The 57671-nt window shown below is 70.1% G+C and carries 51 protein-coding genes (2 of these 51 running past the window's edge); 11 read left to right on the forward strand and 40 right to left on the reverse strand.

Going from position 1 to position 57671, the window contains the following annotated elements; all coding sequences use genetic code 11:
* The 12 genes from PGN23_RS12865 to PGN23_RS12920 all read right to left on the reverse strand — a co-directional run.
* Positions 1–1885: the 5' portion of an XrtA/PEP-CTERM system amidotransferase gene (locus PGN23_RS12865; RefSeq protein ID WP_335303314.1), read on the reverse strand. The gene continues 8 nt to the left of window position 1, outside the view; only the first 1885 of its 1893 coding nucleotides appear in the window; the start codon lies at positions 1883–1885; its stop codon lies off the left edge, out of view.
* 3 nt (positions 1886–1888) lie between these two features.
* Entirely contained in the window at positions 1889–3421 is a 1533-nt protein-coding gene (xrtA, locus tag PGN23_RS12870) for an exosortase A (RefSeq protein ID WP_335303315.1), read from the reverse strand.
* A complete protein-coding gene (locus tag PGN23_RS12875) occupies positions 3418–4593 on the reverse strand; it encodes a TIGR03087 family PEP-CTERM/XrtA system glycosyltransferase (RefSeq protein WP_335303316.1) in 1176 nt (391 codons plus the stop codon). Before PGN23_RS12875 ends, xrtA begins: the two co-directional genes overlap by 4 nt.
* A gap of 25 nt (positions 4594–4618) precedes the next feature.
* Complete coding sequence (locus PGN23_RS12880; RefSeq protein WP_335303317.1) at positions 4619–5647, reverse strand: FemAB family XrtA/PEP-CTERM system-associated protein; 1029 nt, start codon at positions 5645–5647, stop codon at positions 4619–4621.
* Positions 5644–6462 (reverse strand): XrtA system polysaccharide deacetylase, encoded by an 819-nt coding sequence (locus tag PGN23_RS12885; protein WP_335304597.1) that lies wholly within the window; start codon positions 6460–6462, stop codon positions 5644–5646. The genes PGN23_RS12880 and PGN23_RS12885 overlap by 4 nt, the downstream gene beginning before the upstream one ends.
* 101 nt (positions 6463–6563) lie before the next feature.
* Entirely contained in the window at positions 6564–7673 is a 1110-nt protein-coding gene (locus tag PGN23_RS12890) for an AAA family ATPase (protein WP_335303318.1), read from the reverse strand.
* A 13-nt stretch (positions 7674–7686) separates the two neighbouring features.
* The gene (locus PGN23_RS12895; protein ID WP_335303319.1) at positions 7687–9324 is read right to left on the reverse strand and encodes a hypothetical protein; all 1638 of its coding nucleotides are present in this window, start codon (positions 9322–9324) and stop codon (positions 7687–7689) included.
* Positions 9321–10358, reverse strand: coding sequence for an AAA family ATPase (locus PGN23_RS12900; protein WP_335303320.1), 1038 nt, complete (start codon positions 10356–10358; stop codon positions 9321–9323). Before PGN23_RS12900 ends, PGN23_RS12895 begins: the two co-directional genes overlap by 4 nt.
* Positions 10355–11878, reverse strand: coding sequence for an XrtA system polysaccharide chain length determinant (locus PGN23_RS12905; RefSeq protein ID WP_335303321.1), 1524 nt, complete (start codon positions 11876–11878; stop codon positions 10355–10357). Before PGN23_RS12905 ends, PGN23_RS12900 begins: the two co-directional genes overlap by 4 nt.
* 3 nt (positions 11879–11881) lie before the next feature.
* Positions 11882–12526 (reverse strand): XrtA/PEP-CTERM system exopolysaccharide export protein, encoded by a 645-nt coding sequence (locus PGN23_RS12910; RefSeq protein WP_335303322.1) that lies wholly within the window; start codon positions 12524–12526, stop codon positions 11882–11884.
* Between the two features lie 195 nt (positions 12527–12721).
* Positions 12722–13957, reverse strand: coding sequence for a pyridoxal-dependent decarboxylase, exosortase A system-associated (locus PGN23_RS12915; protein ID WP_335303323.1), 1236 nt, complete (start codon positions 13955–13957; stop codon positions 12722–12724).
* The gene (locus PGN23_RS12920; RefSeq protein ID WP_335303324.1) at positions 13954–15447 is read right to left on the reverse strand and encodes an acyl-CoA ligase (AMP-forming), exosortase A system-associated; all 1494 of its coding nucleotides are present in this window, start codon (positions 15445–15447) and stop codon (positions 13954–13956) included. Before PGN23_RS12920 ends, PGN23_RS12915 begins: the two co-directional genes overlap by 4 nt.
* 103 nt (positions 15448–15550) lie before the next feature.
* Here PGN23_RS12920 and PGN23_RS12925 point away from each other — a divergent pair, with 103 nt between their 5' ends.
* The 3 genes from PGN23_RS12925 to PGN23_RS12935 are packed head-to-tail and all read left to right on the forward strand — an operon-like array spanning position 15551 to position 17240.
* A complete protein-coding gene (locus PGN23_RS12925; protein ID WP_335304598.1) occupies positions 15551–15808 on the forward strand; it encodes an acyl carrier protein in 258 nt (85 codons plus the stop codon).
* 35 nt (positions 15809–15843) lie between these two features.
* Positions 15844–16440 (forward strand): hypothetical protein, encoded by a 597-nt coding sequence (locus PGN23_RS12930; protein ID WP_335303326.1) that lies wholly within the window; start codon positions 15844–15846, stop codon positions 16438–16440.
* Positions 16437–17240, forward strand: a complete 804-nt coding sequence (locus PGN23_RS12935; RefSeq protein ID WP_335303327.1) for a hydrolase 1, exosortase A system-associated — start codon at positions 16437–16439, stop codon at positions 17238–17240. The genes PGN23_RS12930 and PGN23_RS12935 overlap by 4 nt, the downstream gene beginning before the upstream one ends.
* Positions 17241–17269: 29 nt before the next feature.
* On the opposite strand, the gene trxB is transcribed toward PGN23_RS12935, so the two are convergent.
* Complete coding sequence (gene trxB / locus PGN23_RS12940; RefSeq protein ID WP_335303328.1) at positions 17270–18238, reverse strand: thioredoxin-disulfide reductase; 969 nt, start codon at positions 18236–18238, stop codon at positions 17270–17272.
* Positions 18239–18316: 78 nt separating this feature from the next.
* On the opposite strand from trxB, the gene PGN23_RS12945 reads away from it, so the two are divergent.
* A complete protein-coding gene (locus tag PGN23_RS12945) occupies positions 18317–19702 on the forward strand; it encodes a leucyl aminopeptidase family protein (protein ID WP_335303329.1) in 1386 nt (461 codons plus the stop codon).
* Positions 19703–19828: 126 nt separating this feature from the next.
* Here PGN23_RS12945 and tpiA read toward each other — a convergent pair whose 3' ends face one another.
* Positions 19829–20575, reverse strand: a complete 747-nt coding sequence (gene tpiA, locus PGN23_RS12950; protein WP_335304599.1) for a triose-phosphate isomerase — start codon at positions 20573–20575, stop codon at positions 19829–19831.
* A gap of 108 nt (positions 20576–20683) precedes the next feature.
* On the opposite strand from tpiA, the gene PGN23_RS12955 reads away from it, so the two are divergent.
* The gene (locus PGN23_RS12955; RefSeq protein WP_335303330.1) at positions 20684–22621 is read left to right on the forward strand and encodes a peptidylprolyl isomerase; all 1938 of its coding nucleotides are present in this window, start codon (positions 20684–20686) and stop codon (positions 22619–22621) included.
* Positions 22605–24116 (forward strand): anthranilate synthase component I, encoded by a 1512-nt coding sequence (trpE, locus tag PGN23_RS12960; protein ID WP_335303331.1) that lies wholly within the window; start codon positions 22605–22607, stop codon positions 24114–24116. The genes PGN23_RS12955 and trpE overlap by 17 nt, the downstream gene beginning before the upstream one ends.
* 102 nt (positions 24117–24218) lie before the next feature.
* Here trpE and PGN23_RS12965 read toward each other — a convergent pair whose 3' ends face one another.
* From PGN23_RS12965 to gltX, 3 genes are read right to left on the reverse strand one after another with little or no spacing between them, the layout of a single operon-like run.
* A complete protein-coding gene (locus PGN23_RS12965; RefSeq protein ID WP_335303332.1) occupies positions 24219–24419 on the reverse strand; it encodes a hypothetical protein in 201 nt (66 codons plus the stop codon).
* Between the two features lie 3 nt (positions 24420–24422).
* Complete coding sequence (gene gltA, locus PGN23_RS12970; protein ID WP_335303334.1) at positions 24423–25706, reverse strand: citrate synthase; 1284 nt, start codon at positions 25704–25706, stop codon at positions 24423–24425.
* An 11-nt stretch (positions 25707–25717) separates the two neighbouring features.
* A complete protein-coding gene (gltX, locus tag PGN23_RS12975) occupies positions 25718–27157 on the reverse strand; it encodes a glutamate--tRNA ligase (protein ID WP_335303335.1) in 1440 nt (479 codons plus the stop codon).
* A 30-nt stretch (positions 27158–27187) separates the two neighbouring features.
* On the opposite strand from gltX, the gene PGN23_RS12980 reads away from it, so the two are divergent.
* A complete protein-coding gene (locus PGN23_RS12980; RefSeq protein WP_335303336.1) occupies positions 27188–29422 on the forward strand; it encodes a ComEC/Rec2 family competence protein in 2235 nt (744 codons plus the stop codon).
* Here PGN23_RS12980 and lexA read toward each other — a convergent pair.
* Positions 29413–30075, reverse strand: coding sequence for a transcriptional repressor LexA (gene lexA, locus PGN23_RS12985; protein WP_335303337.1), 663 nt, complete (start codon positions 30073–30075; stop codon positions 29413–29415). The two genes, PGN23_RS12980 and lexA, sit on opposite strands and share 10 nt — an antisense overlap.
* Before the next feature lie 61 nt (positions 30076–30136).
* Positions 30137–31318, reverse strand: a complete 1182-nt coding sequence (locus PGN23_RS12990) for a molybdopterin molybdotransferase MoeA (protein WP_335303339.1) — start codon at positions 31316–31318, stop codon at positions 30137–30139.
* Between the two features lie 68 nt (positions 31319–31386).
* On the opposite strand from PGN23_RS12990, the gene PGN23_RS12995 reads away from it, so the two are divergent.
* On the forward strand, positions 31387–31821 hold the full coding sequence (locus tag PGN23_RS12995; protein WP_335303340.1) for a hypothetical protein: 435 nt from the start codon (positions 31387–31389) through the stop codon (positions 31819–31821).
* On the opposite strand, the gene moaC is transcribed toward PGN23_RS12995, so the two are convergent.
* From moaC to PGN23_RS13015, 4 genes are read right to left on the reverse strand one after another with little or no spacing between them, the layout of a single operon-like run.
* Positions 31818–32291 carry a cyclic pyranopterin monophosphate synthase MoaC gene (gene moaC, locus PGN23_RS13000; protein WP_335303341.1) on the reverse strand — a complete coding sequence of 158 codons (474 nt, stop codon included), beginning with the start codon at positions 32289–32291 and terminating at the stop codon, positions 31818–31820. The two genes, PGN23_RS12995 and moaC, sit on opposite strands and share 4 nt — an antisense overlap.
* Position 32292: 1 nt before the next feature.
* Positions 32293–33078, reverse strand: coding sequence for an indole-3-glycerol phosphate synthase TrpC (gene trpC, locus PGN23_RS13005; protein WP_335303342.1), 786 nt, complete (start codon positions 33076–33078; stop codon positions 32293–32295).
* On the reverse strand, positions 33075–34070 hold the full coding sequence (gene trpD / locus PGN23_RS13010; protein WP_335303343.1) for an anthranilate phosphoribosyltransferase: 996 nt from the start codon (positions 34068–34070) through the stop codon (positions 33075–33077). Before trpD ends, trpC begins: the two co-directional genes overlap by 4 nt.
* Positions 34067–34651, reverse strand: coding sequence for an anthranilate synthase component II (locus tag PGN23_RS13015; protein ID WP_335304600.1), 585 nt, complete (start codon positions 34649–34651; stop codon positions 34067–34069). The genes trpD and PGN23_RS13015 overlap by 4 nt, the downstream gene beginning before the upstream one ends.
* A 131-nt stretch (positions 34652–34782) precedes the next feature.
* Here PGN23_RS13015 and PGN23_RS13020 point away from each other — a divergent pair, with 131 nt between their 5' ends.
* Positions 34783–35217, forward strand: a complete 435-nt coding sequence (locus tag PGN23_RS13020; RefSeq protein WP_335303345.1) for a hypothetical protein — start codon at positions 34783–34785, stop codon at positions 35215–35217.
* On the opposite strand, the gene PGN23_RS13025 is transcribed toward PGN23_RS13020, so the two are convergent.
* Genes PGN23_RS13025 through PGN23_RS13035 form a run of 3 tightly spaced genes read right to left on the reverse strand, consistent with a single transcriptional unit; the run spans position 35208 to position 38839 of the window.
* On the reverse strand, positions 35208–36557 hold the full coding sequence (locus PGN23_RS13025; protein ID WP_335303347.1) for a sensor histidine kinase: 1350 nt from the start codon (positions 36555–36557) through the stop codon (positions 35208–35210). The two genes, PGN23_RS13020 and PGN23_RS13025, sit on opposite strands and share 10 nt — an antisense overlap.
* Positions 36554–37600 (reverse strand): DUF2336 domain-containing protein, encoded by a 1047-nt coding sequence (locus PGN23_RS13030; RefSeq protein ID WP_335303348.1) that lies wholly within the window; start codon positions 37598–37600, stop codon positions 36554–36556. The genes PGN23_RS13025 and PGN23_RS13030 overlap by 4 nt, the downstream gene beginning before the upstream one ends.
* 57 nt (positions 37601–37657) lie before the next feature.
* Entirely contained in the window at positions 37658–38839 is a 1182-nt protein-coding gene (locus tag PGN23_RS13035) for a hypothetical protein (RefSeq protein WP_335303350.1), read from the reverse strand.
* Between the two features lie 218 nt (positions 38840–39057).
* Between PGN23_RS13035 and PGN23_RS13040 the strand changes: the two genes are divergently transcribed.
* A complete protein-coding gene (locus PGN23_RS13040) occupies positions 39058–41277 on the forward strand; it encodes a hypothetical protein (protein ID WP_335303351.1) in 2220 nt (739 codons plus the stop codon).
* 49 nt (positions 41278–41326) lie between these two features.
* Here PGN23_RS13040 and PGN23_RS13045 read toward each other — a convergent pair whose 3' ends face one another.
* The 10 genes from PGN23_RS13045 to PGN23_RS13090 all read right to left on the reverse strand — a co-directional run bounded on the left by PGN23_RS13045 (position 41327) and on the right by PGN23_RS13090 (position 50280).
* Complete coding sequence (locus PGN23_RS13045; protein WP_335303352.1) at positions 41327–41482, reverse strand: hypothetical protein; 156 nt, start codon at positions 41480–41482, stop codon at positions 41327–41329.
* Between the two features lie 445 nt (positions 41483–41927).
* Positions 41928–42542 carry a hypothetical protein gene (locus PGN23_RS13050; protein WP_335303353.1) on the reverse strand — a complete coding sequence of 205 codons (615 nt, stop codon included), beginning with the start codon at positions 42540–42542 and terminating at the stop codon, positions 41928–41930.
* Between the two features lie 63 nt (positions 42543–42605).
* Positions 42606–42758, reverse strand: coding sequence for a hypothetical protein (locus PGN23_RS13055; RefSeq protein WP_335303354.1), 153 nt, complete (start codon positions 42756–42758; stop codon positions 42606–42608).
* Positions 42751–43569, reverse strand: a complete 819-nt coding sequence (locus tag PGN23_RS13060) for a hypothetical protein (RefSeq protein ID WP_335303355.1) — start codon at positions 43567–43569, stop codon at positions 42751–42753. The genes PGN23_RS13055 and PGN23_RS13060 overlap by 8 nt, the downstream gene beginning before the upstream one ends.
* A gap of 379 nt (positions 43570–43948) precedes the next feature.
* On the reverse strand, positions 43949–44911 hold the full coding sequence (locus tag PGN23_RS13065; protein WP_335303356.1) for an IS1595 family transposase: 963 nt from the start codon (positions 44909–44911) through the stop codon (positions 43949–43951).
* A gap of 90 nt (positions 44912–45001) precedes the next feature.
* Positions 45002–45799, reverse strand: coding sequence for an SDR family NAD(P)-dependent oxidoreductase (locus PGN23_RS13070; RefSeq protein WP_335303357.1), 798 nt, complete (start codon positions 45797–45799; stop codon positions 45002–45004).
* Between the two features lie 105 nt (positions 45800–45904).
* Positions 45905–46669 carry an SDR family NAD(P)-dependent oxidoreductase gene (locus PGN23_RS13075; RefSeq protein ID WP_335303359.1) on the reverse strand — a complete coding sequence of 255 codons (765 nt, stop codon included), beginning with the start codon at positions 46667–46669 and terminating at the stop codon, positions 45905–45907.
* 116 nt (positions 46670–46785) lie between these two features.
* Positions 46786–47841, reverse strand: a complete 1056-nt coding sequence (locus PGN23_RS13080) for a phosphotransferase family protein (protein WP_335303360.1) — start codon at positions 47839–47841, stop codon at positions 46786–46788.
* Positions 47838–48929: a Zn-dependent alcohol dehydrogenase gene (locus tag PGN23_RS13085; RefSeq protein WP_335304601.1), complete on the reverse strand. Its 1092-nt coding sequence runs from the start codon at positions 48927–48929 to the stop codon at positions 47838–47840. Before PGN23_RS13085 ends, PGN23_RS13080 begins: the two co-directional genes overlap by 4 nt.
* Before the next feature lie 37 nt (positions 48930–48966).
* A complete protein-coding gene (locus PGN23_RS13090; protein ID WP_335303361.1) occupies positions 48967–50280 on the reverse strand; it encodes an acyl-CoA dehydrogenase family protein in 1314 nt (437 codons plus the stop codon).
* A gap of 157 nt (positions 50281–50437) precedes the next feature.
* On the opposite strand from PGN23_RS13090, the gene PGN23_RS13095 reads away from it, so the two are divergent.
* Entirely contained in the window at positions 50438–51673 is a 1236-nt protein-coding gene (locus PGN23_RS13095) for a TetR/AcrR family transcriptional regulator (protein ID WP_335303362.1), read from the forward strand.
* Positions 51674–51756: 83 nt separating this feature from the next.
* Here the strand turns inward: PGN23_RS13095 and PGN23_RS13100 are convergent, their stop codons facing one another.
* From PGN23_RS13100 to PGN23_RS13115, 4 genes are all read right to left on the reverse strand, one after another.
* The gene (locus tag PGN23_RS13100; RefSeq protein WP_335303364.1) at positions 51757–52593 is read right to left on the reverse strand and encodes a helix-turn-helix domain-containing protein; all 837 of its coding nucleotides are present in this window, start codon (positions 52591–52593) and stop codon (positions 51757–51759) included.
* 81 nt (positions 52594–52674) lie between these two features.
* Complete coding sequence (locus PGN23_RS13105) at positions 52675–53985, reverse strand: spinster family MFS transporter (RefSeq protein ID WP_335303365.1); 1311 nt, start codon at positions 53983–53985, stop codon at positions 52675–52677.
* A 172-nt stretch (positions 53986–54157) separates the two neighbouring features.
* Positions 54158–56962, reverse strand: coding sequence for a TonB-dependent receptor (locus PGN23_RS13110; RefSeq protein ID WP_335303366.1), 2805 nt, complete (start codon positions 56960–56962; stop codon positions 54158–54160).
* 382 nt (positions 56963–57344) lie between these two features.
* Positions 57345–57671, reverse strand: the final stretch of a protein-coding gene (locus PGN23_RS13115) for an acyl-CoA dehydrogenase family protein (protein WP_335303367.1). It continues 741 nt past the right edge of the window; the window shows 327 of its 1068 coding nt (coding positions 742–1068); its start codon lies off the right edge, out of view — the gene reads right to left on this strand; its stop codon occupies positions 57345–57347.

Consider the following 57671-nt stretch of genomic DNA (forward strand, 5'->3'; position numbering starts at 1 on the left):
ACATCCGCGCCAGGCTGCGCTCCAGCATCACGAACTGCCACAAGGTGCGCCCGTGATCCTCGCGCCCGCTGCGATGCGCCTCCGCCAGCCGCGACAGCCGGTCCAGGTCGAACCACCCCGTCTCCGCCAGCAGCCGCGACCGCCCCAGCGCCGCGCCCTCCTCCGCCAGCGCGGCGCGGAACCATACCGACACCGGCGTCACGAACCCCATCTTCGTGCGGTGCAGGATCGTATCGGGCAAATGCCGCCGCATCGCGCGCTTCATCAGCCACTTGCCCCGCCCGCCGCGCAACCGCATCGCCGCCGGCAGCCGCGCCGCGAACTCGACCAGCCGATGATCCAGCAGCGGCTCGCGCGCCTCCAGCCCCACCGCCATGCTGGTGCGATCGGTCTTGGTCAGGATGTCGCCGGGCAGCCAGACCGTCAGGTCGGCATATTGTGCGCGGTCCAGCGCCTCGCGCGCGGGCGCCGCCCGCATCGCGGCGACATAGCGATCCTCCGCGCGGTGCCCCGCCAGCGCACGCCGCGCCTCGTCCGAGAACAACTGCCCGCGCAGCGCAGGCGACGTTACCCCGACCGCGCGCGCATAGGCTTCGTCCCCGTCCCCTGCCAATGCCAGCAGCGTCGTCTTCGCGCGCAGGGGCCGCGGCGCCCAGTCCGCCTTCGGCCACAGCGTGCCCAGCCCGCCGAACACCGCCGCACGCCACCCGCCCGGCATCCATGCGCGCACCCGTTCCTCGGCGTCATGGAAGCGATGCCGGCGATACCCCGCAAACGCCTCGTCCGCGCCGTCGCCGGACAGCGCGACCGTCACATGCTCGCGCGCCAGCGCCGCCGCCTGATAGGTCGCCAGCGCGGACGCATCCGCGAACGGTTCGTCGAAAGCTGCTACAAGTATAGGTAAAGTCGCGATATTGTCCGGTCTCACCACCCGCTCGTGATGATCGGTCGCGAAGCGCCGCGCCACTTCCGCTGCGAACGCGCGCTCGTCGTGCCCCGCCGCATCGAACCCGATCGTACAGGTGACGACCGCCTGCCGGCTCGCCTCCGCCATCAGCGCGACGACGGTCGAGCTGTCGACCCCGCCGGACAGGAACGCCCCCAGCGGCACGTCCGCCACCATCCGCGACTGCACCGCCTCGCGCAGCAGCGCCAGCCCCTCCTCTTCCAGCGCCGCGGCCGATCCGCTCGCCCGCTCGGCGAAGGAAACCTGCCACCACCGCCGCGGCGCCGGCACCGGCTTTCCGCGCTCCACCAGCAGGAAATGCCCCGCCGCCAGCTTGCGCACCCCCGCCAGCAGACAGGCGTCGTCGGGCACATATCCATAGGCGAGGTAATCCTCCACCGCGCGCACGTCGGGCACCCGCCGCAGCAGCGGATGCACCATCAGCCCCTTCAGCTCGGACGCGAAGGCCAATGCTCCGTCCGCCAACTCGACATAATGGAGTGGCTTCACCCCCAGCCGGTCGCGCGCCAGGAACAACGTCCGCGTCGCCGCGTCGTGGATCGCGAAGGCGAACATCCCCACCAGCCGGTCGAGCAGCGCCGGCCCCCAGGCGGCATAGCCCTGCAACAGCACCTCGGTATCGCCATCGGTCGCAAAGACATGACCCCGCGCGATCAATTCGTGTCGCAACGATCTGAAATTGTAGATTTCCCCGTTGAACACGATCGTGAAGCGCGCCTCCGCGCTCGCCATCGGCTGCGGCGATCCGGCGGGGTCGATCACCGCCAGCCGGCGATGCGCCAGCCCGACGCCGGGTGCGGTCCACACGCCCGCGCCGTCGGGGCCGCGATGCGCCATGGCGTCGGCCATCGCGCGCACGCGCGCCGGGTCCACCGGCTTCGGAGTGGCGGGGTAGAACAGCCCCGCGATACCGCACATGCGTCAGTAGCCCTGCGCCACGATCCCGTCGATCGCGCGATCCGGCGGCCCCAGCGCGGCGCGGAACCGCCGGATCGCCGCCACCGCATCCCGCCCCGGCGCGACCGGCGCGGACAGATACAGCGCGACCGCGGTCTGCGTGCCGCCGGCCAGCCGGTCCTTCATCGTCGCGAATTTCACAGCGGCATCGTCCCCGGTCAGCGTGTCGCCGACGCGATACCATGTCACGACCACGCGCTCCACGGTCGTGCCGTCCTTCTCCTGCGCGACGATCCGCATCGCGCGGCCGCCGTCGATCGCGGGCAGGTCGGCGACGCGGATCCACCGATCCGCCTCGCGCAAGGGGCCGGTGCCGAACGCCGCCAGCTTGCGCCCCTCGCCCTGCCCGGCAAAGGCGGCCAGCGCCATATCCACGGCGTCGCCCCGCGCATCGGTATAGCGTCCGAACAGATGATGGTCCGCGCCGGGATGCCACGGCGCCCACGCCCCGCGCGTCGCCACCGCCACCCGCTGCCACCCCGCCACCACGGGCAGCGCGATCGCGTGCGGCAGGGGCCGCGCCCGCGCCGCGATCGCCCCGCTCCATGCCGGCGCGATCGCCGCCGCCGTCACCGCCAGCACCCCCGCCGCCAGCGGCGCGAGCGTCCAGCGCGGGGCCGTCCGGAGCCGTGCGGGATCGAAGGCCTCGGCATCGGGCGCGCGATCGAACCACCGCCACGCCGCCGCCATCAGCGCCGCCATCACGACCGCGAAGAACACCCAGCCATAGACGATATGGTCGAGCCCGGTCGCCGCCTCCACACTGGTCAGATGCGCGGCATAGATCGTTGCGAAGGCGCGGATACCGTTGGCGATCACCGGCACGACCAGCGCCGCCGCCATGAAGATCGCGCGCCGCCGCCAGCTCCGAAAGCACAGATGCGCCACCAGCACGCCGTAAGCGAGCATCGCCAGCACGAACTTCGCGCCCGAACACGCCTCCGCGACCTCGAAATAATAGCGACCGGCGTGGATCAGCACCCCGTCGACGCTCGCCGGCACCCCCGCCACGTGCAGCAGCGGCATCACCATCGCCACGGTCACCTGTTGCAGCGGCGGCTCCAGCTCGGCCCCGAACGGCACCGCGAACCACGCATAGGCCAGCGGAAACAGCAATCCGCGCACGACGTTCGGCCCCAGCGTGGCGGCGACGGCCCCTTCCAGCATCGCGACCAGCGCCCATTGCCGCACCAGCGCCACCTCGCCCGCATCGCCCAGCAGCCACGCGAACGCCCCCGCCGCGACCAGCAGCACGCCCGGCGCCCATCCGGCCGACGTCAGCCGCGCCAGCGCACGTCGCCGGGTCCACACCAGCCACGCGACGACCGGCAGGATGAAGAGGCAATGGCCATAGGTCGTGCTGGTCCACCACAGCCCCGCCACCGCCGCGACGTCGCTGCGGAACAGCAGCAACAGCGCCGACCACGTCCCCGCCAGCGCGATCAGCGCCGCCGGCCATGCTCCGGCCTGCCCCCGACGCAGCGCCAGCGCCGTCATGCCGCCGCCCGTTCGTCTGTTGACATGCCGATCAGCGCATCGAGCGGCGCCAGACAGGCATCCCAGTCGTAGCGCGCCAGCACCCGCGCCCGCGCCGCCTGCCCCAGCCGCGCCGCGCCGTCGCGATCCGACAGCAGGTCGACGACCGCCGCCGCGCCCCCAGCCGCGCCCTCCGCCACGCCAATCGTCCCGGCATGGTCTATCCCTTGCGCCGCAGCCGGCGAGGCGACGACGGGGCGCGCCATCGCCATCGCCTCCAGCACCTTGTTCTGTACCCCGCGCGCCAGCATCAGCGGCGCCACCGCCACCGCCGCCGCCGCCAGCCAGCCGCGCACGTCGGGCACCTCGCCCGTCACCAGCACCGCCTCGGATGCCAGCGCCCGCACCGCCGCCGTCGGCGCGCGCCCCACGATCGCGAAGCGTACATCCGGATGCACCGCGCGCACCTGCGGCAGGATATCCCGTGCGAACGCCACCACCGCCTCGACATTCGGGCGATAATCCATCTGCCCGGTGAAGACGATCAGCCGCCCCTGCCCCACCACCGGCACGAAGACCGCCGCGGGATCGAACCGCCGCGCGTCGATCCCGTTCTCCAGCACGCGCGCGCCCGGCACCAGCGCGGCCTCTGCCGCGCTCACGAACAGGCTGGCGTCGACCCGCGCGGTCACCTCCCGCTCCCAGCGCGCCAGCAACCGCGCCTCCCGCGCCATCATCCAGCGCATCGGCCCGCGCGCCTTCGCGGCATAGGCCGCGAACTTGGCCGAATCCGCGTCGACGAAGTCCATGACGCGGCGCACGCCCGCCGGCAGATACTGCGCCATCTGCCCCGAAAAGGCGTAGGCGACCGCCACGGGGTGCCGTGCCATGACGTCGCGTACCGCCGCGTGCACCCGCGCGTCGTCGAACGCCGCCAGCGACACCGCGCGACCCTGCGCCAGCGCCTCGATCGCGGCGCGCGCGGGGCTCTTCCCGCGCGGCACGATCGTGCACGACGCCAGCATCCCCGCGAACGCCGGCGGCACCTGCGCGTCGCGCGGATCGTCCGCGAACGCGACCAGATGCACCCGCGCGCGCCGCGCCAGATGCGACAGCACGTGGAAACTGCGGATCCTGTCGCCGCGATCGGGCGGGAACGGCGCACGATGCGCCAGGAACAGGATGTCCCTCACCCCAGCCCCCCTCACTCCAGCCCCCTCACCCCAACCCACGACTGATCCACGGCCCCAGCGTATTCGCCACCGGCAGCGGGAGCCGCCGCCACGCCGCCACCATCCGCGCATAGCGCGGGTCGAGCGGGTTCACGACGCGCGGCGCGCCCGCGTTCCACATCGCATAGCGCAGCGGCTCGCCCGCAAAGCCCCAGTTCTTCTTGAACGCCGCCGGCCCCGTCCCCGCCTTCGACCGTCCGAAGTCGAACCGCGTGCATCCGACCGCGCGCGCATGCCGCATCAGCGCGAAATACATCAGCTCGTTGGCGCGCAGCCGCCGCGCCGCCGCCGTGCCGCCCCCCCAGAAGGGATAGACGGTGCCGCCGTGATACAGGCTCAGCACGCTCGCCACCGCCTGCCCGCGATGCCGCACCGTCAGCACGTCCGCGTCCATCGTCTCCAGCACCTCGCGCATCAGCGCGCGCGGAAAGACCGGCGTACCCAGGTTGCGCACCGACTCGGCATAGACCGCATAATGCTCCTCCGCCGCGCGCCGGCACCGCCCGGTCACGACCTCCAGCCCGTCCATTGCCAGCGCCTTGCGCACCTCGGCGCGCTGCTTGCGCGGGATCGCCTGCAACTGCGCGGCATCGTCCGCCGCCAGATCGCGCGCGAAGCCCAGATAGGTCGTGTCGTCGATCGTCCACCCGCCCAGCGACGGCCCGCCGCGCAGCTCGACCGTCGGCACGCGCAGCCGGATCGCCAGCCCGATCGCCGCCGCCGACAGCGACGCCGCCCCCTCGCCCAGCACCCCGCCGCCGACCGCGAACCCCGCGGACACCAGCGCGCGCCCGAACAGCGGAGAGCGCATCTGCGTCAGCGGCAGCACGCCCGCGATCGCCCCGCCGCGATCCTCCGCCAGCAACCAGTGCGCGCGCTGCCCGCAGGCCCGCTCCACCGCCGCGCTCCACGCCGGCAGGTGGAACGGCGTGGCATCGTCGCGCCGGCGCACGAAGGCCGCGATCGCGGCGGCATCGCCACGCGTCGCCTCGCGTACCGTGCGCGCGGACGTCATGGCGTCAGCCCCGCGACCACCGCGTCGGTCCGCCCCCAGCGGTATCGCGCCAGCAGGGCCGCCAGCCGCGGCGCCATCGCATCGATCCGGCTGTAATGGCGCAGGCGCGAGCGCAGCGGCGCCCGTGCCACGCGCGGCTGGCCGGGGTCGACCTCCCACGGGTGGAAGTAGAACACGCCCGGCTGCCCCGCCGCATGCGCCTGCCGCAGCGCGACATCGGTCAATGCCGCCGGCAGCAGGCGGAAGAAGCCGCCCCCCGTCGCGACATGCCTCCCTACGATCCGGGCGACGCTGACCGGCAGCTCGACCAGCGCCGCGTCGTGCCGCGGCCGCCACGCAAAGCGCGGCGCGTGCCGCCAGCCGTAATGATCGTGCCGCACCGGCGCCACGCTGGAGGAATAGGCATAGCCCTCCTCCGCCAGCACGTCGTGCGCCCAGGGCGTGCGCGCATCGATCGAGAAGCTGGGTGCGCGATAGCCGCCGACCGCCACCCCGCCCGCATCCTCCAGCGCGACGCGCGCGCGCGCCAGGTCGGCGCGGAACGCCTCCGCGGTCATCGTGAAGACCCGCTGATGGTCCCAGCCGTGGCTCGCCAGTTCGTGCCCCTCCGCGACGATGCGCCGGATCAGCCGCGGCTGACGCTGCGCCACCCATCCCAGCGTGAAGAAGGTGGCGCGCACCCCCGCCGCCGCGAACAGGTCGAGCACGCGCGCCGTATTGTCGGCGACGCGCGACTCCAGCGTGCCCCAGTCACCCTTGTCGATCGTGCGTTCGAACGCGCCGACCTGAAACCATTCCTCCACGTCCACCGACATCGCGTTGACGATGGGGGCATTGACGATGGGAGCATTGACGATGGCGGCATCGGGGACGGGCAGTTCGGTGGCCGTACCGACGGCGATCGGGGCGTGGAACATCAGGCGGCGCCCTTCAGCGCCTCCAGCCGTTCGGCGTCGCCCTCCACCCAGTCGACCAGCAGCGTCAGCACACGGCGCAGCGCCGCATCCTGCTCGGCGATCCGCGCCTCAAGCTGCGCCACGCGCGCGACCAGCGCCTCGTCGGGCTTTTCCGCGGCGGGGGGCACGATCGACATCACCGGCGTCGCCCGGGGCGGCGCGACCGGCTCCGACTGGGACAGGGGCTCCAATTGGGGCTCGGATACGGGCTCGGGCACCTCCTGCGCCACTGCCGGCGCGACCGTCACCGGCCCGCTCAGGTCCCGGTCGCGGTCCGCCTCGACCGCCGCGACCAGCGCCGCATCGATCCGCTCCGCCCCGCTCATCGACGCGTGCAGCAGCACCCGCGTCATCAGCTGGTTCAGCCGCCGCGGTACGCCGTCGCTCGCGGCATGCAGCGCGGGAAAGGCATCGTCGGCGAACGCCGGCCGCCCGGTCCACCCCGCCACCATCAGGCGATGCCCGACATAGGCGTCGACCTCGTCCGCGCCCATCGGCTCCAGATGGTGGACCGCGATCACGCGCTGGCGCAGCTGCTCCAGCCGGTCCGATCCGTTCAGCCGCTCGCGAAACTCCGGCTGCCCCAGCAGGAAGATCTGGAGCATGGCATGCCCGCCCGCCTGGAAGTTGGAGAGCATTCGCAGCTCCTCCAGCGCGGAATGCGGCAGCGCCTGCGCCTCGTCGACGATCAGCAGCGTGCGCCGCCCGCTGCGCGCGACCGCGTGCAGCCCGCGCTCGATCAGCAGCAGCAGCTCCGCCTTGGTCTTGCCCGAGGCGTCGACGCCCAGCCCGGAGGCGACGATCCGCAACAGGTCGTCATGTCCGACCTGCGTCGACACGATCGTGATGACGTTCAGCCCGGCGGGGTCGATCTGCGCGGTCAGGTGCCCCATCAGCGTCGTCTTGCCCGCGCCGATCTCGCCGGTCACGACGATGAAGCCCTCGCCCTGCGCCAGTCCATAGCCCAGATACGCCATCGCCTTGCGATGCGTGGCGGTATCGAACCAGAAGCGCGGGTCAGGCGTCAGCTGGAACGGTCGGTCGGTCAGCCCGAAGTGAGCGTCGTACATCGAAGGGTTCCCGTCAGAAATCGTAGCGCGCGCCGAGCAGCGCCTGCGCCGACCATTGCGTGTCCAGCCCCGGCTGATCGAAGCCGTAGACGCCGATCGACGCCAGCGTGCCCAGCCGCCCGAAGCGGTGCGAATAGGTGCCGTTCGCGCCCCAGCCCCATACGTCGCCGCCGCTGCCGGGGTTCAGCCCCGACACGCCGCTGGCATACCAGTTGCCGAAGAGGCTGGCGTCGATCGCCGAGGCGCGCGACAGATCGCGCGACCAGAAGGCCTGCGCATAGGCGCTCTGGTCCTCTACCCCCGTCACCGTCACGCCCGGCCGCGCGCGCACGCCGTACAGGCGGCGGTTGGCATAGCCCGCGCCGATGCCGTAGCGCGTCCGCCCGCGCCCGACGCTCAGCACCGCGTCGACACCGCGCGCACGGTAGCTGGCGGTGGAGATCGACTGGAAGACGTCGTTCAGGCACCCGCCCGCGCCGCCTCCGGTGCTCGCATCCTGCCCCGGCCGCGCGCCGAAGACGCAGCCGGCGAACTGCTGCCCGAACGGATCGGGGCGCGTATCGAACGCGGTCGGCAGATCGCCGAGCCCGTCGCGCAGCTGTCGCCCGAACGTCTCGACGCCGTCATACACGACGACGCCCAGCGCCGCCTCGCGCGACATCGCCCAGTGGAGCGAGCCGAAATAGGTCTGCCCGCCATAGCGCCACCCGGCGCTCGCCTGCAGCTCCAGCCGCGGGGACGGGCGCCAGATCACACCCGCATCGTAGATCAGCCCGTCGGTCCGATAGGCGATCCGCGCCGGGCTCGCCGGATCGGTGACGAACCGCCCGTTCCCGTCGCGCACCGGCACGCCGGTGGCATCGGTCAGCGGATCGCGCTGCTTCACCGCGATCGTCTCATACCCTGCGCCGGCCCGCACCGCGACGGTGCGCGACAGCGGCATGGTGACGTCGCCGCGCGCATATCTGCCGTCGTACGTCTGGTCGAGCTGGCCGGCGTCCTCGCGCTCCCACGCCCCGCTGAGCGTCACCCCGAACGGCGCGACGCGCCCCACCGGCACGCCGATGCTGGCGGTCGCCAGATGGCTGCGCGACGTGTCGAAATAGTCGAGCGGGGGCTGCCCCGGCACGGCCGAGGGCACGTCCGGCACCTCCACCTTGGTATAGCCGAAGCGATAGGCGCCGCCGATGTCCAGCATCCCGGCGCGCGTCGCGACCGTCGGCCCGGCGAACAGCGAATAGACCTGCGCCACGTTGGCGACATTGCCGACCAGATTGCCCGGCGCCGCGCCGCGGATGTCGCTGCGCGTCCGCGTCGCCATCGCGCCTGCATCCAGCGTCAGCGCCGGCGTCACCTGCACCGAGGCGAGCGCAAGGCCGCTATGGACGTCCTGATCCGCCACCGGCTGCTGCCAGTCGATACGACGTTCGTAGCGATAGCTGACCTGCGCCTGGGCGCGGCGCGTGCTGACGCCCGCATCCACCCCGACCGCGGCCTGGGTATAGGTCAGCACGTCGCCGCCGTTCGTCAGGTCCGCCGCGACCGCCTGGCTCAGCTCGATATAGGGCTGGACGTAGCGCTGCGGTTCCGCGGCCGCGGGGATCGCGGCCAGGGCCAGCATCGATGCCGCCAGAAGCCGCGCGCGCCTCATTCGCCCTGCCCGTAATAGCTGCCGAAACGTCCCCGCCCGGGTTCGTAGGCGACCGCGTTCAGCACCAGATGGATTTCGTCGCACCCGTCGAGCAGCTGCACCGCGGCATGGACGTCCGCCTCGGTCGTACGGTCCGCGCGCACCACCAGCATGACCTGCCCCACCAGCAGTGCCAGCACGCTGGCGGGCGAGGCGGCGAGCGCGGGCGGCGTGTCGAAGACGATGATCCGCGCCGGATTGGCCTCCAGCAGCCGGTCGAGCACGCGCGCGGTCCGGGCCGATGCCAGCAATTCGGTATCCGAATGGCTGCGTTTGCCCGCCGGCAGCAGCGACAGCTGCGGCACGTCGGTGCGGATGATGCACATCTCGGGGTCGATACCGGGATCGGCCAGCACGTCGAGCAGCCCGGGCGAATCCTCGGGCGTGTGCGCCAGCCCCAGCGACGCCATGACGTCGGGCTTGGCGAAGTCCGCGTCGACCAGCACGATCTCCACGTCGCGCTCCGCCGCCAGGCTGATCGCGAGGTTGATCGCGCAGAAGGTCTTGCCCTCGCCCGGCTTGCCCGATCCGACCAGGATCGTGCGCGCGCGCCGCTGCGTATCCGCGGGCCTGTCGGCGCCGGGCAGGCCGTCCGCGATGTCGCGCGCGGTCAGCAGCAGCTGCCGCTTCACCAGCCGGAATTCCTCCGCCAGCGCCCCCACCGGCGCGCCGGGGACCAGCATCCCCTTCTCCGCCAGCATCGTGCGGTCGATGGCCGCGACGCCCGCGTCCGGCCCCTCCCACGGCTCCATGCCGTCGTCATCGGTGTCGGACAGGAACTCGGCCGGGATGGCGGACAGCGTATCGTCCCAGCCGCCATCGCGCTTCTGCGCAGGCAGGAGCCCAGGGTTGTCGTCCACCACGACCGTTGCTGCGGTTGGCGCCGTCTTCTCCCACGGCAGCACCGCAGGCGCGACCACCTCGCGCGCGCGCAGGTGCGCGCCGAAGTCGTACACCCGCGCCGCGCGCTCGATCAGCGATTCCTGCACCGTCATGCCGCCAGCCCCCGCTGAAGCATCTCCACCCCCAGCAGCGCGACATAGGCGACCACCAGCCCGCCGACCCCGCCCGCAAACCACTTCAGCCGCCGGGCGCGGAGCTCTTCCTGATGCCGCGTCACCATCTCGCCGATCGATCCGATCACGCTGATCCCGGCGACCTTCTCCAGCCGCTGCGCGGTGGCGAAGGTCGACTGCACCTGTCCCATCGCGAACGCCGCCCCCACGCCCGCCATCAGACCCGCGACCAGCACCCCGGTCAGCAGCAGCGGGCGATTGGGCGCGGTCGGCGTGCGCGGCAGCGTCGGCGGATCGATCACGCTGAACTTCACCGCATCGGTCTGCGTCTGCGCGCTGCTGCGCAGCTTCACCTGTTCGCGCTGTGCCAGCAGCTGGTCGTACTGCCCCTTCAGGACATCGTAGTTGCGGTCGATCTCGCCCTGTTCGGCGGCGACCGCGGGATCCTCGGTCAGCTTGGAATTGAGCAGGTCCAGGTCGCCTTGCAGCTGCCGCTTGCGCATCTGGAGCGCGGCGACGTTCGCCTGCTTGTCCGCCGCCATCGCCTGCAACGACAGATAGGTCGGGTTGGGCACCGCATCCGCGCCGGCGGCCCCGACCGGCTCGCCCCGCGCCGCCGCCTGCGCCGCCGCCAGCTGCTGCTTCAGCGCCACCACGTCGGGGTGGCTTTCGGTGAAGCCGCGCCCGCGCGCATCCGCCAGCTGGCCCTGGATCGCCGCCAGCCGCGCGCGCGCAGGGCCGACGCCCGGCGCGATCCCGCCGCCGCCCGCGACCGTCCGCGGCGTCCCCGCCATCTGCCCCGCGACCGCCGCCAGCCCGGACTGCGCCGCGGCGAGGTCGCCGTCGACCTGGCTCATCTGCGCCCTCGCCGCGCCGATCCGGTCGCTGACCGTGCCGGTGCCGGGCAACGCGCCCAGGTAACGGTTCTGGAAATCGGCGCGCTTGCCCTCGGCATCCTGCAACTTGCGCCCCAGATCCTCCAGCTGCCCGTCCAGGAAGGTGAGCGTCTGGCTGTTCTGCGTGCGGTCGTCGGACAGGTTGGTCTCGACGAAGATGTCGATCAGCTTCTGCGTGATCGCCGCGGCCAGCTTCGGCGTCGCGGCGGTCGTCGTGATCTCGAACAGATTGTCCTGCTGCGCGACGATCTTGATCGCCTGCTGCAACCCCGCGATCCGGTCCGCCACGTCGCGGTCGCTCGCGATCGTCTGCGCCAGGTCGGTGCCGCGCACCACCTTCTCCAGATTGACCGCACTGGTCAGCGTCTGGCGCACCGTGTCGACATCGCGCGCATTGTCGTTGACCGCATTGGGATCGGTCGCGGTCGGCAGCACCGTGCGCATCTGGACGAAGACGCGGGCGCGCGAATCATATTTGCTCGGCACCTGGCTGACGACCAGCCAGCCGAGCAGGCACACCCCCCACGCCACCGCCAGCCCCAGCCAGCGGCGCGTCCAGATCGTGTGCAGCGCGATCCGCGCTTCTTCCCATAGCCCGTTCACGGCCTAGAACATGCTTTCGGGGATGATGATGACGTCGCCCGGCTCCAGCCGGACGTTGGCGGACGGATCGCCGTCCTTCAGCAGCCTGTTCAGCCGCAGCCCGTATTCGCGCTGCTTGCCCGTCGCACGGTCGTAGCGGATCAGCCGCGCCTTGTTGCCCGCGGCATATTCGCCCAGGCCACCCACCGCGATCATCGCATCCAGCAGCGTCATGTTGGCGCGGTACGGCAGGCTCGCCGGCTTCTGCGTCGCCCCCACGATGCGGACCTGCTGGCTGTAGGTGCCGCTGAACCCGTCGACGATGACGGAGACGATCGGGTCCTTGATATATTCGCCCAGCGCCAGCTTCATGTCGGCGGCCAGCATCGCTGGCGTCTTGCCCACCGCGGGCATGTCCGCGACCAGCGGTGTCGTGATGCGGCCGTCGGGGCGCACCTGCACCTTCGCCGACAGCTCCGGATTGCGCCAGACGAAGATCTGGAGCTGATCGAGCGGGCCGATGACATATTCCTCGCCCGGCGTCTCGCGCGTCGCGACGAAGGTCGCCGGCGGCAACTCGGGCCGCCCGCCGGAGGAGGCGCAGGCACTCAGCGTGGTCGACGCCATCAGCGCCACGATCAACGCCTTGGAAACCCTCGCGATCCGCATTCCCACCTCCGCACGTTCACGCTCGGCTATGCGGCGAAGAGGTGAAGATTGCGTTTAGGGTTCGGCCTCGTGCTCCTGCGCGCGCGCCCCGCCGTCATCCCCGCGAAGGCGGGGATCCCGACGCGCAGGTGGCGCGATGGAAGAGGAACGTCGGCGTATCTTGATTCCCGCCTGCGCGGGAATGACGGGCGCGGATCAGCCCAGCACCACCTCCGCCGGCACCGGATGCCCCAGGAACGCCGCCGGACTCGCGCTCAAACCATAGGCCCCGGCGATGAACACCGCGATCACCTCGCCCTCCGCCACCGGGGGCAGCGCCACGCGGTCCGCCAGCCGGTCCAGCGGCGTGCACAGGCACCCGACGACCGACGCTTCGCCCCCATCCCCGTCGCCGCCCGCCTCCCCCATCCGCCCCGCCACCGCGACCGGATAGTTCCGCCGCACGACGGTCCCGAAATTGCCGCTCGCCGCCAGCTGATGGTGCAGCCCGCCATCGACCACGACGAAGGTTTCGCCACGGCTTTCCTTGCGATCGACGACGCGGGTCAGATAGACCCCCGCCTCGCCCACCAGCCACCGCCCCAGCTCGATCGCATAGGCCGTCCCCGCCGCGGTCAGCGCGCTCGCCGCCAGCGCCTCACCCAGTGCCGCGCCGATTCGCTCGACGTCCAGCGCGCGGTCGCCCGCGAAATGCGGGATGCCGAACCCGCCGCCCAGGTTGACCTTGGGCGGCAGGTGCCCGCTGTCCTCCGCGAGCCGTGCCGCGAGCGCCAGCGTCGCTCCCTGCGTCTCCACCAGCGCCCCGGCATCCAGCGCCTGCGACCCGGCGAAGATATGGAACCCGCGCCAGTCCGCGCCTGCGCCGACGATGGTGCGCACCAGTTCGGGCACCCGCTCCGCATCGACCCCGAACGGCGAGGCGCGGCCGCCCATCTTCATCCCCGAACCCCGCAGTTCCAGATCGGGGTTCACCCGCACCGCCAGCCGGGGCACGACGCCCAGCCGCTCTCCCATCGCCAGCGCGCGCCGTACCTCGCCCGCGGATTCGGCATTCAGCGTCGCCCCCGCGGCGATCGCCGCCTCCAGTTCCGCGTCGCGCTTGCCCGGCCCAGCGAAGCTGATCGCCCCCGCCGGCTTCACCGCCAGCGCCTTCGCCAGCTCTCCGGCGGACGCGACGTCCAGACCATCGACCAGCGACGCCATGCCCGCGATCACCGCCGGGTGCGGGTTCGCCTTCACCGCATAATGCAGCGCCACCGCCGCCGGCATCGCGTCACGGAACCGCGCGATCCGCGCCCGCACGACCCCCATGTCATAGACGAACAGCGGCGATCCGTGCGCGGCCACCAGCGCGTCCGCGCGCTCGCCGCCGATCGTCAGCATCCCCGACTGGACGGCAAACTCCGGCGGGATCGGTCCGATCGGCTTCATGCCTGCTGCTCCTTCACCGATGCCGCCACGCGCGCGCGGTCCAGCTTGCCGTTGGCGTTGCGCGGCAGTTCCGCCCGCCACTCGATCCGCACCGGCTGCATATAGGCCGGCAGCTCGCGCTTCAGCCGCTCGCGCAGCGCCGGCTCGTCGGCGGCATCCCCGCGCGCCACCAGCACGATCGCCTGCCCCAGCCGCGCATCGGGCACCCCCAGCGCCACCGCCTCGCGCGCTTCCGCGCCGGCGGTGGCGGCTTCCTCCACCTCCTGCGGGCTGATGCGGTGGCCGGCGCTCTTTATCATCTCGTCGTCGCGCCCGACGAACCGCAACAATCCCGCGTCATCGGCGACCACCGTATCGCCCGACCACACCGCCGTCCCGCCATGGCGGGAGAAGGGCGGTGCCGTGCGGAACCGCAGCGCGGTCCGCGCCGCATCCCGCCAATAGCCCTGCGCCACAAGCGGCCCCGCATGGACCAGTTCCCCCGGCTCTCCGGCCGCGGCCTGCGTGCCGTTGGGGCGTACCACCAGCACCTCGGCGAAGGGGATCGCGCGCCCGATCGACTCGGGGTGCGCATCGACCAGCTCGGGCGGCAGATAGGTCGAGCGGAACGCCTCGGTCAGCCCGTACATCGCGAACAGCCGCGCCTGCGGGAAGCGCGTGCGCAGCGCCCGCACCATCGCCGGCGTCAGCGCCCCGCCCGAATTGGTCAGCCGCCGCAGCCGCGCCGCGGCCTTCGCCGGCCATTCCGCCTCCAGCAGCTGCGTCCACAGCGGCGGTACCCCCGCCAACGTCGTCGCGTCGACGCGTTCCACCGCCTTGATGACGTCGCGCGGCGTCAGATAATCGAGCGGCGCGACGCCCGCCCCCGCATACCAGGTCGAGAAAAGCTGGTTCTGCCCATAGTCGAACCCCAGCGGCAGGACGCCCAGCACGCGGTCGTCGGGCGCGATCGCCAGATAATGCGCCACGCTGACCGCCCCCAGCCACAGGTTCGCGTGGCTCAGCATCACCCCCTTGGGCCGCCCGGTGGAGCCGGAGGTGTAGAGGATCGCCGCCAAAGCAGCCGGATCGGCGTGCGACCGCGGCAACGAATCGCCCGCCCCCGCTTCCACAGCGACCTCGCACCCCGCCGGGACGTCGCCGTCCTCCAGCGTCGCGGCCCGCGCGCCCTGCGTCAGCAGCAGCGACGCCCCGCTATCGGCGAGGATGTGCGCCACCTGCGCCCGCTTCAGCACCGGGTTGACCGGCACATGGACCAGCCCGGCGCGCGCCGCCGCCAGCGGCATCAGGCTGGCGACCCGAGTCTTCGGCAGCCAGGTCGCCACCCGCGCCCCCGCCGCGAACCGTTTCGTCGCCAGCCATCCCGCCAGCCGGGCCACATCCTGCTCCACCCGGGCGAATGTCGCGACGCCCTCACGCAGGATCAGCGCGGGCGCACCGGGATCGCCGCGCAGGACGTGATCGATCGGGAAAGGCTGCGGGTCGAGCATGATATCCGCCATAGCGCCAAGCCGTTGCGCATTTCATCCCCCCAGCCTAGGCCGTTCGCACCTGCGAGATAGAACATTGGGAGGAAGCGTGATTCCTGAGCGGATGGGCGAGGTGGAGGACACGGTACGCGCGGTGCTGCGCGACGTGCTGGGGCTGTCCGACGATCGCGTCGCGGCCTTTCGCGCCGATACCGAACTGTTCGGCGCGCTGCCCGAGCTCGATTCGATGGCGGTCGCGGGGGTCCTGACCGAGCTGGAGGACCGCCTGGGCATCGTCATCGAGGACGACGAGGTGGACGGCGAGATGCTGGAGACGTTCGGCGCGCTCTGCCGCTTCGCCGCCGAACGCGCGCTGGTCTGACCACGCGCGTCCTTCGCCTCCCCGACGGCGAGGCGATGCTGCGGCTCGGCTCCGATACTGGTCCCTCCGTGCTCGCGGTACCGGCCTTGTTCGAGGAGGCGAACCGCACCCGCACGCTGCTGGTGATGACGCTGCGGCTGCTGGCCGACCGCGGCATCGCCGGCGCGCTGCCCGACCTGCCGGGGCAGAACGACAGCCTGCTGCCGACGATCGATGCGCGGCTGTCCGCGTGGCGCGGCGCCCTGGCGGCTGCCGCGCGCTGCCTTCCCGGCCCCGTCCACGTCGTCGCGATCCGTGGCGGCGCGCTCCTCGATGCGGCGGTGGACGCCGCCTCCCGCTGGTATCTCGCCCCCCTGAGCGGTGAAGCGCAGGTCCGCGAACTCGACCGCCTGCGCCGCACGGGCGGGGGGCAGGACTATGCCGGCAACGATCTCCATCCCGACCTGCTGACCGCGCTCGTCGCCGCCGAACCTATTACCGCCGGCCCGCTGCGCGTGGTCCGGATGGAGGGCGATCCCCGCCCGGCCGACCGCATCCTCGCCGCCGCGCCGCCATGGCGCGCCAGCGAGCCGCGCGCCGACCCCGCGCTCGCCGCGATGCTGGCCGACGATATCGCCGGCTGGATCGAATGACCCGCCGCGTCGTCCGTTTCCTCTGCGAGGGCGCCACGCTGCTGGGTACGCTGGACGAGGGCAGCGGCGCGACCGGCGTGCTCATCGTCTCCGGCGGCAACGAGATCCGCGCCGGCGCGCACCGCGGCATGGCGATGCTCGCGGCGCGGCTGGCGGCATCCGGCACGCCCGTGTTTCGCTACGACCGCCGCGGCATCGGCGATTCGGAAGGGGCGAACGGCGGCTATGCCGGCGCCGCGCCCGATCTTGCCGCCGCCGCGGCGACCTTCCGCGCGGAGGCGGGCGTCACGCGGATCATCGGCTTCGGCAATTGCGACGCCGCGACGCTGCTCGCGCTCGAAGGACCCGCGCTCGGCATCGACCCGCTGGTGCTCGCCAACCCCTGGACCGGCGACGAGCCCGACGCCTTCCCCCCCGCCGCCGCGATCCGCGCGACCTATGCCGCGCGGCTGCGCGATCCCGCGCAATGGCGGCGACTGCTGCGCGGCGGGGTCGACCTAGGCAAGCTGGCGGGCGGGCTGGCGAAGCTGCTGCGTTCCCGAACCGCCCCCCCGCCCCTCGCGGAGCGCCTCGTCCGGGCAATCGAGCAGAGCCGCGCCACCGTCATCGCGGCCGATGGCGACGCCACCGCGCTCGCCTTCGCCGACGCCGCGCGTCGCCTCGACGCGCGGATCGAGCTGGTGAGGATCGCCACCGACTCGCACGGTTTCGCGCGTGCGGGCGATCTGGATGCGGTGGAGAAGGTCATTCGCACGCACCTAAGCGGCGAAAACGGGAGCGCGGTGCCGGGACGATCGTAACCGGATCGCCCGTTTTCCCGACGTCCGCCTTACTCCGCCGCCTCGCGCACCTCGGCGAACTCCGCCGCCGCCAGGAACCGCTCCGCGTCCAGCGCCGCCATGCACCCCGTCCCCGCCGCGGTCACCGCCTGGCGATAGACCTTGTCCATCACGTCGCCGCACGCGAATACGCCCGGCACGCTGGTGCGCGACGACCCCGGCTGCACCGCGACATAGCCGTCCCCGTCCAGCTCCAGATGCCCGCGCAGCAGCTCGGTCGCGGGATGATGCCCGATCGCGACGAAGCCACCGTCGACCTCCAGCCGCGAATGTTCGCCGGTGACCGTGTCCTCCAGCTCGAGCGCGACCAGCCCGACATTCCCGCCGCCGTCGACGAACTCGCGCACTTCCTTGTTCCACAGCACCGTGATGTGCGGATGCGCGAACAGCCGCTCCTGCAGGATCCGCTCGGCGCGCAGCGAATCGCGGCGGTGGATCAGCGTCACGTCGCTGGAATGGTTGGTCAGGTACAGCGCTTCCTCGACCGCGGTATTGCCGCCGCCGATCACCGCCACCTTCTTGCCGCGATAGAAGAAGCCGTCGCAGGTCGCGCAGGCGCTGACGCCCTTGCCCTTCATCGCGTCCTCGCTGTCCAGCCCCAGCCACTTGGCCTGCGCGCCGGTCGCGATCACCAGAACCTCGCCCTCGTACACGTCGCCGCCGTCGCCGGTCAGCCGGAACGGCCGCCGCGTCAGGTCGACGCCGACGATCGTGTCCCACATCAGCCGCGTACCGACATGCTCGGCCTGCTTCTGCATCTGCTCCATCAGCCAGGGACCCTGGATCACATCGGCGAAGCCGGGATAATTCTCCACGTCGGTGGTGGTGGTCAGCTGGCCGCCGGGCTGGATGCCCTGGACGACGATCGGGTTCATGCCCGCGCGCGCGCCATAGATGGCGGCGGAAAGGCCGGCCGGGCCGGAGCCCAGGATCAACATGCGAGTCGAATGCGTGGTCATGCGCGCGGATGTAGGATGCGCGCCGGCCGATGGGAACCGTACGTTGCGCGTGGTCCCAAGTCCTGCTTTGGTCATCCCATGACCGACTTTGCCGCCCTGCTTCAGCCCGACCGGGGCCAGCCCGCCCGCGACATCCACGTCGTCCACCCCGACGCCTACGCGGCATGGCTCGCCGTCCAGCCGGCGCGCGTCCGCGCGGCGGTCGCCGCGAACAAGGTGACCGGCAAGCCCGGCAACCGTGCGATCCTGCCCGGCGAAGGCGCGGACGACTGGGCCATGCTGCTGGTCTGCGACGAGCCGCTCGCATCGCCGTGGCGGATCGCCTCGCTGGGCGACGGCCTGCCGGAGGGCAGCTATCGCCTCGCCGATGGCGCACCGCTCGGGGCCGCCGGGCTGGGCTGGTGCCTCGCCCAGCATCGCTTCACGCGCTACCGCAAGCCCGACGTCACGGGACCGCGCGTGCTGCTGACCGGCGACGTCGCGGGGATCGAGGAGGCGACGCGCCTCGCCGCCACGACCGCGCACCTGCGCGATCTGGTCGATACCGGCGCCTCCGACCTGGGCCCGGCGGAGCTGGAGGCGGAGGCCGATGCGCTGGCGCGGCTGCACGGCGCGACCGTCACCGTGACGCGCGGCGATGCGCTCGCGACCGGCTATCCGATGATCCACGCCGTCGGGCAGGCCGCATCCAAGGACCGCGCGCCCCGGCTGATCGAGCTGGAATGGGGCGACGTGGCGCATCCGCGCGTCGCGATCGTCGGCAAGGGCGTCTGCTTCGATTCGGGCGGGCTCGACATCAAGCCGTCCGCGGGGATGCGCCTGATGAAGAAGGACATGGGCGGTGCCGCGCACGCGCTGGCGCTCGCGGCGCTGGTGATGCAGGCGCGGCTCAAGCTGCGGCTCCACCTGCTGATCCCCGCGGTCGAGAATGCGATCGCCGGCAATGCCTTCCGCCCCGGCGACGTGCTGGCGACGCGCAAGGGACTGACGGTCGAGAACACAAATACCGACGCGGAAGGCCGCCTGATCCTGGGCGACGCGCTGACGAAGGCGGCAGAGGGGACGCCCGATCTGATCCTCGACTTCGCCACCCTGACCGGCGCGGCGCGCGTCGCGCTCGGCCCCGATCTGCCCGCGACCTTCGTCCAGGACGAGGCGCTTGCCGCCGACCTGCTCGCCGCCGCCGATGCGGCGCGCGATCCGCTGTGGCGGATGCCGCTGTGGGATGGCTATGACGACATGCTGAAGTCGGACGTGGCCGACATGGTCAACGCACCCGACGGCGGCTTCGCGGGCGCGATCACCGCCGCGCTGTTCCTCCGCCGCTTCGTCCCCGCCGGCACGCCCTGGGCGCATCTCGACACCTTCGCATGGCGCCCGACGGCGCGGCCGGGACGCCCCAAGGGCGGCGACGCCTACGGCCTGCGCGCGGCCTATGCGCTGCTGAAGCAGCGCTTCAGTTGACCCCTGCCCCGCCGTCATCCCCGCGGAGGCGGGGATCCAGACGCGCAGGTCGTCGCAGGGGTCGCAACGGCAGCGTCCATGGATTCCCGCCTTCGCGGGAATGACGGGGTCGGGATCGGAAAGCGCTTAATTCCCCGCCGCTGCCGCGACGATCGGCACGAACTTCGCCGCGGTCAGGCTCGCTCCGCCGACCAGCGCGCCGTCCACGTCGCTGGCGTGGAGCAGCGCCGGCGCATTTTCCGCGGTCACCGACCCGCCGTACAGCAGCCGGATCGCGTCGCCGCCCTCGCCCACCAGATCGCGCAGCTTCGCGCGGATCGCGCCGTGCATCGCCGCGACATCCTCGATCGTCGGGGTGCGCCCCGTGCCGATCGCCCACACCGGCTCATAGGCGATCGCGCACCAGTCCGCCGCGGCACCATCGGGCAGCGATCCCTCCAGCTGCTGCGTCACGACGCGCTCCGCCTCGCCCGCGTCGCGCTGCTCCAGCGTTTCGCCGACGCACACGATCGCCTGCATCCCCGCACGGTGCAGCGCCTCCGCCTTGGCCTTCACCAGCACGTCGCTTTCCTTCTGATCGGCGCGGCGCTCCGAATGGCCGACGATCGAGAAGCGCGCGCCCGCCTCCTTCGCCATGTTCGCGGAAATGCAGCCGGTGAACGCGCCCTTGTCCGCGGCATGGACGTCCTGCGCGCCGATCGCCAGTGCCGGCACGCGTTCCGCCCCGGCCGCGATCAGCGTCGCCGGCAGCGCGATCGCGACGTCGATCGCGGGGTGCGCGGCCGCCGCGGCGGCGATGCCGTCCAGCTCGGCCAGCGCGGCGCGATCGCCGTTCATCTTCCAATTGCCCGCTACCAGTTTGCGTCGCGTCATCATCGTCTCCCTGTATGTCCCTGCGATAGCCACCACCGCCGCTTGATGCCACCGCGCACGCGCCGTAAAGCACCGGCCTTCGCATCAAAGACCGGGTTCCCCGCCTCCATGCTCAGTTCCATTCGCCGCATCATCTATTCGCGTGTCGGCGTGATCGTCACCTTCGGCATCCTGATCGTCATCGCGATCGCCTTCGCGGCGGGCGACGTGACCGGGATGGCGTCCTCCGGGGGCGGGCTGTTCGGCAAGCCGCTGGCCAGCGTCGACGGCCAGAGCATCACCGCGGAGGAGCTGCGCAAGCGGGCGCAGGACGAGCTGCGGGCCGCCCGGCAGCGGCAGCCCGACATCGACATGGCGCAGTTCGTGGCGCAGGGCGGGGTGGAGTCGCTCGTGACCCGCGCGCTCAGCGGGCTCTCGCTCGACACCTTCGGGCAGGATCAGGGGATGCGCGTCAGCCGCGCGCTGGTGGGCAGCGAGCTGCGCAACATCCCGGCCTTCGCCGGCCCGACCGGACAGTTCGACCAGCGCGCCTATGAGCAGTTGCTCGCGCAGCAGGGACTCACCGATGCGCAGGTGCAGGCCGATATCGCGCGCGAGACGATGGCGCAGTTCCTGATGGTCCCCACCGTCGGTGCGGGCCAGGTACCGCAGCAGGTCGCCCTGCCCTACGCCTCGCTGCTGCTGGAGCGCCGCGCGGGGCAGGTCGCGCTGATCCCCTATGCCGCGATGGCGGGCGGTGCGGCGCCGAGCGATGCGGAAATCCGGCAATTCTACCAGAAGAACGTGGCGCGCTACACGATCCCGGAGCGGCGCGTGATGCGCTACGCGATCGTCGGCCCGCAGCAGGTCGCCGCGAGCGTCGCGCCGAGCGATGCGGAGATCGCGCAGGCCTATAACGCCGCCAGGGCCACCTATGCCGCGCGCGAGCAGCGCGACGTCGCGGTCGTCACCGTCCTCGACCAGAAGGCGGCGCAGGCGCTGGCCGACAAGGTCAAGGCCGGAACCCCGATCGCCGCCGCCGCCAGGGCCGCGGGGCTGAAGGCGCGCACCATCGCCAGGGCGGAGCGCGCCGCGCTCGCCGCGCAGGCCTCGCCCGCGGTCGCCGATGCGCTGTTCGCCGCGCCCAAGGGGGGCGTGGTCGGGCCCGTGCGCGGCGCGATCGGCTTCGTCGTCGGCAAGGTCGACGGCGTGACGCAGGTGCCCGGCAAGACGCTGGCGCAGGCGCGGGACGAGATCGCCGCTACGCTGCGCACGCAGAAGGCGAACGACGCGATCGGCCGCATCCGCGACAAGGTCGACGATTCGCTCGCCGACAACGCGAACATCAACGAGGTCGTCGCCGATCAGAAGCTGACCGCGCAGACTACCGCGCCGTTGCTCGCGACCGGCGTGGATCCCTCCAGGCCCGCGGCGCAGCCCGACCCGGCGCTCGCACCGATCGTCCAGGCCGGTTTCGCGGCCGAGGAGGGCGACACCCCCACCACCGTCCCGCTCGGCAACGACGGCAGCTTCGCGATCGTCGGGCTCGACCGCATCGTCCGCGCCGCGCCCATTCCGCTGGCGCAGGTGCGCGACAAGGTCGTCGCCGACTGGCGCACCGATCGCGCGCGCACCGCCGTCCGCGCCGCGGCCCGCACGATCGTCGCGAAGGTCAATGCCGGCACGCCGCTGGCCGCCGCGCTGGCGCAGTCCGGCGTGAAGGGTCCGCCGGTGCAGACCGTCGACGCCACCCGTTCGCAGATCGATCCGCAGCGTCCCAATCCGGTGCTGGCGCTGCTGTTCGCGATGAGGCCGGGCACCGCGCGCATGCTCGAATCGCCCGAGGCGCAGGGCATGCTGATCGCCCGGCTGGAGCGGGTGACCCCCGGCGATGCCGCGAAGCAACCCGCCGCGGTCGCCGCCACGCGCGCCGATCTGGGTCGCGTCGTCGGTCGCGAATATGCCGAGCAGTTCGCCCGCGCCATCACCGCCTTCCAGGGCGCCAGGCGCAACCAGGGCGCGATCGATCAGCTGAAGAAGGACCTGGTCGGTGGCGGAGCGCAATAACGCCGACGCGATCACCGCGCTCGACGCCGGTCGGCCGGCGCTCGTCTGGCGCCGGCGCATCGCCGATACGGAAACGCCGGTCGCCGCCGCCCTCAAGCTCATCGAACCGGGCCGCGGCGATTTCCTGCTGGAATCGGTGGAGGGCGGCGCGGTCCGCGGGCGGCACAGCCTGATCGGCCTCGCCCCCGATCTGGTGCTCCGCGCCAACGGCAACCGGGCCGAGATCAACACCCGCTGGCTCGACGATCGCGACGCCTTCGTCCCCGCCACGTCCCCGACGCTCGACGCGCTGCGCGATCTGGTCGCGTCGTGCCGGATGGACGTCGCCCCCGAGTTGCCGCGCGCGCTGGCGTGCCTCGTCGGCTATTTCGGGTACGAGACGATCGGGCTGGTCGAGAAGCTGCCGCAACCCGCGACCGACGCGCTCGGGCTGCCGGACATGATGTTCGTCCGGCCCACCGTCATCCTCGTCTTCGACCGGCTGGCCGACGCGCTGTTCCTCGTCGCGCCGGTGTGGCCCGACGCGGCCCGCTCGGCCGCGGCGATCGTCGCCGCGGCAGAGGAACGGCTCGACACCGTCGAGGCGCGTCTGACCTCCGCTGCGCTGCCGCCGCGCGCGCGGATGGATGCAACCACCGACCTGGCGCTCGCTCCCGTCCTGCCGGCGGGCCGCTACGGCGAAATGGTCGCGGCGGCAAAGGAATATATCGCGGCGGGCGACATCTTTCAGGTCGTGCTGGCGCAGCGCTTCACCGCACCCTTCCCGCTCCCGGCGTTCGAGCTGTACCGCGCGCTGCGGCGGATCAACCCGTCGCCGTTCCTCTACCATCTCGACCTCCCCGGCTTCGCGCTGACCGGCTCCAGCCCGGAAATCCTGGTCCGCGCGCGCGACGGCGAGGTGACGATCCGACCGATCGCCGGCACCCGCCCGCGCGGACGCAATGCGGTGGAGGATGCGGCCAACCGCGATTCGCTGCTCGCCGATCCGAAGGAGCGCGCCGAGCACCTGATGCTGCTCGACCTCGGCCGCAACGACGTCGGCCGCGTCGCCGCAGCCGGCACGGTGCAGGTCACCGACAGCTACACGATCGAATTCTACAGCCACGTCATGCACATCGTGTCGAACGTCGTGGGCCGGCTCGACCCGAGGCACGACGCGATCGACGCGCTGTTCGCGGGCTTCCCCGCCGGCACCGTCAGCGGCGCGCCGAAGGTCCGCGCGTGCCAGATCATCGCCGAGTTGGAGCCGGAAAAGCGCGGCGCCTACGCCGGCTGCGTCGGCTATTTCTCGCCCGACGGGTCGATGGATTCCTGCATCGTCCTGCGCACCGCGGTGGTGAAGGACGGTCGAATCCACGTCCAGGCCGGCGCCGGCATCGTCGCCGACAGCGATCCGGCATCGGAACAGCGCGAGTGCGAGGCGAAGTCCGGCGCGCTCCAGGCCGCCGCGCGCGAGGCGATCGTGCAGGCCAGCGCCGCGGGTTTCGGTCAGTAACGGACCGTCGTTGCGAGCGTCGCGAAGCAATCCAGGGCGTCCTGATCCGGCGCCGGATCGCTTCGCTACGCTCGCGATGACTCAATCACCGCATCGACGCGATCACCGCATCCGCCGCCCGAGCAGCACCATCAGCAATCCGGCGACCGCCAGCGCGGCGCCGTAATCCGCCCATACCCGCTGGTCGAGCATGAAGCTCGATTGGGGCCAGTGGACATACCCCAGCCCCTGCCCGATCCACAGCAACCCGGTGAGCGTCAGCATGACGCCCACCGCGATCAGGATCGGGCGGAGCCGCCGCACGCCTCAGCGCTGCGCGACGGGGACGTAGGGGCGCTGCGTCGGGCCGGTGTACAGCTGACGCGGACGGCCGATCTTCTGGTCGGGATCGGTAATCATCTCGTTCCACTGCGCCACCCAGCCGACCGTGCGCGCCAGCGCGAACAGCACGGTGAACATGCTGGTCGGGAAGCCGATTGCCGACAGGATCACGCCGGAATAGAAATCGACGTTCGGGAACAGCTTCTTCTCGACGAAATATTCGTCATTCAGCGCGATCTCTTCCAGTCGCAGCGCCGTCTCGAACAGCGGATCCTGCACGTTCAGCGCCTCGAACACCTCGCGCACCGTCTTCTGCATCACGGTCGCGCGCGGATCGTAGTTCTTGTAGACGCGGTGTCCGAAGCCCATCAGGCGGAACGGGTCGTTCTTGTCCTTGGCGCGCGCGATATATTCCGGGATCTTGTCCGGCGTGCCGATCTCGCGCAGCATGTTGAGCGCCGCCTCGTTCGCGCCGCCATGCGCCGGTCCCCACAGGCACGCGATGCCGGCCGCGATGCACGCGAACGGATTGGCGCCCGACGAACCCGCCAGACGCACGGTCGAGGTCGACGCATTCTGCTCGTGATCGGCGTGCAGGATGAAGATGCGATCCATCGCCCGCTCGACCGCCGGATTCACCTCGTACGGCTCGGCGGGAACCCCGAACGTCATGCGCAGGAAATTGCCGGTGTAGCTGAGCGAATTGTCCGGATACAGGAACGGCTGCCCGACACTGTACTTGTACGCCATCGCCGCGATCGTCGGCATCTTCGCGATCAGCCGGTGCGACGCGATCATGCGCTGCTGCGGGTCGTGGATGTCGGTCGAATCGTGATAGAAGGCCGACAGCGCGCCGACGACGCCGCACATGATCGCCATCGGGTGCGCGTCGCGGCGGAAGCCGCGGAAGAACTGCGCCAGCTGCTCGTGCACCATCGTATGGCGGCTGATCGTCCAGCTGAACTTGTCGAGCTCGTCCTTCGTCGGCAGCTCGCCGTTCAGCAGCAGGTAGCATACCTCCATGAAGCTGGACTGCTCGGCCAGCTCGCCGATCGGATAGCCGCGGTGCAGGAGAACGCCCTCGTCGCCGTCGATATAGGTCAGCGTCGACTGGCACGACGCGGTCGAGGTGAAGCCGGGGTCGTAGGTGAACGCACCCGTCTGCGCATACAGCTTGCGGATGTCGACCACGTCGGGCCCGACCGAACCGGACAGCACCGGATAGTCGTGCTCCTTGCCCGAAAGCGAGAACTTGGCGGCTTCGGTCATGTCGTCTCCTGTCATTCCCCGCGGGGCATATGGTCGGCGATCCGTGCCAGGCTTTCCTCGCGCCCTAGAAGGACGAGTACGTCGAAGATGCCGGGCGACGTCTTGCGTCCGGTGAGGGCGACGCGGAGCGGCTGGGCGACCTGACCGAGCTTGACGCCCGCATCCTCCGCCACCTGCCGCACCGCAGCTTCGGTGCTCTCCGTATCCCAGTTGTGCACCGCGTCAAGCGCGCTGTGCAGCCGTACGAGCAAGGCGGGCGCCGCACCCGCCAGCAGCGGTGCCGCCGCCTCGTCGATCGCGAGCGGGCGCGATGCGAAGAGGAAGGCGGCGCCATCGGCCAGTTCGTTCAGATTGGCGGCGCGCGGCTTCAGCGCGGGCATCGCCGCGCGCAGGATCGAACGCCGGGTATCGTCGGAGGCGAACTCCAGGCGCGCCGCCACCAGATCCGCCAGCCGCGCATCGTCGCTGGCGCGGATATAGTGGCCGTTCAGGTTCTCCAGCTTCTTGATGTCGAACCGGCTCGGCGACTTGCCGACCGAATCGAGCTCGAACCAGCGGATCGCCTCCTCGCGCGCGATGATCTCGTCGTCGCCATGCCCCCAGCCCAGCCGCAGCAGGTAATTGCCCAGCGCCTCGGGCAGGATGCCCATCTCGTCGCGATACGCCTCGATCCCGACCGCGCCGTGCCGCTTCGACAGCTTGGCGCCGTCCGGCCCGTGGATCAGCGGGATGTGCGCATAGACCGGCTCGGGCCAGCCGTTCGCGCGATAGATCGGCAATTGCCGGAATGCGTTGTTCAGATGGTCGTCGCCGCGGATGACGTGGGTCACCCCCATGTCATGGTCGTCGACCACCACCGCGAGCATATAGGTGGGCGTGCCGTCGGAACGCAGCAGGACCAGGTCGTCCAGCTCCGCATTCTGCACCGTCACCTCGCCCTGGACGCGGTCGTGGATCGTCGTCGCGCCCTCGCTAGGCGCGCGCAGCCGCACGACATAGGGCTTGTCCGCCGGCCAGTCGGTCCGCTCCCTCCACGGCGAGCGGATGCGCAACGGCTTCTTCGCCGCCTGCGCTTCCTCGCGCATCGCGGCCAGCTCCTCGTTCGTCAGGTAGCAGCGATAGGCGTGCCCGCCCTCCACCATCGCGCGCGCCACCTCGGCATGCCGCTCCGCGCGCGCGAACTGGTAGACCTCCTCGCCGTCCCAATCGAGGCCCAGCCAGCGCATCCCCTCCAGGATCGCGTCGATCGCAGGCTGGGTCGAGCGCGCGCGATCGGTATCCTCGATCCGCAGCAGGAACGTGCCGCCGTGATGGCGCGCGAACAGCAGGTTGAACAGCGCGGTGCGCGCGCCGCCGATGTGCAGGAAGCCGGTGGGCGACGGCGCGAAGCGCGTCACGACGCGGCCGGTCTTGGGGGCCGTTGCGGTCGAAGGATTATCGGTTGCGCTCACGCGCGCATGCTCCCAGTCTGGAAAAACGCCATGGCCAGTATCGCCGCGCCCGCCCCTAGCAAAGCCGCGCGCGTGCGACAAACGGTGCGCGTCGCGCGCGATCGCTGCGAGCGCTGGCTGGAGGCGGAACGCGACCAGCTGGTGCTGTGGCTGCCCGTGATGCTCGGCGCGGGGGCGGCGGCGTGGTTCGTCCTTCCGCAGACGCGTGACTGGATCGTGGCGCTGCTGTGCGCGGCAGCGGTCGCGGCGGGGGCGATGGCGGCCGGACGCGGCGGTCGCGCCGCGGTGGCCGTGGCGACGGCGGCGGCGATGGTCGCGCTGGGCCTGACGCTCGCCTGGACCCGCGCCGAGCGTGTCGCCGCGCCCGTTCTCGCTCGGCCGGTGGTGGCGACGCTGTCGGGCCGTGTCGTTCGCATCGAGCCGTTGCCCGCCCGCGAGCTGACGCGCGTCACGCTCGACCGGCTGCGCTGGCAGGAGGCGCCCGATCCCGCCCCGGTCCGTATCCGCGTGAACCTGCCGAGCGATGTCACTCCCGCCGGGCTGACCGCGGGGGCGACGCTCGGCCTTCGCGCCCGCCTGATGCCGCCGCCCGCGCCCGCCGTGCCCGGCGCCTATGACTTCGCCCGCGTCGCGTGGTTCGACGGCATCGGCGCGACCGGGCGCGGCTTCGCCCCGATCGCGATCGTGTCGCCGGGCGCAAGCGACTCCGGCGTGCGGCAGCGGTTGACCACGCACATCCAGTCGCGCTTGCCCGGCAGCGCGGGCGGGATCGCCGCCGCGCTCGCCACCGGCGACACCGGCGCCATTGCCGAGGACGATGCGGAGGCGATGCGCCGCGCCGGCCTCGCGCACCTGCTGTCGGTCAGCGGGCTGCACATCACCGCCGCGGTCGGGATCGTCATGTGGCTCGCGATGCGGTTGCTGGCATTGTGGCCGCGGCTTGCGCTCACGGGACGCATTCCCCTGCTCGCCGCCGCGCTCGGGGCGCTCGCCGCGATCGGCTACACCTGGATCACGGGCGCACAGGTACCGACGATCCGCAGCTGCGTCGCGGCGCTGATGGTTCTGACCGCGCTGGCGCTGGGGCGCGAGGCGGTGACGCTGCGGCTGGTGGCGGTGGGCGCGCTGGTCGTGCTGCTGGTCTGGCCGGAGGCGATCGTCAGCCCCAGCTTCCAGCTGTCGTTCGCCGCGGTCACCGCGATCATCGCCCTCCACGAGCATCCGCGGGTCCGCGCGACGCTCCTCCCACGTGACGAGGGGTGGGCGCGAAAGCTCGCGCGGCACCTCGCCGCGCTGCTGCTGACGGGGGTCGTCGTCGAGGTCGCGCTGATGCCGATCGCGGCCTATCATTTTCACAAGGCGGGACTGTTCGGCGCGCTGGCCAATATCGTCGCGATCCCGCTGACGACGTTCGTCGTGATGCCCGCCGAAGCGATCGCGCTCCTGCTCGACGCCGTCGGGCTCGGCTGGCCGGCGTGGCGCGTGACCGAGGCCGCGACGAACCTGCTGCTGTGGATCGCGCGGACGGTCGCGGCCTTGCCCGGCGCGGTGACCGCGCTGCCGCAGATGCCGCCGGCGGCGTTCGGCCTGATGGTCGCGGGCGGTCTGTGGATTGCGCTGTGGCGCACGCGGTGGCGCCGCGCGGGGATCGTCCCGCTGGCCGCGGGGGCTGCCTGGGCCTTGCTGATCCCCGCCCCCGACCTGATCGTCAGCGGCGACGGGCGTCATCTGGCGTGGCGCGACGCCGCCGGGGGCCTCTCGATCCTGCGCGATCGCACCGGCGACTATATGCGCGACACGCTGGCGCAGGGTGCGGGCCTGGACGGCGAGCCGGCGCTGCTGTCCGACACGCCGGGCGCGCGCTGCAACCGCGACCTCTGCTCGATGGAGCGCGTCGCCGGCGACCGGCGCTGGCGGGTTCTGGCGACCCGCAGCGGCTATCTGATCCCGACGATGCTGCTGATCCCCCGATGTGCCGCCGCGGACGTGGTGGTCAGCGACCGGCGCCTGCCCCGCCGTTGTCGGGCGCGCTGGCTGACGCTCGATCGCACCGCACTGACGCGCACCGGAGGGATCGCGATCACCTTCGCCACCGCACGCGCGACGACCGTCAACACGGCCGGCGACGAACATCCGTGGCGACGCACGGAGATCGACTATCGCCCGTCGTCACCACGGCAAACGCCCGGCATCACGGCATCCCGCGCCGCTTCATCGCGGCATCCCGCTGGTGTGGCGCGTCCCCCCTCGCCCCCTCAATCGTAGCGACGCAGCAGACCCGCCAGCTTGCCCTGGACCCGCACCTGCGCGGGCGCGTAGCGTTGCGGATCGTAGGAGCGGTTCGCCGGGTCGAGCCGCACCATCGCGCCCTCCCGACGGAAATATTTGAGCGTGGCCTCGCTCTCCTCGATCAGTGCGACCACGATCTCCCCGTCGTGCGCCACGTCCTGCCGCCGGATCAGCGCATAGTCGCCGTCGAAGATTCCCGCCTCGACCATCGAATCGCCCGATACCTCCAGCGCGAAATGCTCGCCGCTGCCCAGCAGCGCCGCCGGTACCGGCAGGGTGGTCGACCCCTCGAACGCCTCGATCGGGACACCCGCGGCGATGCGGCCGTGGAGCGGGATTTCGATCACGTCGTTCGCGGGCTCGGGAACCGCGCGCCGGGGCGACGCCGCGACCGGCGCGCGCTTCGCATCGGCGCGCTCGGGCGACTTCAGCACCTCCAGCGCACGCGCGCGGTTCGGCAGGCGGCGCAGATACCCCCGCTCCTCCAGCGCGCTGATGAGGCGGTGGACACCGGACTTGCTCTTCAGCTCGAGCGCGTCCTTCATCTCCTCGAACGACGGCGAGACGCCGCTTTCGTTCAAGCGGTCCTGAATGAAGCAGATCAGCTCGTGCTGCTTTCGCGTCAGCATGTGCCTGTTCCCCTGAAGGTGCGAACGGATTGCGAACCTTTAAGGAACGATTGTGGTTGCGTCAAGCAAGCATCAGCACTTCCGCCGAGTCGCCAGCGCGCGCCGGCGCGGCTCCGGCGGGGCGCACGATCAGGCACGACGCGCGCGACAGCGTGCGCAGCATCGAACTGTCTTGAATCGCAGAGGCATAGGCGCGCCCGTCGCGCAGGACCGCGCGCAGATAGTCGGTACGCTCGTTGTTGGCGGGCAGATCCTCCCCCAGCACCGCGCGCGTCGTCACCGGATACGGATCGCGCGCGCCCGCCAGATGCGCCACCAGCGGCCGCACGAAGAGCAGCGCGGTGACGAACGCCGACACCGGATTGCCCGGCAGCCCGACCACCGCCATCCCGTCCGCGCGGCGACCCGCGAGCATCGGCTTGCCCGGGCGCAGCGCGATCCGCCAGAAGTCGAGCGTCACCCCCGCCCCCTCCAGCGCCGGCCGCACCAGATCATGGTCGCCCACCGACGCCCCGCCCGTCGTCACCAGCACGTCCGCCGCGACATCGGCGAAGGCGCGCGTCAGCACGTCCAGCCGGTCGGGCAATATTCCCAGATCGACGATCTCGACCGGCAGGGCCGCGAGCAGCGCGCGCAGCAGCAGCCGGTTCGACTCGGGCAGCGCATCCCCCGCCTCCCCGCCCGGCTCGACCAGCTCGTCCCCGGTCGCCGCCAGCGCGACGCGCACGCGGCGCGCGACCGTCACCCGCCCCGCCCCGCCGGTCGCCGCCACGGCCAGCCGCGCCGCGGTCAGCCGCTCGCCGGCCTCGACCAGCACGTCGCCCTGCGTGAAATCCAGCCCGCGCCGCCGCACGTTGCGCCCCGCATGCGCCGGCCCCTCCCCGTCCAGCGCCAGCAGGTCGCCGTCCCGACGCGCCTCCTCCTGCACCAGCACCGTATCCGCCCCGGCGGGCATCGCCGCGCCGGTGAAGATCCGCACCGCCTCACCCGCCGACACCGTGCCCGCGAACGCCGCGCCCGCGGCGCTTTCCCCGATCACTCGCAGCGATCCGCCGAGGTCCGCGAACCGCAGCGCATAGCCGTCCATCGCCGACAGATCGCACGACGGCTGCGTCCGCCGTGCCACGACCGGCACCAGCGACCAGCGCCCGATCGCCTCGATCAGCGACACCGTCTCCGCCGCCACGGGCGTCCCGAGCGCGAGGACGCGGGCCTGGGCCTCGGCAACGGGTAGAAGGGACATGGCGGGTCGATCGATCGTGGACGGGGTCCCGCCTTGCGGCGCGGCGCGTGGCGGATCAAGAGGCATGGATGGATCGCACGGGGAACACCATCATGGGATCGAAGGACAGCGCCTATACCCGCGCCCGGGTGCTCCGGCTCATCTACGCGCTGTGCCTCGCGGGCGCGACGTACAATCATGCGGCCGCGATCTACCGGCATGGCTGGCTGTGGGATTACGGCGGCTATCCGCGCGTCAGCACCACCTTCTGGACCGCGCTGGGCGTGCTCGATCCGCTGGCGATCGTCCTGCTGTTCGTCCGGCCGCGCTGGGGCGTGGCGATGACGGTCGCGATCATCGTCGCGGACGTGGCGCACAATCTGGTCATCGCGCACCTCTATTTCCCGCCGCTGCTGCGCGCGCTCGCGACGGTGCCCAGCCCCGCGATGCAGGTCGCCTTCATGATCTTCGTGCTGTTCACCTGCCGGATGGCGGCGCTGGTCCGCCCGCGCCGGGCGACCTAGTTCTCCGCGCGCCAGTCGCCCGAGCGCCCGCCGCGCTTTTCCAGCAGGCGCACCGCGGTGATCGTCATCGCCTTGTCGATCGCCTTGGCCATGTCGTAGATCGTGAGCAGCGCCACCGTCACCGCGGTCAGCGCCTCCATCTCGACCCCGGTCTTGCCGTCGGTCGCCGCCAGCGCCGTGACGGTGACGCCGTCCTCCTCGATCGTCAGGTCGAGCGACACGCGCGTCAGCGGCAGCGGATGACACAGCGGGATCAGGTCGCTGGTCCGCTTGGCCCCCATGATCCCGGCGATCCGCGCGATCGCGATCACGTCGCCCTTCTTCACCGCGCCGTCGCGGATCGCCGCCACCGCCGCGGCCGACATCAGGATACGCCCGGTCGCCACGCCCTCGCGCCGCGTCACCGCCTTGTCGCCGACGTCGACCATATGCGCCGCGCCTGCGGCATCCAGGTGGGTCAGCCCGGCCACGTCACCCCACCATCGCGCGCGTGGCGGCGGCGACATCCGCCTGCCGCATCAACGCCTCGCCGATCAGGAAGCAATGCACGCCGTGCGCCGCCAGTTCGTCCAGGTCAGCGCGCGACGACAGGCCGCTTTCCGCGACGAAGGTACATCCCGCGGGCGCATGGCGCATCAGGTCGTAGGTGCGGCGAAAGTCGACCTCGAACGTCTTCAGGTCGCGGTTGTTGACCCCGATCAGCCGCGACGAAAGCCGCCCCGCGCGCTCCATCTCCGCCTCGTCGTGCACCTCGATCAGCACGTCGAGCCCCTGCTCGATCGCCGCCGCCTCGCACTCGGCGAGGCGCCCGTCGTCCAGCGCCGAGACGATCAGCAGGATCGCGTCCGCCCCGATGCTGCGCGCCTCCAGCATCTGCCACGGGTCGACCGTGAAGTCCTTGCGCAGCACCGGCAGGTCGCAGGCCGCGCGCGCCGCGATCAGATACGCCTCGTCCCCCTGGAAATAGGGCGCGTCGGTCAGCACCGACAGGCACGTCGCCCCGCCCGCGGCATAAGCGCGCGCGTGCGCGGGCGGATCGAAATCCTCACGGATCAGTCCCTTGGACGGACTGGCCTTCTTGATCTCCGCGATCAGCGCGTGGCGCCCCGCCGCCGCGGTGCGGTCCAGCGCGGCGCGAAAGCCGCGCGGCGGCGTCTGCGCGGCGGCACGCGCGGTCAGCTCCGCAATCGAAACCGCGGCACGGCGCGCCGCCACCTCGTCGCGCTTGGTGGCGCAGATCGTGTCGAGAATGGTCATGAATATGCGATCCAGCGGTCGAGCAGCCGGTCGGCCGCGCCATTGTCGAGCACCTCGCCGGCGCGCGCCGCGGCGTCGGCCAATGCCGTGTCCGTCCCTGCCAGCACCAGCGCCGCCGCCGCGTTGAGCATCACCGCATCGCGATAAGCCCCCCGCTCGCCGCGCAGCAGCCGCCGGAGCGCCGCCGCGTTGTACGCGGGGTCGCCGCCCCGGATCGCCAGCGTCGGGTGGCGCGCGACCCCGGCATCCTCGGGCGCGATCCGCTCCGCCATCGCCACCGCGCCGATCGCGACGACCCGGGTCGGCCCGGCGCCGGAGATTTCGTCCAGCCCCTCCTCCCCCGCGACGACCAGCGCCGCCTCGGTGCCGAGCTGCGCCAGCGCATCGGCATAGACCGGCGCATAGTCCGGCCGGGCGATCCCGATCAGCTGGCGCGTGACATGCGCCGGATTGGCGAGCGGTCCCATCAGGTTGAAGATCGTGCGCCGCCCGATATGACGGCGGATCGGCGTGATCCGCTTCATGACGGGGTGATGATTCGCCGCGAACAGGAAGCCGATGCCCAGGTCGCGCAGGGTCGCCTCCGCCAGCGCCCCGGCGCGGTCCATATCCAGCCCCAGCGCCTCCAGCGTATCCGCGGCGCCTGCCTTGGACGAGGCGGCGCGGTTGCCATGCTTGGCGACCGGCACGCCACAGGCGGCGACCACCAGGCTGACCGCGGTCGAGACGTTGAGCGTATGCTGCCCGTCGCCCCCGGTGCCACAGACGTCGATCGCGCCGGCAGGGGCGCTGACCGGGATCAGCCGCTCGCGCATCGCGCGCGCCGCCTCGGCGATCTCGGTGCTGCTCTCGCCGCGCTCGGACAGCGCGATCAGGAAATCGGCGACCGCCGCCTCGCTGGTGCGCGCGTCGAGCAGGTCGGCGAACGCCTGCGCCGCAACCTCGCGCGACAGCGGCGTGCGGGCGTCGGGCAGCGCGACATGCGCGGTCACGTCAGGACCTTGTGCGTCACGCCGGCGATGGAGAGGAAATTGGCGATCAGGTCGTGGCCATGTTCGGTGGCGATGCTCTCGGGATGGAATTGCACGCCGTGGATCGGCAGCTCGCGGTGACGCAGGCCCATGACGGAGGCATCGCCCGCGCTTGCGTTCACCGCCAGCATGTCGGGCACGTCGGTGACGATCAGCGAATGGTAGCGCGTCGCGGTGAAGGGGGACGGCAGGCCCGAGAACACCCCGGTCCCGTCATGCTCGACCGGGCAGGTCTTGCCGTGCATCAGCCCGCCGCGCACCACCTTGCCGCCGAAATGCTGACCGATCGCCTGATGCCCCAGACACACGCCGAACAGCGGGCGGCGCGCCTCCGCGCAGGCCGCGACCAGGTCCAGGCTGATGCCCGCCTCCGTCGGGGTGCAGGGACCGGGCGAGATCAGGATCGCCTCCGCCCCGCTCGCCAGCGCCTCCGCCGCCGTCAGCGCATCGTTGCGCACCACACGCACCTCGGCCCCCAGCTCCATCACGTAATGGACCAGGTTCCAGGTGAAGCTGTCGTAATTGTCGACCACCAGGATCATGCCGCCCGCCATAGCCGATGCGCCCTTCATCGCAACCATTACCGTCCGGCAATGAATCGTCATCCGCGCGATACGCGAATGGGGGGATAAAAGCGCCACGGTGCGCGTTCGCGTGGGTAAGGAGAAAGTCGATGTTGCGTACGGCGCTTACGGTCGTTCTGTTGCTGTCCCCCGCGATCGCCACGGCGCAGACGGCGCCGGTCGGCGACACCGGCCGCCCGCCGCAGCGGGTCCGCAACATACAGCTTCAGGGCAGCGAGGCGTGCCCGAAGGCGCAGGGTGACGAGATCGTGGTGTGCAGCCGCATCAACCCTGAGGAGCAGTTCCGCATCCCCAAGGAATTGCGCAACACCGCCGAGCCCGCGGCGAAGAACCAGGCGTGGACCAATCGCGTCGCGGTCGCCGATCGCGCGAGCCGCGTCGGCGCCGGCATCCCCGACACCTGTTCGCCGGTCGGCACCGGCGGCCAGACGGGCTGCGCGCTGGCGATCAATCAGGCGTTCGCCGCGGAGAAGCGCGCGGCGGAGAAGAACGACTCGATGATCCCCGGTGGCCGTCAGCCCTGACCCGCGGGCAGTGACAGGATGAACCGCGCGCCCATCCCCGGCGCGCTGTCCACGGTCAGGTCGCCGCCCATCGCGCGCGCCAGCTTGCGCGCGATATACAGGCCCAGCCCGCTGCCCCCCTGTTCGCTGGGATCGACGCGTTCGAACTTCTCGAAGATGCGCGCCTGATCCTCGATCGCGATGCCCTTGCCCTGATCCGCGACGATCGCCACCACGCGGTCGCCGTCGCGCTGGAGGTGAAGCCACACCGTCGCCCCGCGCGGCGAATAGCGCACCGCGTTGCCGATCAGGTTGACCAGGATCTGCAGCGTGCGCCGGAACTCGCCGATCGCGGGCATGGGCCGGTCGCATTCCGATCGATCGATCGTCACGCCATTGTCCGCCGCGCGCACCGCCAGCAGTCCGGCCGCGCGCCGCATCAGGTCGGCGAGGTCGATCGCGTCGCGTTCCGTCGTGAAATCGTCGCGCTCGATCGCCTCCATATCGACCAGATCGTCGACCAGACCGATCAGATGCCGCCCCGCACTCGCGATGTCCGCCGCATAATCGGTGTAATGCGCGTCGAGCGGCCCCTCCGACCCGGCGTTGATGCTGTCCGCATTCGCCACGATCCGCCCCAGCGGCCCGCGCAGCATCCGGTCCAGCCGCGCATGGAACGCCGCGCTCAGCCCCGATTCGCGTGCGGGCGCGGCCGCCACGACCTTCTCCGCGGCGAACGTGCCCCCGACGAACCCCGCGAAACTGCCCCCCGCATCGACGCGGACGGCCCCGGCCAGCATCACCCGGGTGGCGTTGGCGCGAAGGGTCGCGGGTTGCCCGTCGAAATCGCGGCGTTCCGCCATCGCATCCAGCAGCGGCATGGCGCCCGATGCGTCCGGCTCCAGCGCGAACAGCCGCGTCAGCGGAGACGCCAGCGCGACCGTCGCGTCGAATCCCGCGCGCGCGCCGTCCTCCGGCGCGATCCGCGTGACGCGCAGCTCGGCATCGACCTCCCACGTCCACTCCGCGCCGGGCGGCGGCGGTACCTCCGCCGCCGCCGCGGGCGCGCGCCACGCCGGCCGCTCGCGCATCAGCGACACCGCCAGCGCCACGCCGTGCTCGCGCGGCGCCGCCTTCACCCAGCAATCCAGGTCGACGTCCCCATCCGCGATCGTCACCGCGCGCTCGATCGGGATGCCCAGCCGCCGCGCCAGCCGGGCCAGCGCCGCGAACTGCGGCACCGCCACCGCTGCGCCCACGCGCCCGCCGGCCCGGTCGTTGATCGCCGCGAAGGTCGCATCGGCCTCGCGCAGCCGGTCGTCGCCGTCGAGCGCCGCCGTCAGGATCACCACGTCGCTCACGGCTGCACCCGCGCCAGCGCCCGGATCGCCGCGCGATAGTCCGCATCCAGCGTCAGCGGCGCGACAACCTGCGCCGCCGCCTCGCTCTCCAGCGCCCCCACCGGCCCCAGCATGTCCGCCAGCGTCTCCGCGTCGCGCCACGCATCGGCCTCGCACAGCAGCCACCCGATCCGTGCGATGTCCGCGCGCGCCAGCCCGACGCCGCGCAGCGCGAGCCACAGTCGCTCGCTGTCGACGTCCAGCACCAGCCCGCGCGCCTCCGCCGGATCGACGCCCGCCGCCTGCGCCAGCAGCGCCACGAACAGCGCCAGCTTCCCCTCGACCAGCGCATCGACCATCAGGGGCGGCAGATCGGTCACCTCCGGCGCGATCGCGGCGGCCAGACTCGCGGCGAGCATCGCGATGCGATCGCCCTCCTCGTGCACCGACAGGCTGCGCTGCGTCGCCTCCACCAGCGCGCGGTCGATCGCAGGGTCCGCGAACGCGTCCAGCTGCTCGCGCAGGGCCGCCGCGATCCACCACGCCAGCCGCCGGTGCAACGCCACCGGCAGGTCCGCGCGCCGCGCCGCGTTCGGCATCCGCCGTCGGCTGTCCGCCACCATATAGGTCACCGCACGGCTGCGGATCACGCCGTCCCGACTCTCCGCCAGCCGCGTCAACAGCGTCGCGCGGCTGCCGGGCGCGCGGTTGGCGATCAGCGCCGCGTCGATCAGGTCGATCCGCGCCTGCGCGATCAGCTCCGCCATCAGGTCCGCGTCGCGCAACAGCCCGGATGCCGCCAGCCGCGGCAGCGCCAGCGAATGGTTCGCGTTCAGGCGCTGTGCCGCCTCGCCCGCGCCGCGGGTGGCCAGCAACCGCGCGGCATGCCCTGCGATCTCGCGCTCGGCCGCCGCGACCGTCGCCTCCAGCAGCGCGGCGACCGTGGCGCGGGTGCGCTCGTCCAGCCGGTCGCGCTCGGGCAGGAAAATGTCCGCGATCGCGGTCGCCAGCCGCGCATCGACGCGCCGATCCGCGGTCGCGGCGCGCGCCAGAACGTCGGTCACGGGAAGGGGCGATGCGGACATGGCGCCGGCTGTAGCGCGACGTTCGTTAATCCGGCACTAAGCGTGGCGCCGCAGCGCCTCGACCGCGGCCGCCAGCGTGACCGTCGCATAGGACGCGATCAGCCCCAGCCCCAGCGTCGGCCAGCCGATCAGCGTGAAGAACGCGAGCACCGCCAGATACGCCGGCGCGGTCCCCCACCAGCTGCGGCGCTGCACCGCGCTCGCCGCACGCTCGCCCACACCGCCTGCCGCGATCGCGCTCAGCGCCAGCAGCCGCGCGGTGGTCGTCGCGCCCTGCGCATCGACGTCGTGCCCCAGCAGGAGCGCCGCGATCGCCGGCAGCACCAGCACCGCCGCCCGGCTGCCCCGCATCAGCGCCGGCTCGTCCCGGAACAGCGCCAGCGCGCCCGCGATCTCCGCGATCATCGCCCCCAGCAGCAGCGCCATCATGCCGGTCGCGGGCGCGTCGAGCAGCATCGCCACCACGCCGGCGACCGCCGCCGCTGCGGCGGCGCCCGCGACCGCGACGGTGGAGATGGCGCGCCGCGCGATCGGCGGGATCGCCAGCTTGGCGAGCGGACGCAGCACCAGTCGCTCGAACCAGCCGGGCCTGACCGCCATCGAGGCGGAGAGCACCGCACGCCCGCGATCCTCCAGCGCCGCCGCCCGGCGCTCGATCCCGTGGCCAAGCTCCATATCGCCCAGCCGCAGCGTGACATGCCGTGCGCCGGCCTGTTCGGCGGCATGGAGCAGCGTGGATTGCAGGTCGTAATCCTCCGGCATCTGCGCCGCATCGCCCAGCCGCCGCGCGTCGATCCGCGCCACCCCGGCCCAGGCCGATCCGCCGCCCACCCGCTCGAAATCGGTCGAGGCCTGTGCGCCCGGCACCACCAGCAGCGCATCGCCGCCCTCGCCCGCCAGCGCGCTGACGACGCCCTCGGTCGTCACCAGCCCGTCGGCCAGCATGACGATCCGCGCCAGCGGGTGCAGCTTCGCCAGCGCCTCGCCCGCGCTGCGCACCGTATCCACCGCCACGCCGCGGCGCGCGATCCGCGCCACGGCGCCGATCAGCTCGGGAGTCAGCCGCTGCACGACGATCACGATCTGTGCCGCATCGCACGCCAGCAGCAGCCGCGCCTGATATTCGATCAGCGTCGCGGCGGCGAAGGGCAGCGTCGCCGCTAGGGTACCGGGGCGGTCGTCCGCCTCGTGCGTTGCGAAGAGTAGCCCGGCCAGCATCGTGTGGCGGCTGTTAGGCAATGCCCCCCGGGCGGGCAATACGGCCTTTATGCGATCAAGCGATGACGACGCGCCGGGAAACGACTTTCGCCATCCGACAAAAGTGTTAAACCGCCGCCATGAACGGGGGGCCGTCGATCATTGGCATTCATGCGGTGGACGCCGACACGAACCCGCACGCCCTTCCTCCAGCGTTGGAAAGCGACCTTCCGTCGACCATGACCGACCGGCCCGATACCGACGACTCCATCTACCAGCTGTCCCGTGACGAGTTCGAGACCAACCCCGCCCGCCCGCCGGTACTGGGCTGGATCGCGCTCGTCGTCGCGGTCGCCTGGGTCGGCCTGCTCGTCTGGCTGGCGCGCGATTCGCTGGCGACGATGCCGGCGCTCGCGCTGGCGCAGTTCGGTGCCGCGGCCGCTACCGTACCTGCGCTTGCCGGTATCGTCTGGCTGGTGACGCTGCGCACCAGCCGCGCCGAGGCGCAGCGCTTCGGCGCCACCGCGCGCGACATGCGGGCGGAGGCGGAATCGCTCGGCCGCACCGTCACGGCGCTCGGCACCGCGATCGAGGAACGCCGCGTCGCGCTGGCCGAGCAGGTCCGCCTGCTGACCGCCCTGGGCGACGCCGCGACCGCGCGGCTGGCCTCGATCGGGCGCGGGCTGTCGGAGGAAATCGATCAGGCCGACGTCCATGCCCGCGCGCTCACCCATTCGGCCGAGACGGCGCGTGCGCACCTGACGAACCTGCTCTCCACCCTGCCGCGCGCGCAGGAGGAAACGCACGAACTGACGCTGTCGATCGATCAGGCGGCGATCGTCGCCAGCGAGCATACCGCCGCGCTCGACGCGCAGGTCGCCGCCCTGACCGCACGCGGTCGCGAGGCGGAGACGGTGACCAGCGGCGCCGCGGAGAAGCTCGCCGCCTATATGCAGCGGATGGAGGTTACTAGCGAGACCGCCGGCGCGCGCCTCGAATCGGTCACGTCCAACGCCGCGGCGGCGGTGGATGCGCTGCTCGACCGCACCGCCGCCGCGATCGACGAATCGCGCAAGGGGATCGCGGCGCAGGGCGATGCGATGCTCGCCATGGTCAGCGCCAACCAGACCGCGCTCGACCAGTCCGCTCACGAGAGTGCGGCGGCGCTGGCCGAGCGGATCTCGCTGATCGAGATCGTGATCGAACGGATCGCAAGCCGCCTCGATGCGCAGCAAGCGTCCGGGCGCACCTTGTTCTCGCAGCTGGAGGACGGCCTCAACCGCGCCGATTCCCGCTTCGAGGCGCTGCACGTCAACGGTACCGAGCGCAGCCAGCAACTTGCCGCTACCGTCAGCGCGCTTCAGGTCACGACCGAGGCGCTGACCCGCGCGATGGACATGGGCAACGATACCGCCGAGCGGACCATCGCCACGACCGAGAACCTGCTCGTCGCGCTCGACGCCGCCGCGCGCGAGATGGACGAGACGATGCCCGAGGCGATCGCCCGGCTCGAATCCCGCGTCGCCGCCACCAAGCAGGTCGTCGTCGCCGCGAAGCCCGAACTGCTCGCGCTCGTCACGGCCGCCGAAAGCACGCATGACGCGATCGAAGCGGTCGCGCAGGTCGTCGCCGATCAGCGCCACACGGTCGAGGCGCTGACGGTCAAGCTCAACGAGGTGCTCGACAAGGGCCGCGGGCAGGCCGACCTGATCGGCAATGCGGTCGAACAGGCTGCCCGCCGCGCCGACGACCTGACCGAGGAAGCCGCCCCGCGTCTGCTCGAGGCGCTGCTGCGGGTCCGCGAAACCGCTGCGACCGCTGCGGAACATGCGCGCGAAGCGCTGTCGCGGGTCATTCCCGAGGCCGCGAACGCGATGGAGATCGCCGGCGTCGCCGCGCTGGAGCGTGCCGTGGAGAGCGGCGTCGCCAATCAGGTCCAGCAGGTGGCACAGGTCGCCGAAGCCGCGGTCGCTGCGGCCGGCCGGGCCGGCGAGCGGCTGGAACAGCAGTTGCAGGGGATCGAGGCGACGATCGCCTTGGTCGACCAGCGGCTCGAGGAAGCGCGGGCCGCTGCGGAGGAAAGCGAGCACGAGAGCTTCGCGCGGCGTGCATCGCTGCTGATCGAGGCGCTCAACTCGGCCTCGATCGACCTCACCCGCACCTTCGCGCCGGAAATCTCCGACAGCGCCTGGGCCGCCTATCTCAAGGGCGATCGCGGCGTCTTCACCCGCCGCGCCGTGCGTCTGCTCGACGGCAGCGAGCAGCGCGACGTGGCGCGGCTGTACGACGACAATCCCCATTTCCGCGAGCAGGTGAACCGCTACATCCACGATTTCGAAGCGATGCTGCGCACGATCCTGGCGCAACGCGACGGCTCGCCGCTGGGCGTGACGCTGCTGTCGTCGGACATGGGCAAGCTCTACGTCGCGCTGGCACAGGCGATCGAGCGCCTGCGCTGACGCGGTCGCCGCCCCGCAGGTGGGGGATCGGCCGGAAATGACCCGCGCCCTACGCCGCCATCATGGCGCGGGGGCGCGTCGTGGCGGCCTTGGTGTCGCTCGCCGGCTTCTTCACCTCTCCCGCCACCACCGCAAAGCCGCATCCCGCAGGACCGGCGCGTGCTGCCTTGCGATCGCCCGATCGCCTGCCGCATCGGATCGTCACGCATGAAGGGCGCCCCTGGAACTGAGGCCGCCCTACATGCCGCGAAATGAACTTCGTAATAAATGGCGATTATGTAGATTGCAAACCCACTTGCGAACAGCGCCGCTAGCGCGCAGCATCCCCCTTCACAGGAACCGAGTCGCGAGGGCGGAATGGCTAGGGGAAAAGGTGCAAGCGAGTACGATCTAGCGTTAGGGAGCCTTGAATATCTAAGTGCTCGTCCAGGTGGATCGGCCTCTATTGACGAGCTTGTTGCCGAGCTTCCTAACCATGTCGCATTGTCCGATGACGATAAAGCTCCATCACCAACGCGACCTCGCGAGGCTGTTTGGGAGCAACGCGTCCGGAACATCGTCAGCCACAAAGAGAGCGCCACAAACTTCGTGAAGCTTGGCTACCTGAACGCTGAGAACGGTACGCTTACTATTACCCCCGAGGGGCGGGACTACCTCAAGCGCGAACTTGGCTGAGCGTATCGTGCTTTGTACCCCGGCTTGAACCATTTAAGTTCAGTCGGGGTCGGGTTTGCAATGTCCCACACAAACCACGCGTATGCGGTCGTGCCGGTGCCTTTTTGAACAGCGCCTGCCGGGTAAAAGGTGATCCGTTCGCTGAACACCCAAACGCGTGACGGAGGGGCGGCGGTGAAGATCGTGCGCTGGCGGTTCGCGCCTTCGAGGAAAGCAAGGCGCAACAGAAGCGCGAACTTGCGATCAGCCTTGCGTAGCCCCGCCTCAACAAAGCCTTCGGCAGCGTTGTATGGTGGGTTCGTCACGATATTCGCCGCGCGCCGGTTGCTCTTGAGGAAGTCGATGCCCCCTTCGCCGTAGCCGCGATCGTGGAGGTCGGTGCTGACTACTGGCTGTCCGGTGAGTGCGAGGACATCGGACATCGCGCCGTTGCCACAGGCGCACTCCCAAATCTCATCCTCGAACTGCTCATTGTCGATCAGCGCGTGAGTCGCCCACGCCGGAGTTGGGAAGAAGTCCGGGCCGTCCAGATCGGCAAACCGCTTGAGGGTCGGCTTGAACCCGCCGTTCAGGTTGTATGTCGCGTCCATGCGGAAAGTATCGCAGAATCAGCGGCTTACGCAACCCGAGCTAAGCGACTCAAAAGACTCGGTTTACCTGTTTTCAGGTTCATCGCTGCCTTCCGGGGATCGGTGCTTCACCAGTTTCCCCACCCGCTCCTTGAAGCGCTCCGGGTCGTCGTCCGTTTCAAGCTGGCGCGCGGCTTCTTTGAACTTGTCGAGCTGGGTGGGTTTGTCCTCATTCATCGCCGCTGGCCTTAAAGCTCTGATTTTCCGCCGACACCTGCTCAATGGTCATATCGAGCAGTTCCTTGAGAGCGGCAATCTTCTTCTCCAAAGCAGCTAGTCCCGCACGATCAAGCAGGCCCTCAAGATGCACCTTGTCACCTCGGATGTTCATGTTGATCTTGTTTAATCCTCCGGCTGGCTCGGTATTCGCGAACGCACCGGGGCTGGCGGTCGCCATAGTCGCCATAAGGCGCTGTGGGGGGGCTTCGGGAATCTGTTCCATGCTTTGCTCTTGCGGTTGGTCCTCGTTGGTAGGTGGACCTGCCGGAACGCCTTCACCATGACTTTCGCTGGCGCTCTCTTCCTCGATGAAGAGTAATGTCTGGCGATATGCCTTCGCCGCGGGGCGGACTGCGGATTGATTGAAACCCTTGCGGTTGAGATACATCACCACCCCGTCCTCAGGCGGGATCATGTTAGGCCAGCGCTCCTGCAACTCCCGGAATAGCTGAGGCTCAAAGGCAGCCGCCTGAAGCTCTTGCCGCTTCTCCTCGGCATCATCCGTGTAGAGCAGCGCGCGAGCGCGATCCGTCACGCGCATTTCTCCCTTCCCGGCGCGCTCGACCAACCCAAACTGCGCCAACGCGGCGAGAGCTTTGTTGGCAGGGCCGCTAAGCCCGGAGTAGCCAATCAATTTCGCCGCAATCTCACGATCCACCTTCGACCGGCGATACTGTGCCTCGATCTTTCGAACGGCAGTAATCGCTTCAGACAGCGGCCAGACGGGATACGAAGGGCTGCGAACGGGTGTTTCCGGTCCGTTACTCATGGTGGGGCTCCTGGTGCGTTTGGCTTTCCATATCGCTGTTCTCCGCTATAAGCAAGAAAGTGACTGCGATGTCTTGCATGGCTCGAAGCCATGGCCTACAGGACGAGTCGCAGCACAATCGTCGGGAGGCGAAAGATGATCGTCAGGAGGGTTGCTCTAGCCGTCGTCACGCTCACGGACGCGGCGCGGGCTAAGTAGAGAAGCCGCCAAACCCCTGGCAGGGTCGGCGGCTTCGAGGTGGGCCAAAAATCGGATCGAACCAACTGGCGGCGGTGTGCATAGCACCGCCGCCTTTCTTTGTGAATCCCTCGCGTAGCGACGGTGCGGCTTCGTATTCCACCGCGAGCGCTGCCGTCCGGTTTGTGGTGCCGCTACCCCCTTAGGCGTCGAGGTCAGGCCTTGCGTAAGTAAGACGCTTGCCGGTGATGCCCGTCAGCGCCTCGCGTCCCCGCTGGCGATCGTCAAAGCCGTTCGCGATACGATGATTGTACCGGAACTCGAACTCCGCGAGGTAGCGGTGTAGGTGCTGCTCGCCGCAATGCTGATAGACGCCCTTCATGCCGCGCTTGAAGATGCTGAAATAGCCCTCGACCGTGTTCGTGTGGATCGTCGGGTTGGCGTAGTCCACGTACTGACCCGCACCGTGCGCGGTGAAGCCATGGCCCGCGAAGTGATCGCCCAGCTTGCGATAAGCGTTAGCCTCGTCCGTCATCACAGTAGCTTCGCGAGCAACGTTCGCCTGTACGATGGGCAACAGCGTTGCGGCGCTCACATTGTCGACAACCATCGTGCGAGCGCGACCGGTCTCGCGATCGACCAGCGCCAGAACCTTCATCTTGTGGTGGAACGCGCGCTTGACCGGGGCACCCTTGATGCGGCCGATGAAGGTCTCGTCGACTTCGACAGCGCCACCATTGCCGCCGAAGGGCGCCAGATCGCCGGAACGCATTGCCTCGCGAATGCGGTGAGCGAGGAACCACGCGCTCTTGTACTGCACCTCTAGCACCCGGCTAAGCTGGTGAGCGCTGATGCCCTTCTTGCTCGACACCATCAGGTGGACGGCCTGGAGCATCTTGTGGAGCGGCATGCGGGCATGCTCGAATACGGTTCCGACCTTCACCGTGAACTGCTTACGGCACTCGCCGCACTTCTTCAGACCATGACGGACCGCGCCTTCGGGCGACTTCGCGCTCGGCTTACCGCGCACTCCAGCGAGGTCGTAAACCTTGCCACCCACGACACCACAGTGCGGGCACGTCACGCCGTTCGCCCACACGATGCTTTCAAGGAAGCGGAACGCTTCCGTCTCATCGTGAAAGTGGGGGCTGGACAGAACGGACATGACGGCTTGCTCCTTGCCGTCCGTCCTACTCAATCAGGCTGGGTTTGTAAAGTGCATAATCGCCTAATAAATATCAAGGTCGTAGAAGAATCAGACGGCGGTCTTGCCATATTCCTGGCGGGTGACCGGATGGCTCGACGACAAGCCGCCGTCGACCGCCAGCGCCTGTCCGTTGACATAGCTGGCATCGTCGCTGGCGAGGAACAGCGCAACCTTCGCCAATTCATCCGGTTGCGCCCCGCGGCGCAGCGGATTGAGCCGCCCGACCTTGTCCATCTTGCCCGCATCGCGCGCATAGTCGAACGTGGGCTTGGTCATGCCCGTCTCGGTCAGACCGGGGCACAGCGCGTTGACGCGGACGTTGCTCCCCGCCAGCTGCTGCGCCGAGGTCATCGCCAGGTTGATGACCCCCGCCTTCGACGCTGAATACGCCGGCGATCCCGCGCCCGAGCGGATACCCGCGACGCTGGCGGTCAGCACGATCGCGCCGCCGCCACGCTCGGCGATGCGCGGGGCGGCATGCTTCACCGCTAGATAGGGACCGATCAGGTTGACGCGCAGCACTTCGGTGATGAGCGATACGTCGGTGTCGAAGATGTTCGCCATCCCGCCCGAGATGCCGGCGTTGGCGAACATCACGTCCAGCCCGCCGAACGTCTCGACCGCCAGCGCGACCGCCCTCACCACATCCTCTTCCTTCCCCGCGTCGATCCGGATCGCCTCCGCGGTGCCGCCGGCGTCCCGGATCGCCTGCGCGGTCGCATCGGCCGTCTCGTTGATGTCGGCGACGACCACCTTGCCGCCCTCGCGCGCGAATAGCGTCGCCGCGGCACGTCCGATGCCCGAGCCGGCCCCGGTGACGATGATCGATTTGTCCTGAAAGCGCATGCCAGTCTCCCTTCGCCGGGCCGTACGCTCCGGCACGGAATTCGATACGAAGCACCCGCCGCACGGTGAACCCCGGCACGGGGCCGGCGTGGCGGGCGCGGCGGTTCAGATCGTCACGCCCCCGTCGATCACCATCGTCTGCCCGGTCATGAAACCGCTCGCGCGGCTGGCGAGATAGACGACCGCACCCGCGATCTCTTCCGGCTCGCCGATGCGGCGCAGCGGCGTGGTGCGGTTGCGCTCGGCGACCGCCGCCTCGTCCTCCCACAGCGCCTTGGCGAAATCGGTCTTGATGAGGCCGGGTGCGATGCAGTTCACGCGGATGCCGTGCTTGCCATATTCGTGCGCCAGATTGCGCGCGAGCTGCATGTCGGCGGCCTTGCTGATGCAATAGGCGCCGATCACGGTCGACCCGCGCAGGCCCCCGATCGAGGAGACGATCACGATCGATCCGTCTCCGCGCTCCTTCATCTCGGGGGCGACCATCTGCACCAGCCAGTGGTTGGAGATGATGTTGTTGTCGAGGATCTTGCGGAACTGCTCGTCCGCGATCCCCTCCTGCGGCCCGTAATAGGGGTTCGATGCGGCATTGCAGACCAGCACGTCGATCCGCCCGAACGCCGCGCGCGCCGCATCGACCAGCGCCTGAAGCCCTGCCTTGTCGGAGATATTGGCGGCGACCGCGATCGCGGTGCCGTCACCGAAGCGCGCGTTGATCTCCTCCGCGACCGCGTCGCAGGCATCCTGCTTGCGGCTGGAGATGACGATCTTCGCTCCCTGCTCGGCACAGGCGATCGCGGATGCCTTGCCGATCCCGCGCGAGGACCCGGTGATGAGCACGACCTTTCCGGTCAGATCGAACAGCGACATGTCATTCCCTCTCCCGTCATTCCCGCGAAGGCGGGAATCCAGAGGCGCTGCCGTGGCGCCTCCATCGATACCTCACGCGTCTGGATCCCCGCCTGCGCGGGGATGACGAAGCGCCGTTACGCCCCCGCCTTCTGCGCGAAGCCCCAGGCCGCATCCGCCAGCATCGGCACCCGCTTGGCGGTCTCCTCCGCCTTGGCGTTGCTCGCGGTGCCGATCAGGAAGCGCTTCTTGATCCCCTGCACGATGCTGGCGAGGCGGAAGAGGTTGAACGCGAAATACCAGTCGAGCTGGGGCAGCCCGTCACGCCCGGTCCGCGCGCAATAACGCGCGACCATTTCCTCCAGCGGCGGGATGCCCGTCTCCGGCCCCGTCAGCCCCATCACGCCGGATCGCCCCTCCGGCTCGGTCACCCAGCTCATCAGATAATAGGTCAGGTCCGCGGTCGGATCGCCCAGCGTGCACAGCTCCCAGTCGAGCACCGCCGCCACGCGCGGCTCGGTGCCGGGCGCGAACTTCATATTGTCGACGCGGTAGTCGCCGTGGACGATCGAGGTCCGCGTCTGCTCGGGCAGGGTGCGCGGTAGCCACTCGATCAGCGATTCCATCGCCGGCATATGCTCGGTCTCGGCACCGCGATACTGTTTGGTCCAGCGGCTGACCTGGCGCTCGAAGTAATTGCCCGGTCGCCCGAAATCGCCCAGCCCGATGCTCTCGTGATCGGTGTTGTGCAGGTCGGCCAGCACGTCGATCATCGCATGATAATGGTCGCGCCGCTGCTCGGGCGTCAGCTCGGGCATCGCGCCGTCCCAGATCGTGCGGCCGTCGACCATCTCCATCACGTAGAAGGCGGAGCCGATGACGCCGTCGTCCTCGCACAACCCATATTGCCGCGGCACCGGAAAGCCGGTCGGATGCAGCGCCGCCATCACGCGATATTCGCGATCGACCTGATGCGCCGACGGCAACAGCTCGCCCATCGGCTTGCGCCGCAGGACGTAATTGGTGCCCGGCGTCATCAGCTTGTACGTCGGGTTCGACTGGCCGCCCGCGAACTTGGCGTAGGTCAGCGGCCCGTCGAACCCCGGCACGCGCTCGCGCATCCATGCCGCAAGCCGGTCGGTGTCGAGCCGATCGCGCTCGGCGATCTCTTCCTGGAGGCTGGCGTCGGTCATTGGTCGAACGTAATCACGCTGCGCGTCGCGTCGCCCTTGCGGAGCTCGTCGAACGCATGGTTGATCCGGTCGAGCGGCAGCCGCTCGGCGATGATGGTATCCAGGTCGAGCATCCCGCGCTGATAGAAATCGACCAGCCGGGGAATGTCGACCGGGAAGCGGTTCGATCCCATCAATCCGCCCTGCAGCCGCTTGCCCGACAGCAGGTCCATCGCCGACAGCCCGACCTTCTCGCCGAGCGGCATCATGCCCAGGATCGTCGCGGTACCGCCGCGCCGCAGCACGGACACGGTCGTCGCCGCCGACTGCGGGCGCCCGACCGCCTCGATCGCGTGATGGACGCCGCCCCTCGACAGTTCGACCACCTCGGCGACGACATCGTCCGCCATCGCGTCGAACGTATGCGTCGCGCCCAGCTTCTCCGCGATCGCGCGCTTCTCGGGCACCGGATCGAGCGCGATGATCTTGCCCGCCCCCGCGATCTTCGCGGCGTTGACCGCAGCCAGGCCGATCCCGCCGCAGCCGACCACGCACACCGTCTCGCCCGGCGACACGTCGTTGGTGTTGAATACCGCGCCCGCGCCCGTCGTCACCGCGCAGCCGATCAGCGCGGCACGGTCGAGCGGCATGTCGCGGTCGATCGCGACGCACGCATGCTCGTGGACCAGCATCATCTCGGCATAGGCGCTGAGGTTCAGCATCTGGTTGACCGCACCGCCGTCCGCCAGCGTGAGCCGCGGCGCGTCGTTCTTGCCCCGCCGCGTCTCGGCGCTGACGCACAGGAACATCCGCCCGGTGATGCAGAATTCGCAATGCCCGCAAAAGGCGGAGAGACAGGTGACGACATGGTCGCCCACCTTCACGGTGCGCACCTCGCTGCCCACCGCCTCCACCACGCCGGCGGCCTCGTGACCGGGGATCGCGGGCAGCGGATGCGGATAGGCACCGTCGACGAAATGCAGGTCGGACCGGCACACGCCGACCGCGACGGTGCGGATCAGCACCTCGTGCGGACCCGGATTGGCGACGAGAACGTCGGCCACCTCCAGCGGCTTCTTGGTTTCGAACAGGACGGCGGCTTTCACGATTCCGGTTCCTCCCCCTCTTGCGGGATATCTGATGCGGTTAGCGGCTGACCCCGATGTCGGCGCTCGACACCTCGACCGCCGGTCCGCGGTCGTTCGACGGGCGCTCCGCCTTCCAGTCGGCATATTTGCCGAATTCGTTGCGCGCGATCGCGCGGTTGTGGACCTCGTCCGGACCATCGGCCAGCCGCAGCGTGCGCATCGCGGCCCAGGCGTGCGCCAGACCGAAGTCCTCCGCCACGCCGCCGCCGCCATGCGCCTGCACCGCGTCGTCGAGGATCTTGAGCGCCATCATCGGCGCCTGGACCTTGATCATCGCGATCTCCTGCTGCGCCGCCTTGTTGCCGGCGCGATCCATCAGGTCGGCCGCCTTCAGGCAGAGCAGGCGCGTCATCTCGATGTCGATCCGCGCGCGCGCGATCCGCTCTTCCCACACGCTATGGTCGGCGACGCGCTTGCCGAAGGCGATGCGGCTGACGAGGCGCTTGGCCATCTTCTCGATCGCGACCTCTGCGACGCCGATCGTGCGCATGCAGTGATGGATGCGCCCCGGCCCCAGGCGCCCCTGCGCGATCTCGAACCCGCGGCCCTCGCCCAGGATCACGTTCTCCACCGGCACGCGGACGTCGGTGAAGGTCACGTCGCCGTGCCCGTGCGGCGCATGGTCATAGCCATAGACCGACAGCATCCGCTCGATCTTCACACCCGGCGTGTCCATCGGCACCAGCACCTGGCTCTGCTGGCTGTGGCGCGAGCCCTCGAAGCTGGTCTTGCCCATCAGGATGCCGATCTTGCAGCGCGGATCACCGACGCCCGACGACCACCATTTACGGCCGTTGATGACGTAATGATCGCCGTCACGCTCGATCCGCGTCTCGATATTGGTCGCGTCCGAGCTCGCCACCGCCGGCTCGGTCATCAGGAAGACCGAGCGGATCTCCCCGTTCATCAGCGGGCGCAACCAGCGCTCCTTCTGCTCCAGCGTACCGTAGCGGTGGAGCACCTCCATATTGCCGGTGTCCGGGGCGGAGCAGTTGAAGCACTCGCTGGCCCAGCCCACGCGCCCCATTTCCTCGGCGCACAACGCATATTCCAGGTTGGTCAGCTGCGTGCCCTCGAACACGAACGTCTCGTCGACATGGTGCTGGCCCGAATGCGGCGGCATGAAGAAGTTCCAGAGGCCCGCCTCCTTCGCCAGCGCCTTCACCTCCTCGATGACGGGGAGCACCTTCCATGGCTCGCCCTCATGATGCTGGCGATCGTATTCGGCCTGTCGCGGCGTGATGTTCTGGGCAATGAAGTCGCGCACGCGATCGCGGAAATAGGTCTCGCGCTCGTTCAGCGTGAAGTCCATCGCAGCTCTCCTGAAATCCGTTTCGCACCGACGCTTAGGCCATACCGCTTATTCGGTAAAGCACCTGTTTGGGGCACAATCCCCAACGGCGCGGCGGGTCGCTGGCCATATGCAAAAGGGACTGTACCTTCGAAACGCGCATGCTAACGTGACTCGGATGGGGGACGCACGGACCGAAGAAACCACCAGCACGCGGCGCTTTCGCGAAAAGCGCGAGGCCATCCTCGCCGCCGCGGCCGAGGCGATCAACGAACAGAGTGCGAAGGGGATGACCTTCGCCGACGTGGCGCGACGCGTCGGGCTCAACACCACCAGCGTCACTTACTATTTCAAACGCAAGGAGGATCTGGCCGCCGCCGCGTTCGAGCACACGCTCGACTACCTGCTGGCGATGCTGGAGGAGGCCGCGACCGAAGCCACGCCGGTCGAGCGCGTCGAACGACTGGTGACGATCAACATGGCGCGGCTGATGCGGATCGACCGCGGCGAGGAGCGCCCGATCGCGGTCCTCTCCGACCTTCGCGCGATGGACGAGCCCGTGCGCGGCCCGTTGATGGCCCGCTGGCGCGAGGTCTTCCGCCGCACCCGCGCCTTGTGGGGCGACGGTCGCGGGCGCGCCGCCACCGACCTCGCCGGCGCGCGCGCGCACGTGCTGCTGGAAAACCTGTTCTGGCTCCCGGTCTGGCTGCCCCGCTACGAGGCCGATCAGCATCCCCGCGTGATGGAGCGGCTGATCGACATCTTCCGCCACGGCGTCGCGGGGCCGGGCGCGACCTGGACACCGCGCGCGATCGCGGTGCCGCACGACGATGCCGTGCCGGGGCGCGAGGCGTTCCTGCTGGCGGCCACCCGCCTCATCAACGAACTCGGCTATCGCGGCGCCTCGGTGCAGCGGATCGCGTCCGAACTGAACGTCACCAAGGGCAGCTTCTACCACCATCTCGATGCCAAGGACGACCTCGTCGCCGCCTGCTACCGTCGCAGCTTCGACACGATCGCCGCGACGCAGCAGGCCGCGGATGCGCGCGGTGGCAGCTACTGGCAGCGGCTGTCGGATACGATCGCGGCGCTGCTGGAGGTGCAATTCTCCGAGCGCGAGTCGCTGCTGCGCACCACCGCGCTCAGCGGGCTGCCGGCGGGCGAGCGGCACCTGATGGTCGATCGCTCCAACCGCATCGCGCGCCGCTTCGCGGGCACGATGATGGACGGCATCGCGGAAGGCACGATGCGCCCCGTCGACAGTCTGGTCGCCAGCCAGGCGATGATGGCCTTCCTCAACGCCGCGTTCGACATGCGCAAATGGGCGTGGTCGATGCCGCGGGAACGGGCGGTGGCCTATTACGCCTCCGCGCTGATGTTCGGCATGTTCGACGATCGCGCGCTCGAGATCTGAGGCGGCGTGCGGTCACGGGCCAATGCCGCGGTTCGACGGCATGGCGAACCGAGACCACGCACACCTCGCCGGACGGCGGCGCCCTACACCGGCGAGCCCAGCGCCTCCTCGCGCGCGGTGAACGCCAGTTGATTGAGCGGCCCGCGCCGCCGCTGGAAGTCCCTTACCGAACACCCCAGGAACAGGTGGCTGTCGCGCAGGAAGTGCGAACGGTCCCAATAGCCCGTCGCGTCCAGTACCTCGCTGCCGCGCGCCGGGTCGATCAGCACCCCGCTCAGCGCGCGCATGAAGCGCGTGCGCCGGAGCAGCAGCTTGGGCGTGAAACCGAAGTTGAACCGCGTCATCGCCGCCAGCCCGCGCTGGGTGACCTGCAACGCGTCCGCCATCATCTCGATACGCGTCGTCGCCGGATCCTCCAGCAGCGCGCTCAGTTGTTCGATACGGGGATCGGCCGGCGGGCGGCGGTGCAGCCGCGCGGTAAGCCAGCGGGTGAACGCCTCCTGCGGCGGCTCGCCCGCCTCCAGCGCCTCGCGCAGGGTGCTGCCCCCTGCGTCCACCTCCGCCAGCGGGACGATGCGGTTGGCGTAGCGCGCGATGTCGCCGCCGAACAATTGCGCCCAGCCGAGCGGCAACAGCCCCACCCCCACGACGGTGCCGCCATAGGTGGTGAGATAGGAGGCGCTGCTGCTCGGCCCGAAAAAGGCATCGCGTGGTACCGGATCGAAGGTGCGGTTCCCCAACCGCACGCTCCAGTCGCGATCGTGCTCCAGCGTCAGGCGGATCGACGCCCCGCCGGGAAAGAACGCGTCGCGATAGCCGCCCGCCATGCTGGGCGCGCTAAACCGATGAAAACCCGTGACATAGCGCGCCAATTCGTCGCCGGGCGCCCAATAGACGATCGGCGTCGTCGCTTCCCCCATGCGCCTTCCCCCCAAAGGCTGACCGTAGATGCTTCCCTTATCGCGCGTTAACCAGATAACAAGCTTCTGTCCCGAAATGGATCAATCTACGCGCGCCATCCGCTTCATCAGCACGCCGGCGCGCCAGTAGAAGAGGATCGGCAAGGGCGTGATCATCGCCACCGCCAGCATCGCATAGCGCAGCGACTCCTCGCCATAGGCGGGCGCGAGCGCGTCGCTCAGCTGACCCACCGCGAGCGGCCCGATGCCGAGCCCGATCAGGTTCACCGTCAGCAGCGTCAGCGCCGCCCACATCGCGCGCAGCCGCAGCGGCGCCAGATGCTGGATCAGCGCATAGGTCGGCCCGATATAGACGCCCGCGAAGATCAGCGAGACGAAATAGGCGGTCAGCGCCACCGGCTTGCTGTCGAAGAAGAAGAACGACACCGCGAAGGGAAAGGCGATCAGCTTCATCATGCTGATGACCCAGGCCTGCGTGTGGATGCCGTATTGCTTCGCCATGCGGTCCGCCAGCATCCCGCCCAGCAGCGCCGAGCCGCCCCCGACGAACGCCGCGGGCAGCGCGATATAGTTGGCGACCTCCAGCATCGTCATGTCGAGCGAGCGCTGCATGTAGCTCGGCCCCCATCCCGTCAGCGCATAGCCGACCAGCGACGTCAGCGTCATTGCCGCGACCAGATAGACCGCCGCCCGGTTGCGCAGCATCGCCAGGAAGCCCTGCCACATGCCGGGCATCGCCGCGTCGTGCTCCTGCTCCGCGACCCGCTGCACATCGGACAGGCCGCGCCGCGGCTCGGCGACGAACATCCACACGATCAGCGCCAGGATCACGCCCGGGATGCCGACGACCATCATCGCCGCGCGCCAGCCATAGGCGTGCGCGACGTTCCCGCCGATCATGATCCCCAGCCCGCCGCCCAGCAGCACGCCCAGCGAATAGATCGCCATCGCGCTGGCGCGCTTTTCGGGCGGGTAGAGATCGGCGATGATCGACTGGCTCGGCGGTCCCGACCCCGCCTCCCCCACGCCGACGCCGATCCGCGCCAGCAGCAGGTGCGTGAAGTTCTGCGCCACGCCGCACAGGGCGGTCATCACGCTCCAGATCGCGAGACTGGCGGCGATGATCTTCTTGCGGCTGGTGCGATCCGCCAGCCGCGCGATCGGCAGCCCCAGCGTGGCATAGAAGATCGCGAAGACGAGACCGGAGAGCAGCCCGAGCTGCGTGTCCGTCAGCTGCAGGTCCGCCTTGATCGGCTCCAGCAGAATGGCCAGGATCTGGCGATCCATGAAGCTGAAGAAATAGGTCAGCGTCAGCAGCCCCAGCGTCAGCCCGCGGCGTTTCAGCACGAGCGTATCGGCGATCTCCGGCCGGTCGGAGAGCGTGGCACCCATCCGCTCCATCTCCTTATATTATTGCTTTTGCCACCGTAGGTTAGCTGGCTTCCACGGGTAGCGCCATAACAGGACTTACGCTAGCCATCTTTCGTCACGAACGGCGCGCCCGGACGCGACGAACCTCCGCCCGCCGGGAGGCGGACGGAGGTTCGTTGTCATCGCGACGGGATCAGAAACGTCCGCGCAGCGTGATGCCGTAGGTACGCGGCTCGGCCAGGAAGTTGGAGAAGATCTGGCGGCCGCCGGGATATTGCGGATCCTGGAACGCCGAGGACACGGCGCCTTCCTGGAACGGCGAGTTGAACGCGACCTGCGCATAATCGACGTTGAAGACGTTCTGCGCCCAGAACTCGACCGCCCAGCGCTGGCTCGGCCCACGCAGGCCGACGCGGGCATTGACCAGCACGAAGCTGTCCTGCGTCTTCTGCGGGAACAGGTCGGAGCCGGTGTTATAGTCGCCGGTCAGACGGGTATCGACATAGAACAGCGCCGACAGCCCGCTGCTGCCGAGGTCCGGGGTGAACGCCGCCGACCCGGTCACCGTGATCGGCGAGGCGAGCGACAGCTGCTGCCCCGGGATCTTGCGCAGCGCCGGGCTGAGCGGGGCACCGCTGGCGCGACCGACCAGATTGTCGCGGAACTTGGTGTCGGAATAGGTCATGCCGGCCGTGATGCGGAAGTCACGGATCGGCACCAGCGTCGCCTCCAGCTCGACACCCTGCGATCGCACGCCGTGGCCGACGTCGCCGCTCGGGCACGCGCCCGTCGTCGCCGCACCCGCATTGTAATTGGGCGCCCCGGTGAACTTGCTCTGATCGCGGTCGCCGCCGTTCAGGCTCGACGAGCAGCCGTTGACGTTCTCGACGATGAACACCGTGCCGTCGAAGGTATTGAGCTGGAAGTTGCTGAAGTCCTGGCGGAACGCGGCGGCCGACAGGCTGAACGGGCCGGTCGCGTACTTGAAGCCCAGCTCGAACGCATTGACCGTCTCGGCATCGAACTGAAGGTTGCGGACCAGCGCCTGCGCACCGGCCTGCGCGTTGCCGCTGCCGAAGTTGGCGAAGGGCAGCGTCGGCGCCTTCAACGCGGACCGATCGAAGTTGAACCCGCCCGCCTTATAGCCACGCGAGTAGCTGGCATACACCAGCAGGTCGTCGATCGGCTTCCACGACAGGATGCCGGTGCCGGTGAAACGGTCCTCGTCGCGCTGGTCGGCGATGCTCACGCCGTTGAGTTCGGCGGTCGAATTGCCCTGGCACGACAGGCCGATGATCCCGCCCGCCACGGCGGCGAGGGCGGCGTTGCCGAGGAAGGGGGTCAGCGCGGCCTGGTTCTGGGTACAGGCGACGTTGTCGTTGCCGAACGTCGCGGAGAACTTCTTCTTTTCCTTGGTATAGCGCACGCCCAGCGTCAGATCGACGGTGTCGGTGACGTGGATGATGTTGTGCGTGAACGCCGCGAAGCTGGTCGCATCCTGGTTGTAGCGATCGATCGTCGACCCACGGTCGTTGAGCCCGTCGAGGCGCAGCAGCGACGCCAGGACGGTCGGGCCGGCCGCGCCGAAGGCCCCCGAGAACGCCGCCTCGCTGGCGATACAGCCGGCCGCCGCGGGATTGTACAGCGCGGCCAGACCGCCGCCACTGACGAGGCGGCAGGTCGCGAACCGACCGTATTGATTGCCGAAGCGCAGGTTGTTGCGGCCACGAAACTTCTCATCCATGTAGAAGCCGCCGACCAGCCAGTCGACGCGGTCGTCGAACAGCGTGCCGTTCAGGCGCAGCTCCTGGGTGAAGGTGCGGAACCCGCGACGGTTGTTGCCGTCGTCGGCATTGTACAGGATGTCGACGGTGCCGTAATCGACGTCGCCCGCCTGCGTGTTGTAATAGTCGCGATAGGCGGTGATCGACGTCAGCTTGACCCCGCCGAAGTCCCAGTCGAGCTGCCCCGACACGCCCCAGTCCTGCATGTCGCCGCCATAGGTACGGCCCGGCGTGACCGAGATGTCGCGGCTGAAATTCTGGTTGAACGCACCCAGATTCTGGCCGAGATCGCGCAGCACGTTGATGATGTTGTTGCCATTCGATCCCGCCGCGACGCCGGCATTCACCGATGCGACGGGGTTCAGCAGATTGCCGATCTGCTCGTTCATCGTCTGGCTGACATAGGTCGCCGCGCAGCACGTTTCCTTGCGCTTCGTATAGTCGCCGATCAGGCGGAAGCTGATCGCGTCGGTGGGCTCGTAAACCAGCTGCGCACGGCCGAAGAAGCGATCGCGGTCGTTGACGGTCGTATTGTTCGCGCGGTCGTTGTAGAAACCGTCGCGCTTCACGTAGACGCCGTCGAGGCGGAAGGCGAGCGTCTCGCTGATCGGGCCGGTGATGCCGCCGGCGAACCGCCAGAAGTCGTAATTGCCGTAGGTGATCTCGGCATTGCCGCCGAAGGTGAACGACGGCCGCTTGCTGACGATCGAGATGAGGCCCGCGGACGAGTTGCGTCCGCCTAGCGTCCCCTGCGGCCCGCGCAGCACCTCGACGCGGTCGATCTCGCCGAGTTCGTTGAGGCCGATGCCGGCGCGCGAGCGATAGACGCCGTCGATCAGGACGACGACCGAGCTTTCGAGGCCGGGGTTGTCGCCGACGGTGCCGATACCGCGGATACGCGGCGATCCGTTCGCCTCTGACCCCGTCGAGGTGACGAGCAGCGACGGCGCCACCTGGTTCAGCTGGCGGATGTCGTTCGCGCCGGAATTCTGCAGCGTCTCGGCGCTGACCGCGGACACCGCGACCGGCACGTCCGCCAGCACCTGGGCACGACCCTGCGCGGTCACGACGATGTCGGACGAATCGACGTCGGCATTCCGCGACGCATTGGTGGGCGATGTCGGCGTGGTGGTGTCGGTCGCCTGCGCCTGCGCGCCGCCGTTGATGATGAAACAGGCCGCGGCGCACGCGGTCATCAGCATGGATTTGGTCATCGCTCTCCCCTGCGGCCGGGCCATGGGCTCCGCCCGTACCGCGGGTTCGATGAGACTATGCACGCCACCGGATTGCAAGACGGAAAGCCTGTGATAATTCCGTTTCCGGACCAAACCGTGCTTTCCATGTCACGCCCGGAGCGCCGCCCCCTCGAACGACGACGGCGCCGCCCCGGCTACCTGCGGGACGTTTGCAAACAGGTGCAACGGCATCGCGTCCACGCCGTGCTCCTGCGCAGGCAAAAGCCCAGGGCCCAGCACATCAACGCCTTATGAGACCTGCTACCCTGGGCTCCTGCCGACGCAGGAGCACGGTATAGCCATTTGCAAAGGTCCCGCTACCTGCCGAAGCGACGCCGCCCGATCGTTCGCGTATGGAGGATCAGTAGCCGTTGAGCCGCGCGAAGCGATCGCGGTGCCACGCGCTGTTGCCCCACATCACTTCCAGCACGGTCGCGCGCTTGAGGTACAGGCCGGCGTCATATTCGTCGGTCATGCCGACGCCGCCGTGCAGCTGCACCATCTCGCGGCTGACGAGGCGCAGCGTCTCGCCCGCGGTCGCCTTGGCGAGGCTCACCGCCTGATCCACGTCGGAGCGGCCGGCGTCGATCGCCTCCAGCGCACCTTCGACCGCGGAGCGCATCAGCTGCAACTCCGTGAACTGCTTGGCCATGCGATGCTGGAGCGCCTGGAAGGTGGAGAGCACCTG

It is taken from the genome of Sphingomonas adhaesiva (assembly GCF_036946125.1).
GTDB classification, from domain to species: Bacteria; Pseudomonadota; Alphaproteobacteria; order Sphingomonadales; family Sphingomonadaceae; genus Sphingomonas; species Sphingomonas adhaesiva_A.

What these genes read in the sequence shown, in the direction of transcription:
- xrtA (WP_335303315.1), bottom strand. Translation starts at nt 3,421, where the DNA reads ATGACGGCGCTGGCGCTGCGTCGGGGGCAGGCCGGAGCATGGCCGGCG.
- PGN23_RS12890 (WP_335303318.1), bottom strand. Translation starts at nt 7,673, where the DNA reads ATGTACGACGCTCACTTCGGGCTGACCGACCGACCGTTCCAGCTGACG.
- trpC (WP_335303342.1), bottom strand. Translation starts at nt 33,078, where the DNA reads ATGACCATTCTCGACACGATCTGCGCCACCAAGCGCGACGAGGTGGCG.
- PGN23_RS13050 (WP_335303353.1), bottom strand. Translation starts at nt 42,542, where the DNA reads ATGGACGCGACATACAACCTGAACGGCGGGTTCAAGCCGACCCTCAAG.
- PGN23_RS12980 (WP_335303336.1), top strand. Translation starts at nt 27,188, where the DNA reads ATGGCCAGTATCGCCGCGCCCGCCCCTAGCAAAGCCGCGCGCGTGCGA.
- trxB (WP_335303328.1), bottom strand. Translation starts at nt 18,238, where the DNA reads ATGACCACGCATTCGACTCGCATGTTGATCCTGGGCTCCGGCCCGGCC.
- PGN23_RS12945 (WP_335303329.1), top strand. Translation starts at nt 18,317, where the DNA reads ATGACCGACTTTGCCGCCCTGCTTCAGCCCGACCGGGGCCAGCCCGCC.
- PGN23_RS12920 (WP_335303324.1), bottom strand. Translation starts at nt 15,447, where the DNA reads ATGCTCGACCCGCAGCCTTTCCCGATCGATCACGTCCTGCGCGGCGAT.
- tpiA (WP_335304599.1), bottom strand. Translation starts at nt 20,575, where the DNA reads ATGACGCGACGCAAACTGGTAGCGGGCAATTGGAAGATGAACGGCGAT.
- PGN23_RS12955 (WP_335303330.1), top strand. Translation starts at nt 20,684, where the DNA reads ATGCTCAGTTCCATTCGCCGCATCATCTATTCGCGTGTCGGCGTGATC.
- PGN23_RS13055 (WP_335303354.1), bottom strand. Translation starts at nt 42,758, where the DNA reads ATGAATGAGGACAAACCCACCCAGCTCGACAAGTTCAAAGAAGCCGCG.
- PGN23_RS13075 (WP_335303359.1), bottom strand. Translation starts at nt 46,669, where the DNA reads ATGTCGCTGTTCGATCTGACCGGAAAGGTCGTGCTCATCACCGGGTCC.
- PGN23_RS13015 (WP_335304600.1), bottom strand. Translation starts at nt 34,651, where the DNA reads ATGATCCTGGTGGTCGACAATTACGACAGCTTCACCTGGAACCTGGTC.
- PGN23_RS13110 (WP_335303366.1), bottom strand. Translation starts at nt 56,962, where the DNA reads ATGACCAAATCCATGCTGATGACCGCGTGCGCCGCGGCCTGTTTCATC.
- PGN23_RS13020 (WP_335303345.1), top strand. Translation starts at nt 34,783, where the DNA reads ATGTTGCGTACGGCGCTTACGGTCGTTCTGTTGCTGTCCCCCGCGATC.
- PGN23_RS13070 (WP_335303357.1), bottom strand. Translation starts at nt 45,799, where the DNA reads ATGCGCTTTCAGGACAAATCGATCATCGTCACCGGGGCCGGCTCGGGC.
- PGN23_RS12935 (WP_335303327.1), top strand. Translation starts at nt 16,437, where the DNA reads ATGACCCGCCGCGTCGTCCGTTTCCTCTGCGAGGGCGCCACGCTGCTG.
- PGN23_RS12880 (WP_335303317.1), bottom strand. Translation starts at nt 5,647, where the DNA reads ATGACGTCCGCGCGCACGGTACGCGAGGCGACGCGTGGCGATGCCGCC.
- PGN23_RS12995 (WP_335303340.1), top strand. Translation starts at nt 31,387, where the DNA reads ATGGATCGCACGGGGAACACCATCATGGGATCGAAGGACAGCGCCTAT.
- PGN23_RS12910 (WP_335303322.1), bottom strand. Translation starts at nt 12,526, where the DNA reads ATGCGGATCGCGAGGGTTTCCAAGGCGTTGATCGTGGCGCTGATGGCG.
- PGN23_RS12930 (WP_335303326.1), top strand. Translation starts at nt 15,844, where the DNA reads ATGCTGCGGCTCGGCTCCGATACTGGTCCCTCCGTGCTCGCGGTACCG.
- PGN23_RS13100 (WP_335303364.1), bottom strand. Translation starts at nt 52,593, where the DNA reads ATGGGGGAAGCGACGACGCCGATCGTCTATTGGGCGCCCGGCGACGAA.
- PGN23_RS13065 (WP_335303356.1), bottom strand. Translation starts at nt 44,911, where the DNA reads ATGTCCGTTCTGTCCAGCCCCCACTTTCACGATGAGACGGAAGCGTTC.
- PGN23_RS13090 (WP_335303361.1), bottom strand. Translation starts at nt 50,280, where the DNA reads ATGGACTTCACGCTGAACGAGCGCGAGACCTATTTCCGCGATCGCGTG.
- PGN23_RS12885 (WP_335304597.1), bottom strand. Translation starts at nt 6,462, where the DNA reads ATGTCGGTGGACGTGGAGGAATGGTTTCAGGTCGGCGCGTTCGAACGC.
- PGN23_RS12915 (WP_335303323.1), bottom strand. Translation starts at nt 13,957, where the DNA reads ATGAAGCCGATCGGACCGATCCCGCCGGAGTTTGCCGTCCAGTCGGGG.
- PGN23_RS13035 (WP_335303350.1), bottom strand. Translation starts at nt 38,839, where the DNA reads ATGCTGGCCGGGCTACTCTTCGCAACGCACGAGGCGGACGACCGCCCC.
- PGN23_RS12895 (WP_335303319.1), bottom strand. Translation starts at nt 9,324, where the DNA reads ATGAGGCGCGCGCGGCTTCTGGCGGCATCGATGCTGGCCCTGGCCGCG.
- lexA (WP_335303337.1), bottom strand. Translation starts at nt 30,075, where the DNA reads ATGCTGACGCGAAAGCAGCACGAGCTGATCTGCTTCATTCAGGACCGC.
- PGN23_RS13040 (WP_335303351.1), top strand. Translation starts at nt 39,058, where the DNA reads ATGACCGACCGGCCCGATACCGACGACTCCATCTACCAGCTGTCCCGT.
- PGN23_RS13105 (WP_335303365.1), bottom strand. Translation starts at nt 53,985, where the DNA reads ATGGGTGCCACGCTCTCCGACCGGCCGGAGATCGCCGATACGCTCGTG.
- PGN23_RS12925 (WP_335304598.1), top strand. Translation starts at nt 15,551, where the DNA reads ATGGGCGAGGTGGAGGACACGGTACGCGCGGTGCTGCGCGACGTGCTG.
- PGN23_RS13080 (WP_335303360.1), bottom strand. Translation starts at nt 47,841, where the DNA reads ATGACCGACGCCAGCCTCCAGGAAGAGATCGCCGAGCGCGATCGGCTC.
- PGN23_RS13095 (WP_335303362.1), top strand. Translation starts at nt 50,438, where the DNA reads ATGGGGGACGCACGGACCGAAGAAACCACCAGCACGCGGCGCTTTCGC.
- PGN23_RS12900 (WP_335303320.1), bottom strand. Translation starts at nt 10,358, where the DNA reads ATGACGGTGCAGGAATCGCTGATCGAGCGCGCGGCGCGGGTGTACGAC.
- PGN23_RS13060 (WP_335303355.1), bottom strand. Translation starts at nt 43,569, where the DNA reads ATGAGTAACGGACCGGAAACACCCGTTCGCAGCCCTTCGTATCCCGTC.
- PGN23_RS12990 (WP_335303339.1), bottom strand. Translation starts at nt 31,318, where the DNA reads ATGTCCCTTCTACCCGTTGCCGAGGCCCAGGCCCGCGTCCTCGCGCTC.
- gltA (WP_335303334.1), bottom strand. Translation starts at nt 25,706, where the DNA reads ATGACCGAAGCCGCCAAGTTCTCGCTTTCGGGCAAGGAGCACGACTAT.